Below are 55,716 nucleotides of genomic sequence, written 5' to 3'. Positions count from 1 at the left end.
CTCGTCGTCGGGCAGTTCGTGTCGCTGCCGCCTGACGCGGCCACGCTGGCGACCGTCACGATGCTGACGGGGATGGCGCGGGCCGGGCTCACGCTGACGGATCGCCTGAAGCACTCGCAACGCCAGGCCGTCACCGACGACCTGACCGGGCTCGGCAACCGGCGCCATCTGCTGAACGCGCTGGGGACGGCGATCGAGGACGCACACCACGAGGTGGCGCTGTTGCTGATCGACCTCGACGGCTTCAAGGAGCTCAACGACACGCTCGGCCACCACGCGGGGGACGAGGTGCTGCGTCAGATCGGGCCGCGCCTGGAGGAGGCGCTGCAGCCGGGGAACACGCTGGCGCGGCTCGGCGGCGACGAGTTCGCGGTGATCCTCGACCCGGGCGACGAAGCGTCGGCGAGCGCCGCCGGGCTGCGGCTGCGCTCTTCGCTGGAGCGCTCGTTCGCGGTCGGCGGGATCCGCGTGCACATCGACGCCTCGATCGGCATCGCGCTCTTCCCCGAGCACGCGCGCGACCCGATCGGCCTGCTTCAGCGCGCCGACGTCGCGATGTACGAGGCCAAGCGCACGCGCACCGGCCACGAGGTCTACCTGCCCGCGCGCGACACGCACTCACGGCGCCGGCTCGAACTGCTCGGCGAGCTGCGCGACGGGCTGGCCGGCGGCGAGCTGATCCTGCACTACCAGCCGAAGGCCGAGCTGGCGACGGGCGAGGTGCGCGGCGTCGAGGCGCTCGTGCGCTGGGTGCATCCGCGACGCGGGCTGTTGATGCCGAGCGAGTTCCTCCCATTGGCCGACCACAGCGGGCTCGGACGGTCGCTGACGGCGTTCGTGCTCGACCGCGCGCTGGTGGAGATCGGCGAGCGCCGCCGCGACGGCTTCGACCTGAGCGTCGCCGTCAACCTCTCGCCGGCCGACCTGCTCGACCTCGGCCTGCCCTCCGAAGTCGCGCGCACACTCCAGCGGCGGGACTTCCCGGCCTCGTGCCTGCGCCTCGAAGTCAGCGAGGACGCCGTGATGGCCGACCCGGAGCGCTCGCTGGAGGTGCTGCGCGAGCTGCGCGCGATCGGCGTCGCCACCGCGCTGGACGACTTCGGCTCCGGCCACGTCTCGCTCGGCCATCTCAAGCACCTGGGCGTCGACGAGATCAAGATCGACCGCTCGTTCGTGATGCGCCTTGCCGACGACGCGCGTGACGCCGCGATCGTCCACACCACGGTGGACCTCGGCCGGCGGCTGGGGATGAAGGTGGTCGCGGAGGGCGTCGAGACGTCGGAGGCGTGGGACACGCTCGCCGGGCTGCACTGCGACGAGGCGCAGGGCTTCTTCCTCGGGCGCCCGATGACCGCCACCGCGCTCGCGGGGTGGATGCGCGAGCGCGCCGCGGCTATGTGAACAGGGGCGTGAGGTCCAGCGCGGCCATCTCGTCGTCGCTGGGCCGCGCGACGTAGCGGGAGGCCGCGTCCAGCAGCTTCGGCAGGACGTCGACGTCGCCGGTCGTGAGCAGGAACACCTGCGGGTTGCCGAGCACCCAGTGGACGGCAGCGTCGATGTCGGCCTGATCGGTCAGCGGCTCGTACCACGTCGCCGCGGTGTGCGTGCGGCCTTCCCACGGCGCGCGGGCAAGGCACTTGATCGTCTGCAGCGCGACGTCCTGCTCGGCGCACAGCACCGCCAGCTGGTCGAACGTGGACGCGTAGCGCGGGTCCTGCATCTGCACGTGGTTGTACGGGCACAGGACGCTGTCGAAGTCGAAGCGGGCGAGGCTGCGCTGGTGCATCTTCGGCACCGACAGCCCGTGGCCGGTGACGCCGATGTGGCTGACCAGGCCCTCCTCGCGCGCCTCCAGGCACGCCTCCAAGGCGCCGCCGGGGCTGAGCGCGATGTCCCACTCGATCACGTCCACGAGGTTGTGGAGCTGGATCGAGTCCACGTGATCGACGCCGAGCCGGTCGAGCGAGCGCCGGATCTCCTCGCGCGCCTTGGCGTACGTGCGCTGCCCGGTCTTGGTCGCGACGAAGAAGCGGTGCTCCTTGAGCCACGTCGCGATCCGCAGCTCCGCGTCGCCGTAGGAGGCGGCAACGTCGATGTGGTTGATGCCGTGCTCGAGGAGCAGCTCCAGCGTGCGATCGGCTTCCGCCTTGGAGACGTCGCCGAGCGCCGCGGCACCGAAGATCACGCGGCTGGACTCGTGTCCGGTCGCGCCGAAGGGGGCGCGCTCGATCATGGACTGGAGCTTACGTTGCGCGCGAAGCGCGCGTCGTGCACCGGCTTGTAGCGGTCGTAGAGCGCGAGCAGCAGCGAGATCAGGAATGCGAAGAACAGCGCCGTGCCGAGCGGGAAGTTCTCGGCGGCGGTGAAGAACCGGCTCAGCACGTAGATCAGCGCGAGGTTCGTCACGAGCAGCGCACCGAGTTCGAGCGTGCGCAGGCGCAGGCTGATCGCGGTGTTGGCGCCGACGATCAGCGCGACACCGACGCCCACCTCGAGCGCCGACGTCTCCACATCCGGCAGGATCTCCGCGAACAGGATCGAGATCAGCCCGAGCAGCGCCGTCTTCTCGGCGGCCTCGCTCCAGCCGCCGGGGTGCGACGGCCGGTCCGGCAGCGGCGCGGCCGCGAGGCGCCAGCCGTGCTCGGGGGCGGGCAGGCGGGGGCGGGCGACGAGCTGCAGCAGCGCGGCGAGCACGAGCAGGCCGAGGGCGCACACGACGCCGAACCACGGATAGTCGGCCACGGTGTCCGTGAAGTCGCGCTGGGCGATGTGAATCCAGTACTCCTGCGGGAGCTTCACGCACACCCACAGCACGATGGCCGTCCACAGCCAGAAGCGCGGTGACCAGCTCGCCGGCTCCCAGCGCAGCGCGACCAGCGCGTAGGCGATGAAGAAGTACTCGAACGTGTTCGGGAACACGAGCAGCATCGCGCGCGAGTCGAGCAGCTCGAACGCGAGCACGCCGACCAGCCGGTAGTAGAACAGGAACTGGCCGATCCGGAAGGCGGCGTGACTGGTCCAGTTGCGCAGCATCGCGGCGTAGGCGATCGCGAGGTAGTAGACGTCGAGCGCCTTGTCGACGCTCTGGTACGGCCCATCCGGGCCCAGGTCGACGTCGGTGAACACGGCCAGCAGCGAGTTGTCGACCGCGTCGAGCACGAGCGCGACCACGATCACCAGCTCGCAGCGCGGGATCAGCAGCGGCACCAGCAACCGCGCGAGCACGATCCCGACGATCAGCGCCCACTCGGCGGTGCTGGGATCGGGGACCATCCCGGCGATCGTCCCACTCTCGAGCTTCTGACCGTCGGTTGGACGAAAGTTGGTTGCATCCGGACCGAAGCGTCCGTAATTTCTCATCCTTCTCACACATAAGCGAGGAGGAGAGTCGGTTGTTGAGGAGGATCGCGGGCGCGGCCGCGCTCGCGCTCGCCGGAGCGCTCGCGGCCAGCGCGAACGCGCAAGCGCCGCAGGAGCCGGGCGTCACGCTGCGCACCTACCAGCTCGGGACGACGCCGAACGAGCTGTGCACGATCAAGGCGGGGACGACGCCGAACGTCGACAAGGTCATGCCGGCGATCAACTGGTCGACGACCGACCAGTTCGGCGCCAGCAACAACTTCCAGTCGCACGTGTACGCCAACCTGCGGATCGAGACCGCCGGTGAGCACACGTTCCGGCTCACCAGCGACGACGGCTCGCGCCTGAAGATCAACGGCAGCGTCGTCATCGACCACGATCTCACGCACGGCGCCGACCCGCCCAAGGAGGGCGCGGTCACGCTCACGGCGGGAACGCACAAGCTCGACATCGACTACTTCGACCGGGGCAACGACAACATCCTCAAGCTCGAATGGCGGCGGCCCGGCCAGTCCGCGTTCGAGGTCGTCCCCACCGCGGTGCTGAGCACCGACAGCGACGTCGTGCGCGTCGTCGCGCCGGGCAACAAGTACTGCGAGGGCGCGGCCGACACGCCCGGCGACGGCCTGCGGCTGGAGTCGGTGAACCCGAACTACACGCTCACCAACCTGCGGCCGGAGGGCTTCGAGCCGCGCGTGGCCGCCATGGACTTCCGGCCCGACGGCAAGCTGGCGCTGCTCACCTCCGGCACGCCTCGCCCGGGCGCCGACCCGACCGTCCAGCCCGGTGAGGTCTTCATCGTCTCCGGCGTCACCGGCGAGACGGGTCCGGACAAGGTCACATACACGAAGGTCGCCACCGGCCTTGACGTGCCGATGGGCATCGCGGCCATCGGCGACAAGCTCTACGTGACCGAGAAGCACCGCCTCACCGAGCTCTCCGCCGACACCAACGGGGACGGGCTGATGGAGCACAAGTCGCTCGTCACGCTGCCCAACGGCGGCAACTTCCACGAGTTCAACTTCGGGCTGCTCTACGACGAGGACTTCTTCTACGTCAACCGCTCGGTCGCCATCAACCAGGGCGGCGCGACCACGAGCCCGCAGCCCGGCGCCAACCCGGGCACGCACCTGAAGATCGATCGCAAGACGTACGAGGTGACGCTCGTCGCGGGCGGCCTGCGCACGCCGAACGGCACGGTCCGCGGCCCCGAGGACCAGCTGTTCGTGATGGACAACCAGGGTGGCTGGCTGCCGGCCTCCAAGCTCGTCCACATCAAGCCGGACCGCTTCTTCAACCACTTCACGACGCCCGCCGGCCCGTTCGACCACAAGCCCGTCACCAAGCCGGTGCTGTGGCTGCCGCAGAACGAGATCGCGAACTCGCCGAGCACGCCGATCATGCTGTCCGACGGTCCGTTCAAGGGCCAGCTGGTCTTCGGCGACGTCACCTACGGCGGCCTGCAGCGCGCGTTTCTGGAGAAGGTCGACGGTGAGTACCAGGGCGCCGTGTTCCGCCACTCCGCGGGCCTCGAGGCGGGCGTGAACCGCGTCATCACCGGCCCCGACGGCGCGCTCTACATCGGGGGCATCGGGTCCACCGGCAACTGGGCCGAGCCGGGCAAGCTCAAGCACGGCCTGCAGAAGCTCACGCCGAACGGCACCAACGTGTTCGACATGGAGAAGCTGGAGGTCGTCGAGGGCGGCTTCAGGATCAGCTATACGCAGCCGCTCTCCGACGCCACGGTCGCCAAGCTCAAGACCGCGTACACCGTCATGCACTGGCGCTACGGGCCGACCGCCGCGTACGGCGGGCCCAAGCTCGACGAAGAGAAGCTGATCGTCACGGACGCGGTCGCGTCCGAGGACCGCAAGACGGTCACGCTGAAGATCGCGGGCCTGCGCCCGGACCACGTCGTGCACATCCGCTCCCCGCGCCCGTTCGCGGCGGCCAACGGCCAGGAGCTGTGGAACACCGAGGCGTGGTACACGCTCAACTCGCTGCCGGGCTACGAGACGCTCGCCGAGCGCGGCTTCTACGAGGCCGAGGAGTCCGCGCTGCTCGGCGCGATGCAGATCGACACCGAGCACTCGGGCTACTCGGGCTCGGGCTTCGCGGACAACTTCGCCTCCGACGGCGCCGGCGTCCGCTTCGAGGTCGAAGTCGACGAGGCCGGCACGCACCCCGTGCACGTGCGCTACGCCAACGGGCCTTCGCCCGGCGTCCCGGTCAACAAGAAGGCGTCGCTGTACGTCAACAACGTCAAGGTCGAGACGCTCACGTTCCCGGGCGGCCCGGACTGGAAGACGTGGCTGAACCTCACGCGCAATCTCCCGCTCGTCAAGGGCGTCAACCTGATCACGATCAAGCGCGACGCCGGCGACGACGGCCGCGTGAACCTCGACGCGCTCAAGGTCGGCGGCGGCGTCGACCACTGCGCGCCCGCCACGCTCGAGCCGGGCTACGTCGCGCTGTTCGACGGCACGCTCGCGTCGCTGGACAAGTGGCGCATGGCCGGCCCGGGCTCGTTCGGGCGCCAGGAGGACTGCTCGATGCGCGGCGTCGGCGGCTCCGGCCTGAACTGGTTCACCGCGCAGGAGTTCGGCAGCTACACGCTCAAGCTCGACTGGAAGCTCGTCAAGGACGACAACTCCGGCATCTTCGTCGGCTTCCCGAACCCCGGCAACGACCGCACCATCGCGATCAACCAGGGCTACGAGATCCAGATCGACGAGTCCGACGTGCCCGACCGGCTGACCGGCTCGATCTACACCTTCAAGGGTGCGGACCGCGCGGCCGTGGCGGGTGCGCTGAAGCCGTGGGGCCAGTGGAACGCGTACGAGATCCGCGTCCAGGGCCAGAACATCAAGGTCCTGCTCAACGGCGTGCTCGTCAATGACTTCACGAGCACGGAGCCGATCCGCGACCTCACGCAGGGCTTCATCGGCGTCCAGAACCACGGCGCCGGCGAGCTCATCTGGTACCGCAACGTCCGGCTCAAGAGCGGGCCGGTGGACAGCACGCCGCCCACGGTCGCGGCGACCGTCGACGGTCCCTCCGCGGGCCCGGTCACGGTGACGCTGACCGGCGAGGACGAGTCACCGGGCGCCGTCGCGCTCGAGTACCGCCTCGACGGCGGCGGGTGGACGCCGTACACCGCGCCGGTGACGGTCTCCGCCGTCGGTGCGCACACCGTCGAGTACCGCGCCACGGACGCCACGGGCAACGTCTCGGCCGTGGGCTCGAAGTCGTTCACGATCACGCAGGTGGTCAAGACCGACACCGAGCACGACATCGTGGGCTCCGTGGCGCCGGCGCTCGCCGTCACGCTCGGCGCGCCGTCCCCGCTGGGCGAGTTCCTGCCCGGCGTGCAGCGCGAGTACACCGCTTCGCTGCTCGCGAAGGTGACCAGCACGGCCGAAGCCGCGACGCTCACCGTCGCCGACACGAACACGGCGAACACCGGCAAGCTCGTCAACGGCACGCACGTGCTCGCGCAGCCGCTGCACGTGCGCAGCGGGACGGCGGCGTTCGCGCCGCTGACGGCGCCGGTCACGCTGCGTGCGCTGGACGCGCCAGTCAGCGGAGAGGACGTGCCGGTGGAGTTCCAGCAGGCGATCGGCGAGCGCGACCCGCTCCGGACCGGCCGCTACAGCAAGACGCTGACGTTCACGCTGTCGACCACGACACCGTGACGCGTGTGGCCGGGCGCTCCGCGGAGCGCCCGGCCACGGCGGGTTCCTACGGACGCGTCAGGCCGGCGCGCGCGGCGCCCAGCCGTCGCGCCGGGCGCCGCGCGGGCGAAGCGCTGACGCGGCGCGCCGGCGTGGTCTGATCGCGCAGCCACTGGTTGATCACGGCTTCGTCGGCGCGCACGCGCGCGGACGGCGTGCTGATGCGTCGTGGTGCATTCGGGGAGAGAGGGGTCACAGGCCGGTCCTTCTGAGACTGGAGGGGGAACTCCGTTTATCTGGAGGCTTGCCTCCACTCTACTGGAGGCTATCCTCCACTTCAAGCGAAATGTCCACTCCGACACGTCCGATCCTCGACATCGCCGCCCGCCGCCCGCATCGCGCGGACGCGCGCCGGAACTTCGACGCGGTGCTGGCCGCCGCACGTGAGGCGTTCGCCGCGCACGGGACGGACGCTTCGCTGGAGGACATCGCCCGCCGGGCGAACGTCGGCATCGGCACGCTCTACCGCAACTTCCCGACCCGCCAGGACCTGCTCGAGGCGGTGTACGCCGGGGAGGTGCAGGAGCTCTGCCTGGGGGCGCAGGCGGTCGCCGAGCTCGAGCCGTGGGAGGCGTTCACCACGTGGGTGGACAGCTTCGCGCGCTACGTGCCGACCAAGCTTGCGCTGCTGCAGGCGCTCAACAAGGACTCGGAGATCTTCCGGGCCTGCAAGAGCGCGATGCTGGCCTCCGCGTTGCCGATCTTCGAGCGCGCCCAGCAGGCCGGGGCGCTGCGCCCGGATGTCGAGCTCGACGACGTGCTGCGCATGATCTCCGGCATGATCGGCTCCACCTACGCCGACGACGCGCAGCGCCAGCGGGTGCTGGGCATCGCGCTGGACGGGCTCCGGGCCCGTTAGCGCTCGATCGCGGTCTGTAGACGCGCGGTGAGCTGGTCCGGCGTCTCGCCCGGCCGCGGCTGCAACGGGCGCGAGAAGGTGACCGTGGTCTTGCCGCGCCGGTTGAGCCCGCGGCCCTTGGGCATGACGAGCGCCGAGCCCTCGATGTGGATCGGGATGATCGGCACGCCGGCGGTGAGCGCGAGCTCGGCGACGCCCGCGCGGTAGCCCTCCGGGCCGGCGCCGCGGGTGCCCTGCGGGAACAGCATGACGTTGCGGCCGTCGCGCAGGTGCGCGGCCGCCGCCGCCAGGCCACGGCGCTGCCCGCCGCCGCGGTCGAACGGGAACGTGTTGATCCAGAAGCCGGCCGCGAGCGCGAAGCCGCGCTTGCGGTAGAAGCGATCGCTCGCGGCGCCCACGACGGTGCGGCTGCGCCAGGCGTGCGGGAGTGCGAGCAGGACGAGCGGCGTGTCGATGTCGGACTCGTGATTGGGCGCGAGGATCGCGGGCTGCGGCGCGTGGACGAGGTCCTCGGCGCCGACGATCGTCGGCATCGCGACGACACGTGTGGCCGGGAACAGCAGCGTCTGCTGCGCGATCTCGCGCAGCATCGCGGGGCGCGGCTCGCGCAGCCACGCCTGGTCCTCGACGCCGCGCTCGGACCACGGGTCCCGCCCCGCGGACAGCGTGCGCCACTTCGTGGGCGCGGACGGGCCCCGCGCGCTCTTGTTCGAGCCGGCGAGCTTCTCCAACCGGCGCCCGCCCTGCGCGAACCTCACGCCTCTACCTGGGCGTAGAACAGCGGCGGGCAGTGGAAGTGGGTCAGCGACGGATCGCGGCCCACGACCTGCTCGGCCATTTCGAGCGCGTCGCGCATCGTGTCGGCGCGGCGGAAGCCGAGCCGGCGGCAGGCCTCGGCGTTGCCGCCGACGAAGATCACGTCGCCCAGGTGCTGCAGGCCGTGCGCGCCCCAGTACCACATGTAGAACGGGTGCACGCCGTGGTAGGCGTAGCTCGTCCGGTACAGGTGGCGGTACCACTCGTCCTCGGCGTAGGACTTCTCGAAGCGCGCCTCGATCTCCACCGGGTCGGTGGTGGTCGCCAGCACCTCCTCGTAGAAGTCGACGTAGGAGGGATGGTGGACCGGGTGGAACTCGCGCGTGACCGGGTGCGTGAAGATCATCACGCCGCCCTCCCGCACGAGCGGGACGCCCTGGTAGAGGTTGAAGAAGTACCCGAGCCCCATGCACATGACGAGGATCGGATTCAGGATCGAGTCCACGTTGTACGGGCCGACGTACGGGAGGCCGGCGGTGACGATGTCGGCCTGGCCCTTGACGTAGACGGCCTGCTGGGCGGCGACGTGGTCGAGCGTGACCTCGTGCACGGGCCCGACCGCGCCGGCCTGCACCCCGGTGATGGAGTAGGGCGCCGTCGACTTGTGGAAGGCCGCGCGGCGCAGCTTCGGGTGCATCCGGTCCGTCGTGCGCTTGAGCGCGGCGAACGTCGTCTGCTCCCGCGCCGTCCAGCGGGCCTCGGGCTTGGCGAGGAAGCTCAGCGGCCCGTCGAACATGTCGTTGTTGAGCGTCGTCTCGATGTGGAAGATCGGGACGGCGGCCTCGACGATGTCGCCCTGCCGGTTGGCGCTGTTGTGCAGCTCGGACTTGTTCGGGTCCATGAAGGACTTCGAATGCCGCATCGTGTGGACGTTGTGATGGGCCTTGACGCTGTTGTAGGTCCCGAGGCCGACCGCGACGGACTTGTGGCCGCCGTCCATCGACACGATGTTGATGTTCACGTAGACCAGCAGGTCCGACTCGGCGGCCCGCTTGGACAGCTCGACGGCTTCACCGTGCCGGGTCTGGCCGAGATCGACGATCTCGGTCGGGTCCTCGGCGTCGTGGTTGTAGAGCCGGTCGGGATAGAACTCGTCGAACACCCGCGCGCCCACGGCCCGCTTGAGCTCGGCCGGCGTCATGCGCCGGTGCAGCGCCAGCGCCGCGATCAGGTGGATGTCCTCGACGCCGGCCCGGTACGCCCGCTCGAGCACATGCTCGATCACGCGCCCGCGGATGTCGGGCAGCTTCATCGGCGGGAGCGGCAGCGAGATGTCGTCGAACGCGATCGTCAGCTTCATCCCCGGCCGCAGCAGGGAGTCCAGCGGATCCATGCCGAGCGGCGAATCCAGCGCGGCGCAGATCGCGGCGTCGACGTCGATCAGGCCCTTCAGCGGCGGCGGCGGATAGACGATCCGGCTGCCCACCGGCAGCCGCTCGAGCCGGAACTGCTCGCCGGAGTGGAACAGCGTCGGCGGCGAGTGCTCGTGCACTTCCACGACGCACGCCTCGCGCTCGACGGCGGGCTGGCGGCGCTTGGTGCGCTCGATCATGCGGGTCGGAGCGATGCTCATGCGGCGATCTCGAAGACGGTCTTCACGCGCCCGGCGCGTGCGGATTTCGGGGCTTGTTCGAGCGCCTTCTCGAAGGCGCGCAGCGGCCAGCCACGGTCGATCAGGCGGCCGGGCTTCAGGGTACGAGCGAAGCGCAGGGCGGCCGGGAAGTCGTGCTCGTAGCCGTAGGCGCCGCGCAGCTCGAGCTCACGCAGCCAGGCCGCGGCGAGGTCGGTCTTGAGCTCACCCGGCATCCCGACGAGCACGACGCGCCCGCGCGGACGCGTGATCGTGATCGCCTGCTCGATGCTCGTCCCCGACCCCACGCAATCAAGTACACGGTCGAAGCCGCCGAGCAACAGCTCGCGGCTCTGATGACCGACCAATCTGCGCGAATGCGTGATGCGCGCGCCGTCGATGTAGAGCCGGTCGGGGGTGAGGACGTCGTCGGCGCCGAAGCGGCGCGCGGCGGTCTGTTGGCCCGCGTGCTTGGCGACGGCGATGATCGTCGCGCTCGGCGCGGCCTCGCGCACGGCGGCCAGCGTGAGCAGCCCGATCGTCCCCGCGCCGATGATCGCGACGTTCTCGCCGGGCTGGACGTCGGCCTGGCGCGCGGCGTGCAGCGCGCACGCGAGCGGCTCCACCAGCACGGCGTCCTCGTCGGAGAGGTCGTCCGGCACGGTGTGCAACTGCGAGGCGTGCGCGACCAGCCCTTCGCTCCAGCCGCCGCCCGTCTCGCGGCAGAAGCCGGTCTGCAGGCCGGCGGACAGGTTGCCGTCGATCACGTTGCGGCACAGCGCGGGCAGGCCCTGCGCGCACTCGGTGCACGGCGGCGTCACGCCGCGGACGGCGCAGCCCAGCGCGGGTTGCACCACGACCCGCTCGCCGCGCCGTGGCCCCGCACCGATCTCGCCCACGATCTCGTGGCCGGGGACGAACGGGGTGGACGTGAGCGTCGCCAGGTGCAGGCTCGCCTTGCCGGAGATGAGGGCGAGGTCGGAACCGCAGATGCCGGTCAGCCGCGGGCGGACGGGCAGCCAGTCCGGCCCCGGCATGCGCGGCGGGCGGACCTCCGTCAGCGCGAGCGCGCCGGCGCCGGGCAGCCCGGCCTTCTGGGCGACGTACTTGGCGAGGCTCGGCGTGTAGGTCAGCGCCTTCATACGGCGGCGCGCTCCGTGCCCCACGTCTCGATCGGCCAGCGGCGGCGGCGGGCCTCGCGCGAGAGCCGGAAGTCCGGGTTGATCGCGTGCGGGTGGCCGACGAGCTCGAGCAGCGGGAGGTCCGCGAGGCTGTCGCCGTAGGCGTGGCAGTCCTTGAGGTCCACGTCGTGGTCGGCGGCCAGGCGGGCGGCGAGCGAGGCGCGGCCGTCGGCGGTGAGCGGCGGCTCGGCCAGCTCGCCCGTGAAGCGCCCAACGCGCTCGATGAGCTTGGCCGCGTGGACCTCGTCCGCGAGGTGCTGGAGCGGCTCGACGAGGAAGTCGAGCGCGCTGGTGATCAGGATCACGCGGTCGCCGCGGCGCTTGTGCTCGCGGATGCGGCGCACGGCCTCGTTCTGGATCCGCGGCTGGATGAAGTCCGGCAGCGCCTCCTCGGCCTGGCGCTTGAGCTCGCGCGCCGGGAGGTCCTTGTAGAGCTTGTAGAAGTTGCGGTTGAACGCGGTGCGGCTGCGGCGGTCCTCGATGATCCAGCTCGGGACCTTCGTCGCGGCGCCGGCGGTCCACACGAGCTTGTCCAGCTCGGGCATGTCGCGAGTTCTGAGCCACGCGTAGAAGTGCGCGACGGTCGAGTCGAGCACGACGCCCTCGACGTCGAACAGCGCGAGCGCGGGCGGGCCCTCGGGCGCGGGACGGCGGCCGGCCGAGCGCGTCTTCTTCGGGCCAGGCGCGGGCGGCACCGCGATCTTGCGCAGCGCCGGCAGGTGGACCTCGCCGATGTAGTGGTCCCAGTCGATCTCGTCGACGTCGAACCCGAAGCGCTCGCGGTCGTCCGGGTGCAGGTTGTCGAGCAGCGCGCGGGCGTTGCGGTCGTCGAAGACGCAGTCCAGCTCGCCGTACGGGCGGTAGATCTCGTTCAGGCGCTTGAGCCGGTCCAGCTTGCGCTGGTTCTTGTGGAGCCGGAGCTCGACGTCGTTGCTGCGCGGGATCGGCAGCTTGTCGACGAGCTCACGGCCCTTGGCGAGCACGCTGTTGGCGCGCTCGATCTTCGTCAGGATGTTGCCGGCCGAGGTGAAGCGCCACTCGGGCACGCTGACCGGCAGGCCGTCCTCGTCCGGCAGCGGGCGCTCGCGGAAGTACCGCGTGGTCATCTCCGCCAGATCGTGGATCGTGAACGGGTTGCGCATCCCGGTGCTGACGTTGAACACGCGCACTTCGTCCGGCGGGTGCGCGGCGGCCACCAGGCACGCGTTGGCCACGAAGTCGACGGGGATGATGTCGATCCGGATGCTGCGGTTGGCGCCGAAGCGGCCGGGGATGATGCCCGCGCCGTAGCCGAGCATGATCGGGTCGGCGACCTTCAGCGACTCCATCCAGCCCGCGTAGGGCGTGTGCAGCGCGGACTCGACGATCGCCGGGCGCACGATCGTGAGGTGCTTCGGGTTCTTCGTGATGATCGTGCGCTCGCCGAGGGCCTTCGAGAGCCCGTAGGTGTCGCTCCAGCCGAGCGCACGGGCGCGTTCGCGGCCGCGCTCGGTGAGCTGCTCGCGCACCCACTCGTAGCGCAGGATCTCCGCGCGGGTGCCGACGGCCGGGCCGCCCGCGGGGCCGATCGCGCGCGTGGCCTCCGCGACGAAGCGGTGCTGGTGCTGCGGCAGGCGCGACTCGGCCTCGATGTCCTTGCGCCAGGCCTGGGCGGCGTCCAGCTCGGCGTTCAGGTCCAGCCACGGCTCGGTCGGCGCGGTGCCGGACGGCTTCTCGAGCACGAGCCCGGTGCGCATGCCGGCGGCGTAGGCCGTGGACACGTGGATGAAGTACGGGTCGCTGCCGGCGGCGCGGACGGCTTCCAGCAGGCGGGACGGGCCCTTGGCGTTGAGCTCGAGCGCCTCGTCGAGCGGCTGCTCGAAGGACACGGACGCGGCGCAGTGGATGACAACGTCGATGCCGGCGGGGAGCTCGAGGCCCTCGCGGCCGAGGTCGCCGCTGACGGTCTGCACGCGGCTGCCGTCGAGGCCCTCGCACGGCCCGCTGGTCAGGATCTCGTTCTCCAGCCGCTGCTGGGCGTCACCGCGCAGGAGCAGGATCACCCGCGTGTCCGGCAGCTCGCGCAGGAGCTGGCCGAGCACGGCCTTGCCGAGGAACCCGGAGGCTCCGGTGAGCAGAACGGTCTGGCCGGCCAGCCGCTGCTGGATGAGGACGTCGTCAGGCAGAGCGAGCACCGTACCAGTCGTCTCTACTAACGTGTCAGTAGATGCCCTCCCGGGCCCGAATCCTGGAAGCCGCGCGCAGCGAGTTCGCGCTGCACGGCCAGTCCGCCCGCCTGCAGGACATCGCCGAGCGGGCCGGGTTGACGCACCCCACGCTGCTCTACCACTTCAAGTCCAAGGAGCGGCTCTACGCCGCGGTCATCGAACAGGCCATGGAGGACTGGGCGCTGATGACGTCCGAGGTGGTGGCGGTGGCGCCGGTCGGGTTCGACCGGGTCGCCGCGCTCGTGCGCGCGGGCATGGAGTTCTTCGCCACGCACGCCGACTTCGTCGTGATCTGGCGCCGCGAGGCGATCGAGGGCGGCGGGCGGCTGGAGGACGCGATGGCCGAGCACATGCGCCCGTTCCTGGAGCGCGCGATCGCGTTCCTGGAGCGCGAGATGGCCGCCGGACGGCTGCGCGAGCACGACCCGGGCGAGCTGATGCAGATCGTCTACGGCGCCGTCTCCACCTACTTCTCGGACGCCGGCTTCCGCGCGCGGCTGTTCGGCGGCGACCCGACGTCGCCGGCGGAGCGCGAGCGCTTCGGGGCCGCGCTCACCGCGATGTTGCGGGACGCGCTGGCTCCACGTTGAGCCGGCCGCTGCGGAACGGCTTGAGGTCGATCGTGGCGTGCTGGTAGCCGGCGCGCTTGATCGCGTCGGTGATGCCCCGCTCGGCGGCGAGGGCGCGATCCAGGTCCTCGATCGCGACTTCGAGGCGGCCGAGGATGCCGTGGTGGCGCACGCGGATTACGGGGAAGCCGAGTGCCTTGACGGCCTGCTCGGCGCGGTCGATCTGCGCGAGCGTCTCGGGGTCGACGCCCGTGCCGTACGGGATGCGTGAGGCCAGGCACGGGCTCGCGGGCTTCTCCGCGCTCGGCAGCTGGAGGAGGCGTGCGAGCGCGCGGACCTCGTCCTTGGTGACATCGACGAGCGGATGCCGCACGTCGTGCTCGGCGGCGGCCTTCAGGCCGGGGCGCCAGTCGCCCTGGTCGTCCTGGTTCGCGCCGCTGAGAAGCGCGACGCCCGGGTAGCGCGCGGCGAGCGTGTCGTAGAGCTCGGTCTTGCAGAAGTAGCAGCGGTCGCGGCCGTTGGCGCGGTAGCCGGGCCGCGCGAGCTCGTTGGTGGGCACGATCTCGTGGGCGATGCCGATGTGCCGTGCGACGCGCTGCGCCCCTTCGAGCTCGCCGGTCGCGACGGAAGGCGAGACCGCGGTGACGGCGCGAGCGCGGTCGCCGAGCGCGCGGTGGGCGATCGCCGCGACGACGCTCGAATCGACGCCGCCGGAGAAGGCGACGACCGCGTGGCCGAGCGCGGCGACGCGCGCCTCGAGCGCCGCCAGCCGCGCGGCGATCTCGCCGCTCATGCGGCGACCTCATGCGCCGCCGCCAGCGCGCGCGCCCACACCGTCTTGACGGCGTCCCCGGTGATCCTCGCCGCCCGTTCGCAGTCGGCGTGCTCGGGGGCGAGGTTGACGATCTTGCCGTCGAGCCGGCCGATCTTCACGCGCACGGGCTCGCCCGCGACCTCGACGGTGAGGTGATCGCGTTCGAGCTCGACGCGGTCCAGGTGCGCGACACGGACGCCCAGCGTGCTCGTCTCGCGCAGCACCGCGTCGATCACGGCGCGCTGGTCGTCAGGGCGCGCGAGCGCGGACAGCACGAAGCCGGGGCGGCCGTGCTTCATGGTCACGGGGGTGGTCCAGACGTCGAGCGCGCCGGCGGCGAAGCACGCGGCGGCGGCGTCCGGGGCCAGCTCGGGCAGCAGGTCGTCGAGGTTGGCCTCGATCAGGCTGACCGTGCCCGTCGTGGCCTCGGTCCCGAGGATCACGCGGACGACGTTCGGGAACGGCTCGAGCTCGCGCGTCCCGGCGCCGTAGCCGGTGCCCTGGACCGTCATGCGCGGCAGCGGCCCGTAGGACTCGGCGAGCGCGGCGACGAGCGCGGCGCCCGTCGGCGTGACGAGCTCGAGCTCCAGCTCGACGCCGTGGACCGGCGCGCCCTTGAGCAGCTCCAGCGTGGCGGGCGCGGGCAGCGGGAGGTTGCCGTGGGCGGCCTTCACGAACCCGCGGCCCAGCGGCAGCGGCGAGCAGATCACGCGGTCGACGTTCAGTGACTCCAGCGCGAGCGCGACGCCGACGATCTCGCCGATCGCGTCGATCGCGCCGACCTCGTGGAAGTGCACGCGCTCGGGCTCGATGCCGTGGATGCGGCCTTCCGCGATCGCGAGCCGCTTGAACGCCTCCTGCGCGCGCGCCTCGACCCGCTCGGGCAGGCTCGCCGCCGAGATCAGGTCGCGGATCGTGCCCCAGTCACGGTGCGGCTGCTCGGCCGCGCCGGTCACGGTCGTCGTGACCGCCGTGATCCCGTGCCGCTCCGCCGTCCCCCGCTCGACCTGCAGCTCGAACGCGGAGAGGTCGACCTCCGCGCCCGCGTCGAGCAGCGCGCCGAGCAGCATGTCCCCGGCCGCGCCGCCGATGCAGTCCAGGTACGCGATCACTTCGCCGACTGCCTCGCGATCCGGGCCGCGATCGTGCCCGCGCCGAACCCGTCGTCGATGTTCACCACGGCCACGCCCGCAGCGCAGCTCGTGATCATCGCCAGCAGCGCGCTCACGCCGCCGAACGTCGCGCCGTACCCCGTGCTCGTCGGCACGGCGATCACCGGTGCGGCGACGATCCCGCCGACGACGGACGCGAGCGCCGCGTCCCACCCGGCCACGACCACGACGCAGTCCGCGCGCTTGAGATCCGGCAAGGCGGGCTCCAGCCGGTGCAGCCCGGCCACCCCCGCGTCCCGGTGCACGATCACGTTGGTCCCGAGCAGCTCCGCCCGCACCTGCGCCTCACGGACGACCGGCTCGTCGGACGTCCCGCCGGACACGATCGCCACGAGCCCTTTCGCCGCGGGCACGTGCCGCGCCACCCACGCGAGCCGCGCGCGATCGTCCTCGTGCGCTTCCGGCGCGACCTCCCGCAGCGCCGCCCGCGCGGCGGCGTCGGCGCGCGTCACCAGCACGCTGCCGGCGTCGGCCTCGATCAGCGCGGCGGCGATCGCCCGGATCTCCTCCGGCGTCTTGCCCTCGGCCACGATCGCCTCGGGCGCGCCTTGGCGCGCTTCGCGGTCCGTGTCCACACGCGCGAAGCCCAGGTCGCGGAAAGAGTCCATCTGGCTGCAGCAGGTTATCCGGGCCTACGCGGCGTCCCGGAAGCGGCCGAAGCGGATCTCGAGCAGCTCCGGGTCCGGCCGGTCCCGAGGTCGGCGAGGAATCTGGATGGGCGAACCGTGGAAGCCCTGAAGCCCGACTTTCAACATCGGTCCGTCGATCTCGTGCAGCAGGCGAGTCGCGATGTGGACCACACCGTCGGGCGCGATGCCGAGGAGGTTGCGGTCGTAGGCCAGGTGGTGAATCGCACACAGGGCAATGCCGTTCGCCACCGTCGCCGTGCCGCGCGACTCGGTGTCGCCGATGATGTGCGCGGCTTGCAGCAGCGGCACCTCGCGGAGCCGGCAGACAGCGCACTGCCGCGAGTACGCGCGGAGTACGTTCTCGCGGAACCGTTGCTGGTGGAGCCGGTAATGAGCCTGACGAGTGGCGTAGCGCCGCGCAGGCTCGTCAAAGTCGAAGTCGGGCTTGATTTCAGCTGTCGGCCACGCGACCTGAAATTCCACCCGCTCCTTGATCGGATCGTCGTGCGTCAGGTAGATCGGTGCGATCGGCGTGTACTGGCTCGGCACGATCCCGTTGAAGTAGATGAGCGGCACAGCGATCTCGAAGGCTGCGCGCATGGCACCGTTATCCCGCGCGGCGGCAATCCGTGCTCGTTCCGTGTCGCTCTTTGGACGGCGATAGTGATACGTGAACGTCTGCGTTTCTTCGTCGTACCCGTCGTCGTAAGGAGCGTCCTCGTCAGTGGGCGGCGTTGTCGTCAAGCTCAACGCGGCGCGTCCGGCGAACTCCTTCGGGCGGTGGATCCCGGCGTAGAACGATCCGTACGAGAGGCGGCCGATCGGTGTTGGAAACCCCTCTCGAAGCACGTCGACGTGGACGAGCCCGTCGTAGCGACGGGAGAGTTCAAGGACGTGATCTAGCGCGAACCTACGAAGTTCGACGTCAAGCGGATCCCCAACCACGCCGCGAAGCATCCACGTTGGGTCGCCAGATAGCAATCGCTGGGGTACGGCTGGCCCTACCGGCGTGGGCGGGTTCTGGCGCCCCAAAGAGGCGGGCTGGCCCGGTGGGGAGAGAAATCACTCCGAGGGACTATTCACGAAACCGTCCAGCGTCCCGAGGATCCCGTCATGAACCACATCCATGAGCTCGCCTACCGCGCCCACGACGGCATCTTCGTGACCATGTTCTGGGACGCGGAGACGAACCTGGTCACCGTGGCGGTCGCCGACGAGAAGACCGACGACGCGTTCGAGGTCCTCGTGCTCCCCGGTGAGCGCGCGCTCGACGTCTTTCATCATCCGTACGCGTACCGCGCGGTGCGCGAAGAGCGGTCGTCGACGCTGGTGCGGACGACATGACCGTCCCGGACGGCACCATCTGGACCGGCCGCTATCCGGTCGCGCCGGGGACGGCGCCGCGCGACGTCGTCGTGCGCGTGCGCCAGCAGGGGTGGACGACGGTCGAGTTCGACATCGAGCACTCCTACGGCGGGCCGACCGGCGTCGGGCACGGGTCGTTGCCGTCTGCGCTGTTCGCGCGGCGCTTCGCTCGGATCTTCTGAGCCGCGACCCTGGACAGGGGTGGGAACATGGTCGGTGGTGAACGCGACCGACCTCACCGTGGTCCTGCGTGACGAACCGGGCGGCCTGGCCCGGGTGAGCGAGGTCGCGGTGGCCGCGGGCGTGCACCTGCGCGGGCTGGCCGCGTTCACGGGTGACGAGCACGGGTTCGTCCACGCGCTCGTCGACAACGGCGACGTCGCGAAGGTCACCGACGCGCTCAGGCGCGCGAAGATCAAGGTTGCGGACACACGGGACGTGCTGGTCGTCCCGGTCGGCACGGGCGGGCTGGCGGACGTGATGATCGCGCTGGCCGAGGCCAACGTGAACGTGGACCTCGCCTACACGGCGAACGGCGACAAGGTCGTGATCGCGACCGACGACGTCTACAACGCGCGCGACGCCCTCTCGTAGCCGGCCAGCGCCTCGTCGCAGAGGTCGCTCATGCCCTCCTCGGCGGCGTACACCGCCAGGACCGCGCACAGGTTGAGCGCGAGCACCTGCGCTCGCAGCAGCTGCTCCTCGGTGATGCGCCCGTATGCGCGGAAGAAGTCCGAGCGGCCGTCCGGGCCGAGCAGGCACCACAGCAGGATCAGGTCGATCGACGGGTCGCCGACGCAGACGTCGCCCCAGTCGATCACGCCGGCCATCGCGCCGTCGCGCACGAGCACGTGGCGCAGGTGCAGGTCGCCGTGGCAGACGGCCGTTGCGGGCGGGCGCTCCAGGCGGCGCGCGTCCGAGAGCCAGCCCGGCGGCTTGCGGCCGAGCGCCTGGACCGATTCGATCGTGCGCGCCACGCGGATGCCCATGTCCGCCCGGCCCATCGGGTCGTCGGGCAGGGGCGAGCTCACCGTCGAGTCGTGCAGCGCGCGCAAGAACTCGCCCAGCGGACGGCCGACTGCGTTGCGCTCGTCTTCGCTGAGCCCGAGCGGCTCGCGCCCGACGATCAGCTCCGCGCCGAACCAGGGCCACGCGAACTCGTCGGTGGGCTCGCCGACGAACACCGGCGTCGGTACGGGCAGCGGCAGGCGCAGCTGCGGCAGCACGTCCAGCTCACGCACGACGCCGGGGATCGCCATCTCGCGCCGCGGGAAGCGGAACGCGTAGCGCCCGTCGACGAGCCAGACGGTGTTGTCCCAGCCCTCGCCGATCAACGTCAGCGACGAGGGCGTGAAGTGCTGGGCGCTGATCAACCGCCGGGCGAGCGCCTCGTCGACGGTCCGTTCGGGGCTCCATTCGGGCATCGCTTGGTAGCGTGCCGCATCGCATGGCGGTGTGCCGGATCTGCTCGGGCGAGCTCGAGCTGCGCATACGCGGCAACGGAGCCGCGCCCACAGCGGCCCTCTTCTCGCCGTCGGCGCACGCCGTCGGCGAGCACGGCGACCTGCTCGAATGCCGCGAGTGCGGGACGATCCAGCAGCCTGTCCTGCCGCAGGGCGACGCGCTGCACGACCTCTACCGCGACATGCGCGACGACGAGTACCTGGCGGAGGAGGACGGCCGCCGCGCGACCGCGAACCGGCTGCTGGACCTGATCGCCGCCCACCGCCCGACGGGGCGCCTGCTGGACGTCGGCTGCGGTCACGGTCTGCTGCTCGATGAGGCTCGCCGTCGGGGCTATGACACCGTCGGGCTGGAGCTCAGCCGCGAGACGGCCGCCCATGCGCGCTCGCTGGGGCTCGACGTGCGCGAGGTCCCGCTGGAGGCGTTCACCGAGGGCACCAACGGCGACGCGCCCGGCGCGTTCGACGTGGTCGTGCTCGCGGACGTGATCGAGCACCTGGACGACCCGGTCGCCGCGATCGACCAGTGCGCCGCGCTGCTGCGGCCCGGCGGCGTGCTGTGCGTCGTGACGCCCGACCCGGCCTCGCCCACGGCGCGCCTCGCCGGCGCGCGCTGGTGGGGCTTCTTGCCCGCTCACACGGTCCTGCTCCCGCGCCGCACGCTGCGGGAGCTGCTCAGCGCGGCGGGCCTGGTGATCTCCGACGACGTCCCCTTCGTGCGCACCTTCGCGGCCAAGCGCTGGGTCGGGGGGCTGGCCGAGCGGCTCCCGCAGGGCGACCGGTTGAGCGCGCTCGCGGACCGCCTGCCGCCGGTGAAGCTGTCGCTGTCGCTGGGCGACGAGCGCGTCATCCTCGCCCACCGCACGCCGGTGCGCCTCGCCGAGCAGCCGCTGCTCCAGCACTCCAACGGCCGTGCGCCGATCCACGTCGTGCTGCCGGCCTACAAGGCCACGCGCACGATCCCCGACGTCGTCGCCGAGATGCCGCCGCAGGCCGCCGATCACGCGCTGCTGATCGACGACGCGTCGCCGGACGAGACCACGGACGTCGCCCTGCTGCACGGCCTCGACGTGCTCCGCCACCCCGCCAACCGCGGCTACGGCGCCTCGCAGAAGACGGGGTACACGCACGCGCTGCGCGCCGGCGCGGCCGTGATCGTGATGGTGCACGCCGACAACCAGTACGACCCGGGGCTGGTGGCGGACATGGCCGAGCCGATCCTGGCCGGGGACGCCGACGTCGTGATCGGCTCGCGGCTGCTCGTCGACCGCGCGGTGGCGGGCGGGATGCCGCGCTGGAAGTGGGTCGGCAACCGGCTGCTGACCGGAATCGAGAACGCCGTCTTCGGCGTGCGCTTCAGCGAGTACCACACGGGCTATCGCGCGTTCAGCGCCGACTTCCTGCGCTCGATCCCGTTCCTGCGCAACTCGGACGACTTCGTCTTCGACCAGGAAATCTTCGCCCAGGTGCTGGCCCGCAAGGCCCGCGTGGTCGAGATCCCGATCCCGACGCGCTACTTCCACGAGGCGTCGAGCGTCGACTTCGTCACCAGCCTCCGCTACGCCTTCAAGACGCTGTGGGTGCTCGCCCGTTACCGGCTGGACCGCCGCTGGGCCCTGCTGCGCCGACCCGCCGCATGGCTTTCACCCCGAGACGGATAGCCGTCGCGATCCTCGTCGCCGCGTTGGCGATCCGCGTCGCGTGGGTGCTCGCGACGCCGGACTACCGGCTCGTGCACGACGCGCTCGACTACAACCGGCACGCGATCTCGCTCGCGAACGGCGACGGCTTCGCGCTCTCCTACGGCCGCGAGACCGCGTTCCGGCCGCCGACCTACCCGATCTTCCTCGCCGGCGTGTACTGGGTCTTCGGCCCGTCGCTGGAGTGGGCGCGGTTGGCCAACGCGCTCGTCGGCACCGGCATCGTGGCGCTGATCGGCGTGATCGCGCACCAGGTGTGGGGCAACCGCGTCGCGCTGATCGCGATGGCGCTGGCCGCCGTGTACATCCCGCAGATCCTCATCGGCCAGTCCGTGATGAGCGAGCCGCTGTTCACGCTGTGCATGCTCGGCGCCATCGCGGCGGCGTTGCGCGGCTGGGTGATCCCGGCGGGCGTGCTGATCGGGCTCGCGATCCTCGGCCGGTCCAACGCGCTCGTGCTGCTGGCGCCACTCGCGTGGGCCTTGTGGAAGGGGCCGAGACCGGCGCTGATCATGCTGCTCGCCGCCACGCTCACGATCGCGCCCTGGGCGGTCCGCAACTACGTCGTCTTCGACGCCTTCGTCCCGGTCGGGACCCAGTTCGGCTCCGCGCTCGCCGGCACGTACAACAGCGAGGCGATGAACGACCGCGAGAACCCGGCCTCGTGGCGGACCCTGAAGCGCGTCGACGACTACCGGCCGATCTTCAACCAGCTGCGGGTGACGCCCGAGCCCGTGCTGGAGAAGCGGCTGCGGGAGGCGTCGCTCGAGTACATCAAGGACCATCCCGGTGCCCCGTTGAAGGTCGCGTTCTGGACGACGCGCCGGATGCTCGACCTGGCCGGCTGGGACTGGGCGATCCACACCGCGGGCACGATCTCCGCGGGCAAGCGCGCCGGCGCGGCGGGGATCATCTGCTTCTGGGTCTTCGCGGTGTTGGCGGTGATCGGCGCGTTCACGCGACGCGCCCGGGACGCCCCGCTGTGGCTGTGGACCGTGCCCGTGCTGATGTACCTCGGCGTCGTCTTCCTCGTGGTGGAGACGCCGCGCTACCGGACCGCAATCGACCCGTTCGTGATCATGCTCGCCGCGCTCGCGATCTCAGCGGTGACGGCCAAGCGGGCCCAGGTCCCATAGGCCGTCGTCGTGCGGCTCCGCGAGCCAGCGGCGCGCGTCGGCCTGGCCGCGCGCGATCAGCGCGCGGGCGAACTCGGGGGCGAAGAAGAGGTAGCTGAGCAGCTCGCCGTGCAGCGGGTCGGCGTCCGCGTCGATCAGCCGGCCGAGGAACGCGAGCTGCGGGCTGCGGGCGGCGTGGAGGATGCCGCCGTAGTGGCGGCGGAACACGTCGCGCGCGATCTGGCCGATCGTGTCGCGCTCGGGCGGGGCGACGAAGATGTACGGGATCGCGCGGTCCGGCGCGAGCCGGTTGATCGTGGTGAGCGTCTGCAGGTCCTCGGTGAGCGGGTCGGCCAGCAGCGCGTCGAGGACGAGCGCGGCGCCCGCGGCGAGGTCGGGCCGCTGGGCGCCGCCGAGCGTGCCCGAGATCGCGTTCAGGCCGATGACGATGATGCGCTTGGCGCCGAACGCGAGCGCGGGCTTGATCGGCGCGTTCAGGCGCGTGGAGCCGTCGAAGTACCAGTCGCCGTCGGGCAGCTGGACGGCGGGGAACAGCGCGGGGATGGCCGACGACGCGCGCACGTGGGTCTCGGTGATCGCGGTCGCGACGTAGTCGATGCCGCGCTTGTCGTCGCTGGTGGCCTGCGGTGTGCCGCCCTGGTGGAAGACGACGCTGCGGCCGGTACGGGCGGACGTGGCGACGACGGCGAGCGTGCGGGCGATGCGCTCGAAAGGGATCAGGCGCTCGAGCGTCGGGCCGAGCGGGGTCGTGTCCAGCAGCGCGGGGACGTGCAGCGACAGCAGGCCGCTGAAGTTGATCGCGCCCCTGAGGATGCGCTCGAGGTCCTTGAGCGACGGCGTGGCGAGCACGTCGCCCCACCGCAGGCGCTCCCACAGCTGCAGGCCATCGGCGAGCGTCGGGTCGCTGTCGGCGGCGATGTAGGACCCGCTGATCGCGCCGACGCTCGCGCCGACGACGATGTCCGGGCGCTCGTGGTGGGGCAGCGCCGGCAGCAGGACCGAGAGGACGCCGGCCTCGTAGGCGCCGCGGGCGCCGCCGCCCGCCAGCACCAGGCCGACCGGCTCACGCGAGGGCACGGGCGACCGTCTTGAGGAAGTCACGGGCGGTGGCGAGGTGGCCACGCAGCTCGTCCTGCGTGAGCCCGACCTCGTAGGCGCGGTGGTGACAGGCGTTCGAGAGCGCGGTCCACGCGAAGTCGGCCTCGCGCGCCTCGGGTTTGTCGCCCAGGTAGGCGGGCAGGCAGACCCAGCGGTCGCGCGCGCTCGTCTCCAGCATGCCCGGCGCCTTGTCGTTCCAGAAGACGTCGAGCGTGCGTTCCAGCGACTGCCGGATCAGCGCGGCGGCGGCGTGCGGCCACGCGCCGCTGGTCGTCGGGTCGAACTCGTCGAGCTGACGCTGGGCCTCGTCGAGGACCTTGCTGACGGTGAGGCGCTCGCTCACGTAGCGGCCCTCCTCGAGCGCGAGCACGAGCCCTCCGGGCGAGTGCTTGCAGCGACGCGAGCCGCCAGGCGAGCGCCGCCTCTCACTTCGCGTTCGTGTTGAGCTCGCGGATGAACGCGCGCGTGTTGTCCGGCAGGCGGGAGAGCGTCTCGCGGTCGAGCGGGTTGCCGTGCGCGCCGCGGTTGAGCTCGGTGACGAGCGCGGCGTAGGGGGCGCCGTAGCGGCGCTTGACCTCGCCGCCGACCTCGCCGTGGCGGCCCGCGTCCCCGAACAGCACGAGCGCCAGGGTCTCGCGCAGGGAGCGCGCCTCGGCGATCTGGTCGTCCGCCTCGTTGAGGTCGGTGCCGTGCTGGGCGGCCCGCCGGCGCACGATGTTCGCGGCGGCGGCCTCGACGGCGGAGCGGCAGAACATGGGCACGACGCGGGCCTGCACCTCGGGCGGTAGGCGGTCGGGCTTGGCGTAGCCGCGGGCGCCGTCGATGTAGCGCTGAACCGGGCTGCGGCTCTCCTGCACGTCCACCGTCGACTGCGCGCGGCGGTCGACGTGCAGCATCGTGGCGTCCAGCCGCAGCCGCCGGATCGCCTCGGGGAGGCGGTCGTCGTGGGTGAAGACGACGATCTGGCGGGTGCGGGCCGCGCGGTGCAGGACCTTGGCCAGGCCGTCGACCTTCGCCGGGTCCATGGCCTGCACGGGGTCGTCGATCACGGCGAAGCGGAACGGGGACTCGTCGAGGGCGGCGCGCGGCAGGAACACGGAGACGCTGAGCGCGAGCAGCTCGCCCTGGGACATCACGCCGAGCGCGTTGGCCTCGGTGTCGTCGGCGCGCACGTCGAAGTCCGCGCGGCCGCCCTTGCCGACCTTCTTGAGCGTGATCTCGTGCAGGTCCACGGATGACCCCTGGCGCAGCTCGCGCCAGTTCGCGATCGCGGACTGGCTGATCGGGGCGAAGCGCTCGCGCCGCAGCTCGTCGCTCGCGCCCTTCAGCCATTTCTCGGCGTCCTTGACCGCCTTCAGCGTGGACGCCTTGGCCTCGACGTCCCGCGCCTGCTCGAGCCAACGGCGCAGGTCGCCCACCAGCTGGAGCCAGGCGGCGCCCTTGCGCTCGAGCTCCGTGGCGGCCTTCTGGGTCAGCTCGCGCAGCGTGTGCACCGTCGCCTTCGTCTCGGTCTCGTCGCCGCGCTCGAGCGTGAGGTCCTCGTCGATCAGGCCCAGGTGCTTGGCGGCCGCGGGCGCGGCGAGCGCGTTGCCGTCGAGCAGGGCGTCCACACGGCGGCGCGCGAGCAGCAGCTTCGAGTTGGCCTGCGTGAGCGTCGCGGCCTGCGCCTCCAGCTCGGCCGCCTCCTCCTGCGCGGCCTTCACCCACGCGTCGTCCAGCACGCCGGGCGTCTTGCACACCGGGCAGTCCTCACCGTCGCGCACGGCCAGCGCCTGGCGGAGGAGCGTGGCGACCGAGGTCGCGCGGGAGGCGTCGGTGGCGGACGCGTCCGTGTACTCGCGCTCGGCGCCCTTGAGGTCCTGGTAGGCGTCGCGAATCTCGGTCTCGGTCGGCAGCGCGAGCCCGGCGAGCCGCCGCAGCAGCGTCAGATCCTCGGTGTACTCCGGCGCCTCCTCGAGGAGCTGGTCGAGCTGCTCGAGGTCCGGCTTGCGGCCGCCGATCGCGGCCTTCACCAGCGCCGCCCGCTCGTCCTCGGGATCCAGCCGCGCGACGAGCTGGTCCTTCTCCGCGGCCGTCTGCTTGCGCTGGGCGTCGTAGGCGAGCCGCGTCTGCGCGAGCGAGGCCGCGAGCGCGTCCAGGTCCCCGAGCCCGAGCACCGGCGTGAGCGCGTCGTACAGCGACGAGAGCGTGTCGAACATCGTCGCCAGCTCGGCGTACGCCAGGAACGGCCGGAAGCTCGGCAGGTCCCGGTCCCAGCCGTGCTCGTTCAGCACGGCGGCCGGCGCCGCCCGCCCGCTCGCGTCCCCGTACGGCGCGCCGTGGGGCCACTCCTGCGTCAGCGGGACCGTGCTGCCGCCCTCCAGCTCGAGCTCGGCGGTGATCCGCGTCGGCCCGAGGTGATGCAGGCACTGCCACGTCTCGCTCCAGGCCTTCGGGCGCTTCTCCCAGCGCTTGAGCGCGCCGGTCATCAGCAGCTCCAGCCCTTCCGCGAACGACGACTTCCCGCTGCCGTTGCGACCGACCACGACGGTCAGCCCGGGCGCCGGCTCGAGCGTGAGCGTGGCCGGCTTGCCGATCCCGCGAAACCCCTCGACCGTCACCGTCTTCAGCCACACGGGCGGCGACGTGTTCGTCGTGGGCGGCGGCGCTGCGGCGTCCGCGGCGACCTCGATCACGTTGCGGGCCTCGGGTTCGAGGCCGGATTCGCTCAGCCGCTCCAGCAGCAGGGTGCGCAGGACGGGATCCATCGGACTGGCGATCGTAGAAGGCGGTGCGGTCGCCGAGCGCGGCGGCCGTGTGGACGACCGCCGCGTTCCGGGCGCGGACACGCGACCGGAGCCGCGCGCACGTCAAAGATAAAGGGTGGCCAGGCCCTTCGGGGCTCAGGCCGGGACGAGGGCGCCGGCGCGCAGGCGCAGGCCGCCGGCCACCGCGCGGGCCAGCTCGTCGGCGTCGTAGCGCGCAAGCTGTCCGGCGATCCACGGGATGCCGAAGCCGGGGACCGTCATGGCCTCGGCCGTGGTGATCCAGACGTAGCCGAGCTCGCCGACGCGGAAGCTCTGCACCATCGGCTCGCCGTCGTAGCGCTCGAAGTGATCGGTGTTCGGCTGCTCACGAATGAGGTCCACGTGCGCAGCGTCTCCGACGCGGCGGGGACCCGTCAACTGCGGATGCGCCAGAACCCCCCGGACGACCTAATGCGCGCTATTCCGAATGTCGGAGCAGGTAGTCGATGTAGATCGGGCGCCGGGCGTCCATCGCGCCCTCGTCGCCGCGCAACACGTCGAGCACTTGGCGGCTCCAGTGCGCGACCTCCTCCTGGCCCTGCCGCGCGTCGCCGTCGGCGGCCTCGGCCGCGGGCGTCTCCGACAACAGGCGCCAGAAGAACTTCACGTCGAGGTGCCGCTCCGCGCGCTTGACGGCGCGGTCGTGCAGCTCGTGGGAGGGCAGCGCGTCGAGCTCTTCGAACGTGGTCACGGCTCGGAGGTTATCCGCGGGCCGGGCGCGCCGAACAGGTAGCCCTGCGCGTACGGGCAGCCGATCGCCGCGAGCTGCGCCGCCTGCTCCTCGCTTTCCACGCCCTCGGCGATCGCCGCGATCCCGAGCGCGCTCGAGAGCGAGACGATCGCAGCCACGATCGCCTGATCGCCTGCGGAGGAGCCGAGCGCGGCCACGAACGAGCGGTCGATCTTGATCGCCCGCACGGGCAGATCGCGCAGGGACGAGTAGCCCGTGCCGAAGTCGTCGAGCGCGAACCCGACGCCGAGCTCGCGCAAGGCGACCACGTTCGCCCGCGCCGTCTTGGGCGCGCCCTGCAGCACGCGCTCCTTGAGCTCCAGCCGCAGCCGGGCCGGCGGCAGCCCGCTCGACTGCAGGCAGTCCGCGACCACGGCGGGAAGGTCGGGCTGCGCGAGCTGGCGCGGCGACAGGTTCACCCAGATCGCCGGGCCGTCCTCCTCGCGCCCGAACGCCGAGGCGCTCTCGTGGCAGGCCTGCATCAGCGTCCACGCGCCGATCTCGACGATCAGCGCGGACTCCTCCGCGACCGGGATGAAGTCCGCCGGCGCGTTCATCACGCCGCCCGGCGAATCCCAGCGCAGCAGCGCCTCGTGCCCGACGACGCCGCGGTCGGTCAGCGACACGATCGGCTGGAACGCGAGCCGCAGCTGGCCGAGCGACAGCGCGCGCTCGAGCGCCGCCGCCGTCCGCAGGCGCTCGCGCGCGTGTCGGCGCAGCCGCGTGTCGAACACCTCCACGCGGCCGCGGCCCTCGGCCTTCGCGCGGTACGCGGCCGCGTCGGCGTCGGCCAGCAGCCCGTCCGGGTCGCGGCGCGCGGGGTCGCCGAGCGCGATCCCGATCGACGCCGACAGCCGGTGCTCGATCCCGTCGATCTCCAGCGGCTCGTGGATCGCCTCCGTCAGGCGGTGCCCGAGCGCGATCGCCGTGTGCTCGTCGATGTCCTCGCACACGATCACGAACTCGTCCCCGCCCAGCCGCGCGACCGTGTCGGCCGGACGCACGGTCGCGACCAGCCGGCGCGCCAGCCCGATCAGCAGCGAGTCACCCGCGGCGTGCCCGTAGAGGTCGTTGACGGCCTTGAAATCGTCCAGGTCGATGAACAGCACGCACGCCGCGCCCGGGTCGCGACCCGCGCGCGCGAGCGCGTGAATCAGCCGCTCGCGGCACAGCGCGCGGTTGGCCAGGCCGGTCAGCGGGTCGTGCAGCGCCTCGTGGCGCATCCGCTCCTCGCCGCGCAGCCGGCCGAGCGCGGTCGCCAGCACGTTGGCGATCGCCCGTAGGAAGCTCTCCTCGTCGTCGCCGAGCGTGCCCTCGACGCAGATCTCGCCGAACACCTCGTCGCCGAAGGCGATCTCGAAGCGCGTCAGCTCCGCGCCGTCACCGCCCCAGTCGGCCAGGACCTCGCCCGCGCGCCGCACGACCACGTAGTCGATCGCGAGCGTCTCGCGCATCCGCGCCACGGCCTCGACGGCCAGGTCGCCGACGTCCGCGCCCGACAGCGCCCGCGCGCCCAGCGCGGCCACCGCCGCGGCCTGCTGGGACTGGCGTTGGAGCTTGGACATCGCCTCGCGGTGCGCGGTCATGTCGCGCCCGATCGCGAGCAGCAGCGGGCCCGCCTCGGTGTCGACGATCCCCCAGCTCATCTCGCCGACGAACTCGGTGCCGTCGCGCCGCAGGCCGTCCGCGCGGATCGTGAACCGCAGCGGGTGCTCGGTCGCGAAATACAGCTGCATGTTGCGCGTGTAGCGCTCGCGGACCTTCTCCGGCCAGAGCGTCTGGACCGGCCGGCCGAGCAGCTCGCCGTGTTCGTAGCCGAACAACGTCTCGGCGTGCGCGTTCACGAACACGATCCGCCCGTCGCGCCCCGTGGCGACGGTCGCGTCCGGCAGCCCTTCCAGGACCGCCCGCAACGCCCGCTCCTCGTGCAGCAATGCTTCCAGCTTGCCTGGTCCCCCTGCGTAGTTGTGCGCTTCCATGCTCCGGCTCGGAGAGACCCTATACCCGCTCGCGCCGCGATTCAGAGGCGCTACAGAAGACCTTTCTCGCGCAGTTGCTCGATGGCGGGTTCCCGCTTGACCAGCGCCTCGAGCCCCATGCCCGCCAGGACCGCCGGCGCCTTCGTGAACTGGATGTCTCGATAGTCGACGATCTCGATGCGGTTTCCCCAGGGATCGCGGAAGTCCAGCCGCGGCCCGGGCTCGATGTCCACGTCCGCGGCCTCGAGCGCGGCGCGCACCCGGTCCTTGTCGTCGACCACCAGCCCGAAGTGGCGGCCATCGTCGGGGCCCTGCTCACGCCCTTCCGCGAGGGCCACGAACTGGTCGCCGATGTCGATGAACGCCATGCCCGGCGCCACGCCGCGCAGATGCAGCTCGAAGAAGCGGCCGTAGAACTCGAGGGCCGCGTCGATGCTGTCGACCTCGAGCGCTACGTGGTTGATCCCGACGAGCTTGGTGAGCATCGCGGGATCTCATCATGCGTGCGGGTGCGGTTGCGCTTGTCGGCGTACATCGCGGCGTCGGCGGCGTGCATGAGCGCGTCGCGCTCGGCGGCGTCCTCGGGGCAGACGGCGAGGCCCGCCGAGGCCGTGACCGGCGTGAGCGAGAGCGCGAGCGCGAGCCGCTCCACGACACGCTGGGCGATCGCCCGGTCGGCGCCGGGCAGCGCGACCATGAACTCGTCGCCGCCCATACGCCCGCAGATGTCGCCGCCGCGCACGACCGAGCGGATGGCGTCGGCGACGGAGCGCAGCGCGGCGTCGCCGGCGGCGTGACCCTGCAGGTCGTTGACCATCTTGAACCGATCGACGTCCAGCGCGATCAACGCCATTGGGCCGGGCAGCGCGGCGTCGAGCTGCTCCTTGAACGCGGTGTGGTTGAGCAGGCCCGTCAGCGCGTCGGTCTTCGCGCTGCGCGTGAGCTCCCGCCGCTCGCGGTCGTGCTCGCGCGCTTGCAGGACGCCGACGAACGGCGCGAAGCCGAGGCAGGCCAGCCCCATCAGCACGCGCGCGGGATCGGGGTCCGGCGTGAACGCGACGCCCACCACCGCATAGCTGGAGAGTGCGGCCGCGTACACGATCGCCATCGAGCGCACGGGATAGGACAGGCTCGCGAACAGCAGCGGGAACAGGTAGATGAGCGTCGTCGGGCTCGTGATCCCGCCGTCGGCGGCGACAATCGCCGCGATCAGCGCGATGATGCTCACGCTCCAGCTCACGAAGAACGGCTCGCGCCAGCGGCCGGCGACGATCCGGTCCATCGGCAGCCGAGCGAGCGCGAGCGTCGAGAGCGCGGCCACGGCGAAGGCCGTCGCCATCAGGGGGCGGTTGGGCTCGTTCCACGTCAGCGCGGCGTAGACCCACCCGAGCAGGCTCAGGCCGTAGGTGGGGGCAAACGAGGCCCGAACGCTCCGGGCGCGATGACGGAGGTCCGTCTCCACGCCCGCGTCATCGGCAGATCGGTCAAGAGTCCTTAGTCCGGTCGATTGGAGCACTGGTCGTCCGTCCAGTTCGGCGCGGGCTGACCGCAGCAGCGGGATGGCGGCTAGCCGTACTCGTCCCGGTGGCGGGCGGTAGGCGCGAAAGCCAGCAGGCTCCACGGATTTCGCGCTGTCAGGGGCCGAACATCTGGACCGTGACCGACAACAAGAACTTCGCCGCCCGGATGGGCCGCTGGAGTGCCCAGCACCGCAAGAAGGCCATCTTCGGGTGGCTCGCCTTCGTCGTGCTCTCGCTGGTGATCGGCGGAGCGATCGGCACGAAGGCGCCGGAGAACGACACCACCTACGTCGGCGACTCGGGCAAGGCCCACGAGCTCGTCGACCGGCACTACCCGACCGAGAACGTCGAGAGCGTGATCGTCAAGGGCGGTGATCCGCGCGCCGTGCGGGCGGCCGTGGACGACACGGTCGCCGCCGTGTCCGCGCAGAAGGGCGTCTACGACGTCAATTCCGACCAGGTCGCCAAGGACGGGTCGGTCCTGGTCGACTTCAAGCTGCGCGGGGACGAGGAAGCGGCCGAGAAGGCCGTCGTGCCGGTGCTGGCGGCCGTCGACCGCGTCCAAGCGCGGAACAGCAGCGTCTTCGTGGGCGAGTTCGGCTCGGCCTCGGCCAACAAGGCGCTCTCGAAGGCGTTCGAGGACGACTTCAAGAAGGCCGAGACGCTGTCGCTGCCGATCACGCTGATCATCCTCGTGTTCGCGTTCGGGGCGCTGGTCGCCGCGGGCGTGCCGCTGCTGCTCGGGCTGTCGGCCGTGGCCGCCGCACTGGGCCTGGTCGCGCTGCCGTCGCAGCTGTTCCCGCTCGGCGACGAGGCGGCCTCGATCATCCTGCTGGTCGGCCTGGCCGTGGGTGTTGACTACACGCTCTTCTACTTGCGGCGTGAGCGGGAGGAGCGGGCGCGCGGGGTCGGCCACCGCGAGGCGATCCACATCGCCGCCGCGACCTCCGGCCGCGCGGTGCTGATCTCCGGCATCACGGTGATCGTCGCCATGGCCGGCATGTTCCTGGCCGGCGACCAGACGTTCACCGGGCTCGCCGTCGGTGCGATCACGGTCGTGCTCGTGGCCATGATCGGCTCGGTCACCGTGGTTCCGGCGGTGTTGAGCGTGCTCGGCGACCGGGTGGAGAAGGGACGCATCCCGTTCCTCGGCCGCCTGCGCCGGTCCGACGGCGAGAGCCGCGTCTGGAACACCGTCCTCGACGCGGTGCTGCGCCGGCCGCTGATCTCGGCGGTCGCCGCGATCGCCGTCCTGCTCGCGCTGGCGTTCCCCGCGCTGGGCATGCGCGCCGTGCTCTCGGGCACGGACGACCTGCCGCGCAACCTGCCCGTGATGCAGGTCTATGACGAGATCAACGCGTCCTTCCCGGGCGGGCAGATCCCGGCCGTGGTGACGATCAAGGCCGAGGACGTGACGGCGCCGGGGGTGACCGCCGCGGTCAAGGACCTGGAGGCGCGGGCCGTGGAGTCCGGGCGCTTCAATGGGCCGGTCGACGTGAACGTCTCACGCGACAAGCACGTCGCGCAGATCTCGATCCCGATCCAGGGCAACGGCACCGACGACGTGTCGATGGAGGCGCTCGCGGACCTGCGGCAGACGCTGGTCGCGCAGACCGTCGGCCGCGCGGACGGCGTGTCGGCGGCGTACGTGGCCGGCATGACCGCCGAGACCAAGGACTACGTCGACTTCCTCAAGGGCCGCGCGCCGCTGGTCGTCGGGTTCGTGCTCCTGTTCGCCTTCCTGCTGCTGCTCGTCACGTTCCGGTCGATCGTGATCCCGATCAAGGCGATCGTGCTCAACCTGCTGTCGGTGGGTGCCGCCTACGGCGTGCTGACGTGGGTCTTCCAGGACGGGCACCTCGAAGGCCTGCTCGGCTTCGAGTCCAACGGTGGCGTGACCGCATGGCTGCCGATCTTCCTGTTCGTGATCCTGTTCGGCCTGTCGATGGACTACCACGTGTTCATCCTCAGCCGGGTCAAGGAGGCGGTGGACCGCGGCATGAAGACCGAGGACGCGGTCGCGCACTCGATCAAGGCGACCGCCTCGACGGTGACGAGCGCCGCGGTGGTGATGGTCGCCGTGTTCGCGATCTTCGCCACGCTGAGCTTCATCGACTTCAAGCAGATGGGCGTCGGCCTGGCGGTCGCGATCCTCATCGACGCGACGCTGGTGCGGGCTGTCCTGCTGCCGGCGACGATGAAGCTGCTCGGGAAGTGGAACTGGTACCTGCCGAAGCAGTTGCACTGGCTGCCCGAGTTCCGCCACGAAGCAGAGCCTTCACCGTCCCGGGCCTAGCGCCCAGGGCGATCCCGACGGCCACGAGTGCCGTCCCCGTGAGGTCCGCGGTGGATGGCGCTCGGCCGTTGAGGGCCGTGTCGGCGGCGACGGCCGCGATCGGCATGAAGCCGACGAGCAGGCCGGCGTGGCCGCTGCCCAGTTCCTGCACGCACGCGAACCAGAGCACGAACGCGAGCGCGGTCGTGACCAGGCCGAGGTAGAGGATCGCGGCCGCGTGGGTGACGGTGGGCGTGGGGATCTCGCCGCGGCTCAGCAGCGCGAGCTGGAGGGTGGCGAGCAGCGCGGTCCAGGCGGCGACGCGCATCGGACCCAGGCGCGGGAGCAGCGGCGCGGCGAGCAGCGTGAAGCCGACCTCGCCGATCAGCGCGGCGACGGCGAACAGCGCGCCGAGGGCGGTGACGGTGGAGTCGGCGCCATTGACGATCGCCGCACCCGCGACGACGACCAGCGCGGCGGGGAGCACCTGCCGGTGGCCCGTGGCGAGCGCGAGAATCACCGGGGAGGCGCCGATGATCACGCCCGCGTTGGTCGCGCCGATGTGGTCGACCGCGGCGAGCACGGCGAGGTTGAAGCCGACCATGCCGACGGCGGCGGTCGCGTTCAGCAACAGGAACTCGCGCGCGGTCGGCCGGCCGAGCTTGCCCTTGAGCAGCACCGTGAGCACGAGCGCGCCCAGCGCGTAGCGGATGAACTGCCCCGCGGTGTACGAGTAGTCCGTGAGCGCGTCGCTGACCGGAAACGACGCGCCGACGACGCTGGCCGCGATCGCACCTTTGACCCATCCGTTCATGGCTCGTGACGGTACGGCAGCCCTGGCCCGGGTGTAAGGTCCAGATCGGTGTCCGAAAACCAGGCCAGAGAAGTGCTTGTCGCGCTGAAGCGCGGCGCCGGCCCGATGCAGCGCCAGGTCGAGGACCAGCTGCGCGCCGCGATCCGCTCCGGCCGCCTGGTCGCGGGCGAACGCCTCCCGTCCTCGCGTGTGCTGGCGACCGACCTGGCCGTCTCCCGCGGCGTCGTGAGCGACGCCTACGCGCAGCTGGCCGCGGAGGGCTGGCTCGTCGTCGCGCCCCGCTCCGGCCCCCGCGTCGCAAACCTAAAGAGGGACAGTCCCTCTTTAGAAAACTTTGGCTCTGCAGGCGGGCGCGTGGGTGCTTCACCCGGGTCGGCGAACATAAAGAGGGACAGTCCCTCTTTAGGAAATGGGGCGCCCGTGCGGTACGACCTGCGGCCCGGGCGGCCCGACCTGTCGCGCTTCCCGCGGGCGGACTGGGTGCGGTCCGTGAGCGCGGCGGTGCGGGGCGCCGGGGACGCGGAGCTCGACTATCCCCCGATCGCGGGGGCGCGGCGGGTGCGCGAGGTGCTCGCGGCGTACCGGGGACGGGTGCGCGGGACGCTCGCGACGGCCGAGGACGTGCTGATCGTGCTGGGCGCGGCGCAAGCGCTGGTGACGATCGCGGTCGCGCTGGACGGGGCGCGGATCGCGGTCGAGAACCCCGGGCACATCCACATCCGGGAGCTGCTGCGCACGCAAGGGCTCGAGCCGGTGCCGGTGCGCGTGGACGGGGAGGGGATCGTGGTCGACGAGCTGCCCGGCGACGTGCGCGCGGTGCTCGTCACACCCGCGCACCAGTTCCCGACGGGCGTGGTGATGTCGGCGGCGCGGCGCGCGGAGCTGCTGGCCTGGGCCGAGCGCCACGACGCGGTGATCGTCGAGGACGACTACGACTCCGAGTACCGCTACGACCGCGCGCCCGTCGGCGCGCTGCAGGGCCTGCGGCCGGACCTGGTGCTGCACATCGGGTCGGTGTCGAAGACGCTCGCGCCCGCGCTTCGGCTCGGCTGGCTGATCGCGCCGCCCGCCTGGCACGCGCGCCTCCTGCACGCGCGCGAGAGCCTGGACCACGGCCTGCCCGCGCTCGAGCAGCACGCGTTCGCGGACTTCATCGAGCGCGGCGCCTACGACCGCCACATCCGCCGGTCGCTGCGGACCTACCGGCGCCGCCGGGACGCGCTGCTGGAGGCGCTCGCCATCACGCTCCCGGACGCCACCGTGAGCGGCGTCGCGGCCGGGCTGCACATCGTCGTGCACGTCCCGGACGCCGGCGAGGAAGCGCTCGTCGCCGCCTGCCGCGAGCGCGGCGTCGTGCTCGACGGCGCCGTCCAGCACGGCGCGCGCGCCACCGGCGCGACGCTGCTGATCTCGTTCGCCGCCGTGCCCGACGCGGCCGCCGACCACGTGGCGCAGCTGATCGCTACGGCGCGGGCACGCTCAGCGTCGAGTCCCCGAGCATGACCGTCGCGCGCGGCGCCGCGCGGCTCCAGCGCACCTGCACGGTCACGCCCGTCACATGCAACGCGGCGTCGACCGCGCCCGTGGCCGGGCTCCACACGCCCCGGCCGTTGACCGGCGCGTCGGCGACGAAGCGCACGTTGATGAGCCGGAACGTCACCGCGCCCCCCTGCTCGCCCGCGGTGAAGTGCCCGCCGCGCAGGCCCGGCCCGCGGTTGCCGTGCGAGTACAGCCGCCGCGCGATCACGTCCCCGAACGCCTCGACGGCCACCGTCACCGCGCGCCGGGCCGCCTCACCCGGGTCGGGGCCGGAGACGACCGTCGCCGGCGTAGCCGCCGCGAGCGTGAGCGGGTAGCCGCCCGCCACGCGCACGGGCGGGATCAGCGCCGCGCAGCGCTCGTCCAGTGCGCCGCGCAGGAACGAGCGGATCACGCGCCGCGCGCAGTCCGTGCCTTCCAGCAGGTGCGTGGCGCCCTGCGAGGTCACGTGGACCGTGTTGCGCAGCGTGACGATGCGGACGTTCTCGGCCAGCGCCGGCCCGAACGCGGGCGCGTCGCTCAGCGGCGTCAGCGAGTCCAGGTCGCCGCCGACGATCAGCACGGGTACCGACGCGGGCAGCCGGCGCTCCGGGACCGTGGGCGGCGGGCGCCGCGGCGCCGGCCATCGCGCGCACACGTCATACGGCTGGGTGAAGCCGCTGACCGACATCCACTCGGCGGGCGTGAAGGGCGTGAACACGTCCGGCGCCGGCCCGCTCACCTGCGGGTAGTCGGTGCACGCGACGGCCAGGTAGAGCCCGCGCGAGAAGTACGACGCCTCGGGCGGCGAGTGGCTCCAGGTCCCGGCCTGGCCGACCAGGCGCAGGAGCGGCACGTCGTCGCCCGCCAGCGCCGCGCGAAGGGCGGCATCGAGCTCGCGGTAGATCAGCGGGTCGTTGGCGGCGTCCTGGACCAGATCGGAGAGCGCGCGCGGGTCCACGGTCACGTCCAGCGGCGCGCCGTCGGAGTCGTCCGTGCCGCCGCGGATCGGCGCCGCCCGCACCCGCGCGAGCAGCGCACCCAGCCGCCCGACCGCGCCCGGCGACACCGTCTCCAGCGCCGAGCGCATCGTGGCCGCCGAGGACGCGTACCACGGGTCCGTCCCGCGCCGCGGGTACGCGGAGTCGAGCGTGACCGAGCGCAGCAGCCCGGCATGCCGCGCCGCGAAGTCCTGCACGAAGTAGGTGCCGTAGGAGTCGCCGTACAGGTCGACCTTCCGGTACCCGAGCGTCCTGATCACCGCCGCGAGGTCGTCCACCGCGTACGCGGTCGCGAACAGCGACGGATCGCCGTGCCGGCGCCGGATCTCCCGCGCGCACCGCGCGGCCCGCCGGGCGAACGCCGGCCCGCTCGTGCGCCCCGCGAACGACTGCACGGAGCGGCAGTCGATCAGCGCCGAAGCGCCCGTCCCGCGGTTGTCGACCAGCAGCAGGTCCCGCGTGCGCAGCAGCGGCCCGAAGATCGCGCGGAACTCGACGCGCGTCCCGGTCGAGGGATAGCCCGGCCCGCCCTCGACCGCGACGATCGGCGGCTCGCTGGCGCGCCCCGAGGCGCGGTAGAGCCGGAACGCGATGTCGATCGTGCGCCCCCGCGGCCGCTCGGGATCGAGCGGCCGCCGCAGCTCGCCGCACTGCGCGCCGCCGCACGGGCGCAGCTTGACCGCTCCCTGCGCCGGTGCGGCGAGGATCAGCACGGCCACCGCGGCGACGAGCCCCCGCCACATACGAGTGGAGCCTACGCCCCTGCGGGTACTGAGTCATCGTCCATCGGTGGAGGAGGCTCGGATGCGGACCATGACACGGCGATCGATCCTCGCGGCGGGGGTGGCGGGCGGCACCGGCCTGGCGCTGAAGGGGCGTGGCGCGCAGGCGCAGGCGGCCGGCACGCCCGCGGCGGTGCTCGGCGGCGCGCTCGCGGGCGGTGCCTGGGAGGTGATCGACCTCTCGGTCACGACGGGCGAGGAGCACCCGGTCGCGTTCCCGGACCAGCCGCAGTTCAAGGTCGTGCCACTCACCTGGTTCAAGCGCCGCACCGCGGTCAAGCCTGGGATCGCGGCCGTGAACGCGTACGAGATCACCGAGCACACCGGGACGCAGGTCGACTTCCCGCCGCACTTCATCCCGCCGCCCGGCACGAACGTCCCCGGCTCGCCGGGCCGCGCGATCGGCGAGCGCAGCGGCGACGAGTACCCGCTGACGTCGCTGATGGGTCCCGCGGTGGTGCTCGACGTGCGCGCGATCCTCGCCGCCCATACCGCCAAGGGCCGCAGCGCGAAGATCACGCCCGCCTGGATCGAGCGCTGGGAGGCGCGCTTCGGCACGATCGCGCGCGGCGAGGTGCCGGTGCTCTTCAGCGGCTACACCGACCGCTACTACAGGCGCTTCCCGGGTGGCGACCGCTTCAAGGACCGGCTCTTGTGGAAGCCGCTGATCGACAAGTCCGAGCCCGGGTGGGTGGTGCTCGCGCCGGACGCCGTCGAACTGCTGTGGAGCCGCGGCGTCCAGCACGTCGCCACCGACGCGCCCAGCTTCGGCGCCGCGGAGGACCCGCAGGACAGCCACGTCGCCGGGCTCAAGCACGGCATGACGTGGACCGAGCAGGCGATCCGGCTCGGCCGGCTGCCCCGCCGCGGCGCGTTCTACGTGTGCGCGCCGTACAAGGTGGCCGACCAGCAGGCCGGGGTCGTGCGGGCGTTCGCGTTCAGCCCGCGCGGCGCGGCGGCCACCGAGACGGAGCCGCCGCTGGCGCTCTAGTTGAAGGCCATGTTCGGCTCACCCTTCGCGTTCAGGCCGGTGCCGCGGGAGCAGGACCCGCCGCGGGGCGCGCCACCGTTGTAGGCCTGCCGGAAGCAGTTGCGCAGCGCGAGCTGGCCCCAGTAGTTCGGGTGCCCGTCCTCCTGCAGCTGGTAGGGGCCGAAGATCGTCGAGAGCGTGCGGATCTGGTGCACCCACTCGGTCTTGTCCACCGCGCCCGGCGACTGCCACGTGGAGACACCCTTTTCTTCGAGCAGGCCCACCGTGTTCTCGCACAACCGCCGGCCGTAGAGCGCGCCGACCGCTTCCAGCACCTGCACGTTGGACATCCCGTGCACCGCGGTGCGGATCGTGTTGTTCAGCGTCTCCACAACGGTGGTGCGCGCCCAGTTGACGTCGGCGTTCCAGGCGCCGCAGCCGCCGATCGTCTGACGCGTGAAGCCCGTCTCGGGATAGCGCATCCCGCCTGAGAGCGGCAGCGGCGCGGAGTAGGTCTGGGCGAGCACCTCGTAGTCGGCCTCGTCATAGCCCGCGTTCGCCATCGCCTGCTTGATGTTGGTGAACGCCGCCCGCACGTTGGCGGTGATCGTGTTGATGTTCGCGGCCGAGAACATCGCCTTCAGGTTGCTGTCGTCGTGGCAGTAGTTCTTCCACCACGAAGGCGAGGTGAGCCAGTTGGTCACGCACGTCTCGAGGATCTCCGCGAACCCGTAGTCGTTGGCGCCGATCAGCACCACGACCGCCTTGATGCGCTTGTTGTCCTGCGCGAGCTCCTGCAGCATCAGCGCCTGGCCCTTGTTCGCGCCGGACTGCGCGAAGTCCAGGCCGGGCTTCCACTTGCCGTCGCTGGTGCGCGAGTAGGTGCGCGCGCCCGAGCAGGCGAGGTTGACGCTCTTGACCCCGTCGCCGATGTGCACCTCAGCCGACTCGGAGCGGTGGCAACCGGGGATGGGCTCGGAGGCGCCGCCTTCGAAGTAGGCGTCCGCCCCGAGGGCGTCCGTCTTGGACGGCGCCTGGTTGGTGTTGCCGGCCCAGCGCCCCGCCTCACCGGAGATGGCCGAGTCACCGACCGACACGACCGTCGGCGGCGCGAGCTGGACGACCCGCGGCGGAACCTGGATCTGCGCCTGGGCGACCGCGGGGACCGCGACCAGCCCGGCGACGGCGAGGGACAACAGGCGAAGGGTGCGCATGAGCGGAGCAGAACACCCGCGCGTTGGTGAAAGCTTGGAGCTCCCGATGCGCCAGTTCTCGGCCGAGCACCTCGTCGTCCTCGCGCTCACCGCGGCCGCGATCGTCGTCGCCGTCAAGGTGCCGCGGCCGAAGGTGCTCGCGGTCCTCATCGGCGGCGCGTTCGCGATCGAGTTCGCCGTGCGCGCGACCGACGGCAGCTGGGACTGGGGCTTCGACCTCCCGCTGCACCTCTCGGACGTCGTGTCGATCCTCGCCCCGATCGCGCTCTGGACCCGCCGCCCGCTGCTCGTCGAGGTCCTCTACTTCTGGGCGCTGACCGCGTCGCTGCAGGCCGTGATCACGCCCGACCTGCGCACGACCGTTCCCAGCGTGTTCTTCTTCACGTACTTCGTCACGCACAGCGGCGCGGTCGTCGCCGCGTTCCTGCTCGTGTTCGGCCTCGGGCAGCGGCCGAGGCCCGGCGCCGTCGCGCGCGTGTTCGCCGTCACGCTCGGGATGGCCGCGGCCGCCGGGCTCGGCAACGTGATCACGGGCGGCAACTACATGTACCTGCGCGCGAAGCCGGCCCAGGCCAGCCTGCTCGACCAGATGGGCCCGTGGCCGGTCTACATCGCCGTCGCCGCCGCCCTCGCGCTGGTCCTCTTCCTCGCGCTGGACCGGCTGGCAAGATCGACGGGTGCTGACGCCTGAGATCGACCCCGCCGACGCCGGCTTCGACGCCGCCCGCCTCGCCCGCATCGACCGCCACTTCACCCGTTACGTGGACGAGGGCAAGCTGCCCGGCTTCCTCGCGGTGATCGCGCGCGACGGGCAGGTCGTGCACACCGCCAAGGGCGGGATGGCTGACATCGAGGCGGGCCGCTCCGTCGCCGAAGACACGCTGTGGCGGATCTACTCGATGACCAAGCCGATCACGTCGGTCGCGGCGATGCTGCTGTGGGAGGAGGGCGCGTTCGAGCTCAAGGACCCGGTCGCGAAGTTCATCCCGGCGTTCGCGGACGCGCGCGTGTGGGCCGGCGGCAACCAGAACAGCCCCGTGACACGGCCCGCGGTCGAGCCGGTGCGCCTGTGGCACCTGCTCACCCACACCGCCGGGCTCACGTACGGCTTCCACTACGCGCATCCGCTCGACGGCGTCTACCGCAAGGCCGGGTACGAGTTCGGCAGCCCGGGCGACCTGGCGCAGGCCGTCGACGACTGGGCGCGGCTGCCGCTGCTGTTCGAGCCCGGCACCGAGTTCAACTACTCCGTCTCCACCGACGTCCTCGGCCGCGTCGTGGAGGTCATCTCCGGCCAGCCGCTCGACGCGTTCTTCAAGGAGCGGATCTTCGAGCCGCTGGGCATGACCGACACCGCGTTCAGCGCCACGGACCCCGACCGGCTCGCCGCGCTGTACGAGCCCGGCCTCGCCCGCAACGACCGCATGGGCCGGGCCGCGCTCCACACACCCGCGATGCTCTCCGGCGGCGGCGGGCTGATCGGCAGGGCGGCCGACTATCACCGCTTCACGAGCATGCTGGTGCGGGAAGGCGCGCCCCTGCTCGCACCGCGTACGCTCCGCTACATGGCCCGCAACCACCTGCCGGGCGGCGCTGAGCTCAAGGACGTGGCCCGTCCGACCATCTCCGAGACGCAGAACGACGGCATGGGCTTCGGCCTCGGGTTCTCGGTCGTCCTCGACCCCGCCGGGACGAAGATCGCCACGCACCCGGGCGAGCTCGCCTGGGGCGGCCTGGCCTCGACCGCGTTCTACGTCGTGCCGCAGGAGCGCCTGAGCGTGCAGTTCTTCACGCAGATGATCCCGTCCAGCGCGTACCCGCTGCGCTCGCAGCTGCGCCAGCTCGTCTACCAGGCGATGACGGACTGATGCGCGCGCGGCTCGTCGGCGTCCCCGGCTCGCACCCGGTGGTTAGCGCGGAGCTGATGCTCCGCCACAAGGGCGTCGAGTTCACCCGGCTCGACCTGCCCAACATGACGCACAAGGCGATCCTGCCGCTGCTGCGCTACCGCGGCTCGACCGTGCCGGTGCTGACGATCGACGGGCGGCGCGCGAGTGGGACGATGCGGATCGCGCGCGTGCTCGAGCGGCTCGTGCCCGAGCCGCCGATGCTCATCGACGATCACGGCGACGAGGCGTGGGCGGACTCGGTGCTCCAGGACGGTGTGCGCCAGCTCGCCCGCTACGCCGTGGGCCGCGACGACGCGGCGATGGCGGAGTTCCTGCACCGGCCGCTGCTCGGCATCCCGCCGCACCTGGTGAGGCGCGCGGTGCCGGTGCTGCAGCCGCTGGTGCGCGCGCAGATGCGGGTGAAGCCCGCGACGGTGCAGGCGTGCCTGGAGGCGCTGCCGGGCCAGCTCGACCGCGTCGACGCGCTGCTGGAGGCGGGCACGATCGGCGGCGCACGGCCGAACGTCGTCGACTTCCAGGTCGCGCCCTCGGTGCGGCTGATGCTCGCCTTCGACCAGCTGCGCGGCCACATCGACGCCCGCCCCGCGGGCGCCCACGCCCGCCGCCTGGTTCCCGATTATCCGGGCCGGTTCCGGGCAGTATTCCCGGACGCATGGCTGCCGTTCTGAGACAAGACGTCACGCTGGGCAGCGAGGTCGCGGCCTGGCTGTGGCATCCCGAGGGCGCGACCGGCGCCGTCGTGCTCGGCCACGGCCTGTCCGCCGTGCGCGACCAGCGCATCGACGCCTACGCCGAGCGCTTCGCGCAGGCCGGCCTGGCCGCGCTGTTGTTCGACTACCGGCACTTCGGCGCGAGCAGCGGGCAGCCGCGCCAGCTGCTGGACATCAAGCGCCAGCTCGAGGACTGGCGGACCGCCGTCGCGTACGCCCGCGGGCTGGACGGGATCGAGCGCGTCGGCCTGTTCGGGTCGAGCTTCGGCGGCGGGCATGCGACCGAGATCGCCGCGAGCGACCCGAACATCGGCGCCGTCGTCCTGCAGTGCGCGATGGTCGACGGCCTGCAGGCGGCGATGAAGCTCCCGCCCAAGTCGACCGCCAAGCTGGCCAAGGTCGCGCTGCAGGACGAGCTCGGCTCCCGGCTCGGCCGCAAGCCCAAGTACGTCCCGGCGGTCGGCCGCCCGGGCGAGCTGGCGATGATGACCACCGAGGACGCCGTGCCCGGGTTCGACTCGCTCACCCCCGAGGGCTCGACCTGGGTCAACGCCGTCGCCGCCCGGCTCGGCCTGTGGATCGGCACCTACCGGCCGGCCAAGCACGCTGCGTCGATCACCTGCCCGATCCTCGTCGCGCTCTGCGAGCAGGACACGCTCGTCTCCAACGAGGCGCTGGAGAAGGTCGCCGAAGCGGCTCCGCAGGGCGAGCTCGTCCGCTACCCGATCGGCCACTTCGAGATCTACAACGGCGAGTGGTTCGAGCGCGCCGTGACGCGCCAGGCCGAGTTCCTGGCGCGCCACCTGACGGGCGCTACTCCGTCACCGTGACGTAGACGCGCTTGCGCGGGTTGGCGTCCGTGCCCGCCGTCGCCGTGCCGTCGCTGTTGCGCGGGCTCACGACGAGCGCGTTCGGGGTCTTGGAGTTCGCCGGCGCACACTCGACGGCGACGGTCTGGCAGCGCGCGACGCTCACCTCGCCGCCGAACACCGGGTCGGCCTCCGGGTCCGTGGTGTCCACGTTGAGCTTGTTCTGGATGGCGATCGTGGCGCTCAGGCCCTTGCCGTTGAGCGAGGCGCCGGGGTCGATGTAGACGTTCTGGTTGGTCTGGTAGGCGTCCAGGACCGTGAAGCCGCCGGACTGCTCCTCGATCTGGCCGGCCTCGTTGATCAGCAGCCAGCGCGTCCTGAGCGCGGCGGGCTCGACGCCGTCTACGCGGTCGGCGTTCAGGCCCGTGGCGACGCCGGTGGCGTTGGTCGTGAACGGCTTCTTGCCGTCGCCGCCGCTGCCGACCGTGATCGTGCCGGCGCTCGCCGCCCCGGTCGCGTTGAACTCGAACGCGAACCCGGTGGCGAGGTTGTTCACGCGCAGGCACGGCTTGGCGCCGGCGCCGGCGGTCGAGCGGCAGCCGTAGATCGCGCCGCCGCCCGTGGTGGACTTGTTCGACTGCCGGGTCGTGTAACCCGTGCCGTTGTTGGAGACGATCTCCGTCTCCTTGGTGGCGGTGCCGTTGCGCACGCCTTCGCGGAGGGCGCCGCCGGTGGCCGCCACCCCGAGCGGCGCGATCCCGAGGACGAGGATCGTGGAGGCGAGGACGACGTGCCGCGCACGCGTGGAATGTGAACCCATGGTGAGATGACGCGGGCGGCTCCTCCGCGGATGCCCCAGTTGGCGGCTACGCGATATCCATCCGCGTGACCAGCCCGTCCTGCAGCTCATACCGGTGCACGACCTCGCGGTCGTCGAGGACGTTGCCGTCGAAGTCGCGGACCACCTGGTGCACGGTCACGGCGGTGCCGTCGAACGCGACCGGCTCGACGCTCGGGTCGATCGCCGCCCACTGGCGCGTCCAGTAGGCGCGGACAGCCTCCTTACCGTGGAGGCGGCCGCCCTCCCAGCCGTTCGGCCAGTCCACGTCGTCGTGCATGGCGGCGAGGACGGTGTCGATCTCGCGCGCGTTGAACGCGTCATAGAGCCGCTGCAGTGTTTCCATGGACCACAGAATACGCAACCGAGAGGTTGCTCAACGCCACGTGGTCGAGTCCGAATCCGACACCCGGTCCAATGTGAGGCGCCACTGCGGCCGCCACGCTCCCGAACCATGAAACTCGCTCGAGCCGCGGCACGGCTGCTCGCGGTCACGTGTGCGCTCGGCCTCGCCGCCGCTGCCCCCGCGTCCGCCGCTGAATTGGATCTTGAGTCGCTGGACGGCCCGACGGCCGTCAAGCTGATGGAGGAGGGCAAGCTCACTTCGGTGGAGCTCACCCGGGCATACATCGCCCGCATCGCCGCGCTCAACAAGCGTGGCCCCGGTTTGAACGCGGTCTCCCAGCTCAACGCGCAGGCGATCAAGGACGCCGCGCTGCTGGACAAGGAACGCAAGGAGGGCAAGCTGCGCGGTCCGGCGCACGGCCTGCCGATCCTGCTCAAGGACCTGATCGACGTGAAGGGCATGTACACGTCGGCGGGCAACTTCTCGCTGCGCAACTCCTTCCCGGCGATCGACTCGGGCGTCGCCAAGCATCTGCGCGAGCGGGGCGTGGTGATCCTGGGCAAGGTCGGCCTGTCCGAGTACGCGAACTACTTCGGCAGCCAGCCGTCGGGCTTCGCGAACCTCACGGGCCAGGTGCTCAACGCGGTCGACGCCGACCAGAACCCGTCGGGCTCCTCGTCCGGGTCGGGCTCCGCGGGCGCCGCGGCGCTGTCGACGCTGATGATCGGCACCGAGACCTCCGGCTCGATCATCTCGCCGTCGCAGGCCAACGGGCTCGTCGGCCTGCGGCCCACGGTCGGCCTGGTGCCCGGCTACGGCATCGCGCCGATCTCGGCCTCCCAGGACACGGCCGGCCCGATGGACCGCACCGTCGCCAACGCGGCGATGACGCTGCAGTCGATCGCGGGCTACGACGCCCACAACGCCGACTACTACAAGGGCATCTGGGGCCCGGGCATCAAGGACGAGGACATCATCGCGCCCGTCCCGTCCACGGTCCCGAACTACCTGTCGGCGCTGGACCCGAACTTCGTCCGCGGCAAGCGGATCGGCTACAACGGCACGCTCACCGAGGGCACGCCGCTCAAGCTCGCCTACGACGCGCTGGTCGCGGCCGGCGCGATCATGGTCGAGCGCCCGAACATCAACCCGGGCACGCTGCCCGGCGGCGTGCTGGCCTACGAGGCCAAGCGCGACATCGGCGCCTACTACCGCCATCTCGGCCCGGACGCGCCGATCAAGTCCGTCGAGCAGGAGATGGCCGACAACGAGGCCAACGCCCACGAGGCGCTGAAGTTCGGCAACGGCACGCACGCGAGCGCGTTCGCGATCGACATCACGCCGGACTCGGCCGCGTCGGTCGCCTACCGCAACGACCTGCTGCGCGGCAAGCAGCTCAGCCAGTCCGGCATCAACCGGATGATGGCCAACGACACGCCGGACGACACGAGCGACGACTTCATCGCGATCCTCGGCAGCGTCTCCAACGGCGCGCGCGCCGGCTACCCGCAGCTGACGATCCCGATGGGCTACAGCGAGACGGCGCGCCGCGCGAACTCGATCTCGATCCACGCCAACGCGTACAAGGAGCGGGACCTGCTGGGCGTCGCGTACGTGATCGAGCAGGCGACCAAGCTGCGCAAGCCCGTCTCGCAGGTGAACCCGTCGATGTACCGCTGCGCGGACACGACGCCCAAGCCGGCGTTCGCCGAGCGCGGCGCCTGCAACCCGGACTACCAGGACGCGCTCGAGCTCGCCGGTGGCACCGAGACGATCCTCCCGTTCTCGCTGGAGACCGAGTCCGCCGCGGCGCTGCGTGAGCGGCTCGCCTCGGGCACGCTGACGAGCGAGACGCTGACGAAGGCGTACCTGACGCGCATCGCGCTGGTCAACGCCGAAGGGCCGTCGCTCCAGGCGGTGCGCTCGCTCAACGCCGGCGCGGTGGCCGAGGCCAAGGCGCTGGACGCCGAGCGCGCGGCGGGCTCCGTGCGCGGTCCGCTGCACGGGCTCCCGGTGCTGCTCGACGACACCATCGACGCGCAGGGCCTGCCCACCACGGGCGGCTCGATCGCGCTCCAGAACCACAAGCCGGAGGCCGACGCCGCGCTGGTGGCCAAGCTCAAGTCGGCGGGCGCGATCGTGCTCGGCAAGACCAACGTCACCGAGCTCGGCGGCCAGTTCGACGCCAATATGCCGGAGGGCTACTCGTCGCTCGGCGGCCAGGTGCTGCTGCCGTCGGACACCGACAAGACGGTCGCCGGCTCCTCCGGCGGGTCCGCCGCGGCCACGGCCGCCGGCCTCGCGGCGCTGACGATCGGCACCGAGACCTCGACCGACACGGCGCAGCTGATCGCGCCGGCGGGCGTGGCGGGCGTCGTCGGCCTCAAGCCGAGCGTCGGCGCCGTGGACATGGCGGGCGTGATGCCGATCGCCCGCACCCAGGACGCCGCGGGCCCGCTCACCCGCACCGTCGCCGACGCGGCGACCGCGTTCGAGGTGCTCTCGGGCAAGGCGGTGGCGCTGTCGCCGTCGGCCGCGGGCACGCGCGTGGCCGTGGTCAACTCGACGACGGCTCCGTACCCGGCGGCGATCACCGCGTTGCAGGGTGTGGGCGCGACCACGACGGTCAAGCCCGTCGCGACCCCGACCGCGGTCCCGAGCATCACCTCGCGCACGGTCGAGACCGAGCTCAACTCCTACCTCGGCGGCAAGAGCACGCTGCGCGCGATCACCGAGTACAACGCGGCCAACCCGGTCGAGGGCCTCAAGTACCAGCAGCGTGAGCTGACGGCGGCGCTGTCGCCGGACCGCTCGGCGCTGGAGGCGGACACCGCGGCCGGCATCGCGGCCGCCACGGCGGTCCTCGACGCGGCCCTGACGGACGCGGACGTGGTGATGGTCCCGTCCGGCCACGCGCTGGTGGCCTCCGCCGACCGCGCGGGCTACCCGGTGCTCACCGTCCCGGCCGGCTTCGGCACGGGCAGCGCGGGCCGCAACCCGATCGGCGTCACGTTCGTCGCGGCCAAGAACGCCGAGGCGAAGCTGCTCAACGCGGGCTACGCGTTCGAGCAGGCCACGAAGGTGCGGCAGGCGCCGTCCTTCACGAACCCGAGCATGTTCCGCTGCGTCCCGGGCTCGGCGTTCTACTCGCCGCACCACTGCCACCCGGGCGACCTCGAGTCCCCCACGGCGGCCGGTCCGAACGAGACCGCGGTGGCGGGCGACGTGGGCGGCACCGTCCCGGCGACGCTCTCGCTCGCGCTGGGCACGCCGGCGCCGTTGGACCCGTTCGTCCCGGGCGTGGAGAAGGAGTACACGACGACCGCCAAGGCCACGGTGATCTCCACCGCGGGTGACGCGACGCTGAGCGTCTCCGACCCCGGCCACATGACCAACGGGGCGTTCTCGCTCCCGCAGCCGCTGCGGGTCGAGCTCTCCAAGGCGACCTGGGCCGGCCCCGTCTCCAACGACCTGGTCGACGTGACGTTCAAGCAGACGATCGGGCGGACCGACGCGCTGCGCACCGGCACCTACTCCAAGACGCTGGTGTTCACGCTGTCGACGACGACGCCGTAGCGGGTTTGGCAGGGGGGTGAGAGGGCGGCTGGCGGGTGACGTTGAGGGGCGTCACCCGCCGCGACCGCGTTCGATCACGCCGTGCTCGTAGGCGTAGATGACGGCCTGCACGCGGTCGCGCAGGCCGAGCTTGCCGAGCAGGTTGGAGACGTGGCGCTTGGCCGTCGGCTCCGCCACCACCAACGCGGCGGCGATCTCCTGGTTGGAGAGCCCGCCGGCGATCAGCTGCAGCACCTCGCGCTCGCGGTCGGTGAGGGCGTCGAGCGCGGTGCTCGGGGTCGTCTGGGGGAGCCGGTGCGCGACGCGGTCGAGCAGCTGGCGCGTGACCTTGGGGCCGAGCACGGCGTCGCCGTTCGCGACCGCCTTCACCGCCGCCACCAGCTCCTGGCGCGGGACGTCCTTGGTCAGGAAGCCGGACGCGCCCGCCCGCAGCGCTTCGACGATGTACTCGTCGAGGCCGAACGTGGTGAGGACGAGGACCTTGTGGCGCAGACGACGGGTCGCCTCGATGCCGTCCAGGGCCGGCATGCGGATGTCCATCAGGATCACGTCGGGGTCGTGGCGGGTGGCAAGCTCGACGGCCTGCGCGCCGTCGTCGGCCTCCGCCACGACCGCGATCTGGCCCGTGGCCTCGAGCACGGTCTTGAAGCCGGTGCGCATCAGCGGCTGGTCGTCGGCGATCAGGACGCGGATCATGCGTAGGGGATGTCCGCCCGGACCGTGTGGCCGTCGCCGCCGGAGTCGACGATCATCGACCCGCCGAAGGCGCTGACCCGCTCGCTGATGCCGATCAGCCCGTGGCCGTTGTTCATGCCGAGCGACCGGCCGCCCTCGTCGGCGATCGTCAGCCGGAGCCGGTCGGCCCCGTAGCGGATGGTCACGGTCGCGGGCGCGCCGTGGGCGTGGCGGATGACGTTCGTCACGGCCTCCTGCACGATCCGGTAGGCCGACGCGTCCAGACCCTGCGGGAGCGTCCTCGGCTCGCCCTCCACGGTCAGCGTGATGGGCACGCCCGCGGCGCGCGCGCCGTCGATCACCTCGTCGAGCTGGGCAAGGCCCTTGCGCTCCGGGTCCTCGTTGCGGAGGACCCGGCTGAGCTCGGCCATCGTCCGGCGCCCCTGGGCGGCGATCGCGTCCGCGCGCTCGTCGCCGGTCACCGCGGCGAGCGCCTCCGCCTGCACGACCATCAGCGTCACGTCGTGGCCGACGGCGTCGTGCAGCTCGCGCGCGATCCGCAGGCGCTCCTCGGCGGCGGCGTTCTTCGTGAGCAGCTCCCGCCGCACCGTGACGAAGCGCGCGCTACCGATGACGGCGGCGCCGAGCACGGCGATCGACGCCGGCTCGGCCCAGTGGTCGAAGTCGGCGAACCGGGCGGCGACCAGCACGGCGGCCGCCGCGGTGGCCGGCTTGAGGCCCTTGTCGGCCGCGATCCAGTACAGCGGAACGAGCGCGAGCAGCGCGATGAACGGCAGCGCCAGGCTCACCGCGACGATCGCGGCGAACAGCCAGATGGCCTTCCAGCGCAGCACGAGCCACATCAGGTCAGATCTCCTGCGTCCGTGTCCTCCACAGGCCGGCGCCGAGCGCGACGGCGGCCCAGGCGACGATGATCCCGATCGCGCCCGCGAGAGGCAACGTCGCGACGAGGCCGTCGGCGTTGTCGAGGCGGGAGATCGCCACGGCGGGGATGGCGAAGCGGCCGTCGCCGAGCACGTCGAGCTGCGCCAGCAGCGGCGCGACGCCGAGCTGGAACGCGAGCACGAAGCCCATCACCTGGCCCGAGCGGCCGGTGAGCGCGGCGAGGCCGACGCAGACCGCGGCGGTGAGGGCGCCGCTGACGAGCACGGTGACCAGGCCGCGCAGGACGTCGGCCAGCGGCGGGGTGGAGAGGACCGCGGCGGCGGCGAGCGCGACCGTGAGGATGGAGAGCGTGAGCGCCCACGCCGCGGGCACGCGCGCGAAGAACAGCGCGGCGCGGCTGCGGCCCGTAGCGACCAGGTCGCGGAAGACGCCGGACTCGATGTCGGCCCCGCCGGCGGTCGCGCCGATGATCGCTCCCGCCACGGCAGCGAGCAGCGTGAGGATGCCGACCGCGCTGTCGAACGTCGCGTCCTCGCCGCCGACGGCGTAATACACGGCGACTGCGCCGAGCACGAGGCCGGCGGTCACGGCGACCATGCCGCGGCGGCGGCGCAGCTTGAGGATGTCGGCCTCGATCAGGCGCAGCATCACGCGTGCTCCAGCCGGGTCGTCATGGACAGGAACTGGTCCTCGAGGCTGCGCCGGACCGGGTTCACGCGCTCGACCGCGATGCCCTCAGCGAGCAGGCGGGTGAGCAGCGCGGTGACGATGTCGGCGTCGCGCGGCGCGTCGGGCGCGAGCGTGGCGCGGATGCCGCCGTCGTGCTCGACGGCGCGCCGGACCAGCGGCGTGGCGGCGAGCACGTGCGCGGCCTTGACGGCGGGGGCGGCGACGATGTCGATCGTGCGTTCGTCGCCGCGTTCGGTGAGCTGCGCGATCGTGCCCTGGGCGACGACGCGGCCGTTGTCGACGATCGCGGCGCTGTCGCACGTCTTCTCGACCTCGTCGAGCAGGTGCGAGGACAGCAGCACGGTGCGGCCCTCCTCCACCAGCGAGCGGACGAGCCGGCGGAACTCGAGGATGCCCGCGGGGTCGAGGCCGTTGACGGGCTCGTCGAGGATCAGCAGCTCGGGGTCGCACAGCAGGCAGCGGGCGATGCCCAGCCGCTGGCACATGCCGAGGGAGTAGCCCTTGACGGCGTCGTCGGCGCGGGCGGCGAGTCCGACGCGTTCCAGCGCGGCGGGGATGCGGGCGGCGGCGTGGGCGTCGCGGGCGGCGGCGTGCACGAGCAGGTTCTCCCGGCCGGTCAGGTGCGGGTGAAAGCGCGGCTCCTCGACGATCGCGCCGACGCGGGCGAGCGCCAGGCGCGGCTCGGTGCCGAGCAGGCGCATCGTGCCCGAGGTCGGTTGCGCGAGCCCGAGCAGCAACCGGACGAGCGTCGTCTTGCCGGCGCCGTTGCGACCGAGGAAGCCGAACGCGGTCCCGCGCGGCACCTCCAGGTCGATCGACTCCAGGGCGGTCCGGGCGCCGAAGCGCTTGCCGAGGCCGTGGGTCTCGATGGCGAGCGAGGTCATGCCCCGATCTTCGGTCGGCGGCGGGCGCGTGTCGTCGACCGCACGGTCCATTTGCGCGCCCCATCTACTCCGATCGGATCACCCCTATTCTGAGGCCATGCCGCTTACGGTGGAAATCTGGTCCGACGTCGTGTGCCCGTGGTGCTACCTCGGCAAGCGGCGCTTCGAGGCGGCCCTCGAGCGCTTCGAGCACCGCGACGAGGTGACGGTGCTGTGGCGCTCCTTCGAGCTGGACCCGGAGGCCGCGCGCGACGTTCCCGGCACGGCCGTCGAGCGGCTGGCCGGCAAGTTCTCGATGACCCTCGAGCGCGCGCAGCAGCTCCACCACGAGATGGAGGAACGGGCCGCCGCGGACGGCCTCGAGTACCACATGGATCAGACCAAGGGCGGCAACTCGTTCGACGCCCACCGGATGATCCACCTGGCCGCGACCTACGGGCACCAGACGGACGCCCAGGAGCGGTTCTTCCGCGCGTACTTCACCGAGGGTGAGTCGCTCGGCGTGTGGGACACGCTGGTGCGCCTGATGCAGGAGATCGGCGTGGACGGCGAGGAGGCGCGCGAGGCACTGCGGCTGGACCGCTTCGCCGAGGACGTGCGCGAGGACGAGGCGCTGGCGCAGCAGCTCGGCATCCAGGGCGTGCCGTTCTTCGTCTTCGAGCGCCGTTACGGGCTCTCGGGCGCGCAGCCGGTCGAAACCATGCTGACCGCGCTCGAACGGGCGTGGGAAGAGGCGGTTAACCTCCAAGCGTGATCCTCGCGACCGCCGCACTTCTCGCCTCCTGGGCGCAGGTCGCCCCGAGCGAGCAGGCGGCGCTGGCGCGCACGCCGGACACGCGGGTGCACATCGCGTGGGCCGACAACGGGCAGCTCTTCTACACCGACCCGGCCGAGCACGCGACCGTTCCCGTCGCGGCGCTGCCGGGCGACGTCCGGCCGGCGCTGCTGGCGGGGCCAGACGGGCTGCGCGTGTTCGCCGCGGGGGTGAGCGGGTTCTCCGTCGACGGCTTGTCGTGGCAGCTGGCGTCAAACCCGACGACGGGTGAGGTGAGCGCCGCCGGGGCGGTGCTCGCGTGGGAGCAGGACGGGCGTGTGCGCGTCGGCGCGTACGACTTCGGGCCGGGCTCGACGCCCGCGGTGGCGCCGGGCGCGGTGGCGTGGTCGGTGACGGGCGGCGTGCGTGTGCAGGCGATCGCGCCGGACGGCGCGCCGGTGGGCGAGGCCGCGACGGTGCCGGAGGCGTCCGGGCGCCCTTCCGTGGTCATGAGCGCAGGCGAGACGATCGTGGCGGCCGGGGACGTGGTGTGGCGCGTGGGTTCGCCGTCGACCCTGGAGCTGCCGGACGCGTCCGTGTCGACGCTGGGCGTGGACGCGCGGGGGCGGGTGTGGGCGGCATGGAGCGACGGCGCGCGCGTGTGGGCGGCGCGGTCCAACGCTGCGGTGTCGGAGTTCGGCGCGCCGGTGGCCCTGGGCGCGCTGCCGGTCTCCTCGCTGGCCGTGAATGCGACGAACACCGCGGCGCACGTCCTCGCGGGCGCGAACGGCGTCTCCTACCTGCGCCGCACGCTGCCCGGACTGACGTTGGACGAGCGGCACCGGCGCGAGATCTTCACCTTCTCGGTGACCGACGCCGGGGACCCGGTGCGCGGCGCGGTGGTGAAGGTGGGCGGGCGGTCCGGCAAGACGGACCGCAACGGGCGCGTGACGCTGCGCGTCTCGAACCGCAAGCTGCGCCCGACGGCGACCAAGCAGGGCTACGAGAAGGCGAGGCTGACGCTCAAGTGAGCTATTCCGTGCTGGGTGCGGGCGAGGCGTTCTGGCGGCCGTCGAATCAGATGAAGGTCTTGAACACCGACCTCGCCAAGCAGCTGGGGGTGTCGGAGTTCGGCGCGCGGCTGTGGCGGCTGCGGCCGGGGCAGGCGTCCACGAAGCACCGGCACCGGCTGACGGCCGAGCTCTACGTGGTGCTGGAGGGCGAGGGGCGCATGCGGATCGACGAGGACTCGCTCGTCCTGCCGCGCTTGTCGGCCGTGTTCGTCTCGCCCGATAGCGTTCGCCAGATCTTCAACGACGGCGAGGAGGATGCGCTGTGGCTGGTCTTCGGGGCGCCGAACGAGGCGGCGAACACGCTGGAGATGGACGAGGAGACGATCGCGTTCCTGTATCCGGACGGGCCGAAGGCGCTGCCGCCGGAACTGAGCTCGTGATCGCCGAGCGGCTGCACTTCACGGGCGTCGAGGAGGCCGACCGGTTCCTCGTGGAGGACCCGTTCGCGTTGCTCGTGGGGTTCGCGCTCGATCAGCGCGTGCCGGTGCCCAAGGCGTTCATGGGGCCGTGGGTGCTGCGCGAGCGGCTCGGGTCGCTGGAGCCTTCCGTGGTGGCGGCGGCCGACCTGGAGCCGGTGTTCCGGCAGGTGCCGGCGATCCATCGCTTCCCCGCGATGATGGCGCGGCAGGTGCACGCGTTGGCCGTGCACGTCGTGGAGGTCTACGAGGGGGACGCCGCGCGGGTGTGGACGACGGCGTCGACGTCGGATGAGCTGCGGGCGAACATCGACGGGCTGCCCGGGTTCGGTGCCATGAAGGTCAAGGCGTTGGGGTCGGTGTTGTTCAAGCGGTTCGGGGTCGCGCTGGCGGAGCCGCTGGTGCCGTGGCACCCGACGTTGGGCGACGTGGACTCGGCCGAGGCGCTGGCCGGTTACCAGGCGGCCAAGAAGGCCAACAAGGCCGTGTGGGAGTCCTGACGGGCGAGCTTGGCGAACGCGTTCTCGCCCGGCTTCTTGCAGTCGCCGTTGGGGTGTGAGCCGAACGCGCAGAAGTGCCGGACGCGTTCGCAGTTGCGCACGCGGTAGGCCTTGCTCTGCCAGCGGGTCTGCGCGAAGTCCTTGTTGCCGGGCCCGCAGTCGATCAGCCCGTGGCCGTAGTAGGCGATGATCCGGTCGTTCCCGGCGCCGCCGTACATGTTGTTCTTGCCGTGGCTGGGATAGATGAAGTCGTTGTCGTCCCCGCCGCGCATGACGTCGGTCTGGTTGCTCGGGTTGTCCTTCTCCCAGTCGCCCCACAGGACGTCGCGGCCGGCGAGGCCCCAGAGCGTGTCGTCCCCGTGGTGGCCGAGCAGCTCGTCGTTGTCCTCGGTACCGCGGCGCTGGTGGTCGCCGCTGTCGAGCACCTTCCACAGGATGCCGGTGATCTTCGGCCAGCCCTTGTGGGACACGTTGCCCGTGCCCGGCCCGCCCGGCGTCTGGCGCCCGTTGCCCTCGCCGCACTGCTCGCCCTGCTTGCGCGGGCCGCAGCGGTCCTCCTCGTCCTGCGCGAGCGCGGCGGCGGGGGCGGCGAGGAGGAGGGCGATGGTGGCGACGGCGGTGACGAGCCTCATTGGACGACATTACCCGCTCGCGCGCCACGCGAGGATCCGGATTGGTGTGAAGACGATCAGCGGTCCGGGCGGCGGCTGGGTGCGATACACGGGATACCGGTCTTGCAGTGCGTGCAGTGCCGCCTCGCGGACGGGCGTGATCGTCGCGGTCGCGAGGATCTGGACCCAGGCGAGGCGGGTCCAGTCGTCGTCGTAGCGGTCGACGGTGAGGGTGGCGCGGGGGTCGCGTTGCAGGCGCGCGAGGCGCGCGGGCGCGCGGGTGCGTTTGGGCTTGGCGTCGTCGATGGCGCTGACGAGCGTGTTCTCGAGCCGCGCGAACGTGATCGGCTGCACGCGCGGATGCCCGCTCTCGTCGAGCAGCCCCAGGTGCGCGACGGGCTGCTCGTCGAGCAGCGCGCTCGCCCACGCCGGCAGGTCGGAGAGTTGGTGCACCGTTGGCACAAAGTTGCCACAGACGCGTCTTGTTCCGCGCGTGCTCGGTGCGCGACCCTCCCGGACATGCACAAGCCTCGCGCCGATCGGTCACTTGACCACCGCATAGGTGGTCAAGTGACCGATGACCCCGTTCAGGCGCTTGCGAAGTTCGCCGCGGGACAATGGGGCGTCGTCTCGCGCGGCGAACTCGAGGCGCTCGGGTTGAGCGCCAGACAGGTCGACCGCATGGTGGCGCGGGGGCACCTGCACCCCCTTCACCGGGGGGTCTACGCCGTGGGCCATCGCAACGTCACCACGGAAGGCCGCTTCCTCGCGGCCGTGAAGGCGTGCGGCGACCAATCCGTGCTCAGCCACTACGCGGCCGCGTGCCACCACGGGTGGCTGCGCTACGACGGCCGACCGATCGACGTCACGAGCCTCGGCCGGCGACGGCGACCGGGCATCAAGACGCACGTGACGGAGCACCTGGAGCGCGAGATCGTCCGCCAGATCCCGGTCACGCCGCGCCTGCGCACCATCACCGACCTCGCCCGCACCGCAGACGAGCGCACGGTCAAACGCGCGCTGCGCACCGCCCGCTTCTCGGAGGCCGAGCTCGCGCAACTGCCGTCACGCATCACCGGGCTCCGTGCGGTGCCGACCGCCAGCGGCAGCGAGGACTTCGTGTTCGACCTCGTCGTCGCCGCCGGGTTCGCCGAGCCGCTCGTCAACGCGCCGTACCCGAACTCCAGCTACGTCCCCGACCTGTGGTGGCCCGAGCAGCGCCTGATCGTCGAGGTCGACAGCCGCGAGTGGCACTCGGATCCGCTCGCGCAGCGCGACGATCTGGACCGCCAGGCGTGGCTGGAAGCGAAGGGCGAGCGCGTGCTGCGCACCACCCGGCCGCAGGTGCGCCGGGACCCGCACAACTTCTTCGCGCGGCTGAGAGCGGCGGGCGCGCCCTACACGAGATCGGCGCAGACCCAGTTATGACGTCCCGCGCCGCCCGCCCACAGCCGTGCCGCGAGCCGGTCCTGCTCGGCCTTGGACGCCTGGTAGGCGTGCGGGGTCGAGCCGCCGAGGCCGCGCCAGGTGTCCGGCATGAACTGGTAGTAGCCCGAAGCGCCCGCGTGGTTGGGCGGGAGGTTCTCGCCGCCGGACTCGCACTGGACGATCGCCCACGGGATGGCCCACGGTCCGCCGGGGCCGGACGAGGTCCGCGCGGCGCGGGCGCGGGCGGCGAGCAGGCGCGAGAGCTCGCGCTCGGCCCGGCGGCGGCCGGAGCGGGTGCGGTCGAGCGCGGCGAGCCGGGCGGCGCGGG

General features: G+C 72.0%; 53 protein-coding genes and 1 pseudogene (1 of these 54 only partly in view). 22 read left to right on the top strand and 32 right to left on the bottom strand.

Annotated elements, in window-relative coordinates; translation table 11 throughout:
* Positions 1–1,401: the 3' portion of a putative bifunctional diguanylate cyclase/phosphodiesterase gene (locus tag OJ962_RS02520; protein ID WP_270006161.1), read on the top strand. Its footprint begins 543 nt before the window's first position; the window shows 1,401 of its 1,944 coding nt (coding positions 544–1,944); its start codon lies off the left edge, out of view; its stop codon occupies positions 1,399–1,401.
* Here the strand turns inward: OJ962_RS02520 and OJ962_RS02515 are convergent.
* Together OJ962_RS02515 and OJ962_RS02510 are read right to left on the bottom strand one after the other, a co-directional pair.
* Entirely contained in the window at positions 1,394–2,233 is an 840-nt protein-coding gene (locus tag OJ962_RS02515) for an aldo/keto reductase (protein ID WP_202955492.1), read from the bottom strand. The genes OJ962_RS02520 and OJ962_RS02515 overlap by 8 nt on opposite strands.
* Entirely contained in the window at positions 2,230–3,273 is a 1,044-nt protein-coding gene (locus OJ962_RS02510; protein WP_202955493.1) for a hypothetical protein, read from the bottom strand. The genes OJ962_RS02515 and OJ962_RS02510 overlap by 4 nt, the downstream gene beginning before the upstream one ends.
* A gap of 122 nt (positions 3,274–3,395) precedes the next feature.
* Between OJ962_RS02510 and OJ962_RS02505 the strand changes: the two genes are divergently transcribed.
* Positions 3,396–7,055: a family 16 glycoside hydrolase gene (locus OJ962_RS02505; RefSeq protein WP_202955494.1), complete on the top strand. Its 3,660-nt coding sequence runs from the start codon at positions 3,396–3,398 to the stop codon at positions 7,053–7,055.
* Between the two features lie 46 nt (positions 7,056–7,101).
* Here the strand turns inward: OJ962_RS02505 and OJ962_RS02500 are convergent, their stop codons facing one another.
* Positions 7,102–7,290 (bottom strand): hypothetical protein, encoded by a 189-nt coding sequence (locus OJ962_RS02500; RefSeq protein ID WP_202955495.1) that lies wholly within the window; start codon positions 7,288–7,290, stop codon positions 7,102–7,104.
* Positions 7,291–7,380: 90 nt separating this feature from the next.
* Between OJ962_RS02500 and OJ962_RS02495 the strand changes: the two genes are divergently transcribed.
* Complete coding sequence (locus OJ962_RS02495) at positions 7,381–7,953, top strand: TetR/AcrR family transcriptional regulator (protein ID WP_202955496.1); 573 nt, start codon at positions 7,381–7,383, stop codon at positions 7,951–7,953.
* Here the strand turns inward: OJ962_RS02495 and OJ962_RS02490 are convergent.
* Genes OJ962_RS02490 through OJ962_RS02475 form a run of 4 tightly spaced genes read right to left on the bottom strand, consistent with a single transcriptional unit; the run spans position 7,950 to position 13,694 of the window.
* Positions 7,950–8,711 carry a lysophospholipid acyltransferase family protein gene (locus OJ962_RS02490; protein ID WP_202955497.1) on the bottom strand — a complete coding sequence of 254 codons (762 nt, stop codon included), beginning with the start codon at positions 8,709–8,711 and terminating at the stop codon, positions 7,950–7,952. The genes OJ962_RS02495 and OJ962_RS02490 overlap by 4 nt on opposite strands.
* On the bottom strand, positions 8,708–10,321 hold the full coding sequence (locus OJ962_RS02485) for a lactate racemase domain-containing protein (protein ID WP_407697483.1): 1,614 nt from the start codon (positions 10,319–10,321) through the stop codon (positions 8,708–8,710). The genes OJ962_RS02490 and OJ962_RS02485 overlap by 4 nt, the downstream gene beginning before the upstream one ends.
* A gap of 17 nt (positions 10,322–10,338) precedes the next feature.
* Positions 10,339–11,481, bottom strand: a complete 1,143-nt coding sequence (locus OJ962_RS02480) for a zinc-dependent alcohol dehydrogenase (RefSeq protein WP_202955499.1) — start codon at positions 11,479–11,481, stop codon at positions 10,339–10,341.
* Positions 11,478–13,694, bottom strand: coding sequence for an HAD-IB family hydrolase (locus OJ962_RS02475; RefSeq protein ID WP_202955500.1), 2,217 nt, complete (start codon positions 13,692–13,694; stop codon positions 11,478–11,480). The genes OJ962_RS02480 and OJ962_RS02475 overlap by 4 nt, the downstream gene beginning before the upstream one ends.
* A gap of 32 nt (positions 13,695–13,726) precedes the next feature.
* Here OJ962_RS02475 and OJ962_RS02470 point away from each other — a divergent pair, with 32 nt between their 5' ends.
* Positions 13,727–14,317, top strand: coding sequence for a TetR/AcrR family transcriptional regulator (locus tag OJ962_RS02470; protein ID WP_202955501.1), 591 nt, complete (start codon positions 13,727–13,729; stop codon positions 14,315–14,317).
* On the opposite strand, the gene larE is transcribed toward OJ962_RS02470, so the two are convergent.
* From larE to OJ962_RS02450, 4 genes are read right to left on the bottom strand one after another with little or no spacing between them, the layout of a single operon-like run.
* On the bottom strand, positions 14,280–15,089 hold the full coding sequence (gene larE, locus OJ962_RS02465; RefSeq protein ID WP_202955502.1) for an ATP-dependent sacrificial sulfur transferase LarE: 810 nt from the start codon (positions 15,087–15,089) through the stop codon (positions 14,280–14,282). The genes OJ962_RS02470 and larE overlap by 38 nt on opposite strands.
* Positions 15,086–16,222, bottom strand: a complete 1,137-nt coding sequence (gene larC / locus OJ962_RS02460; protein WP_202955503.1) for a nickel pincer cofactor biosynthesis protein LarC — start codon at positions 16,220–16,222, stop codon at positions 15,086–15,088. The genes larE and larC overlap by 4 nt, the downstream gene beginning before the upstream one ends.
* Complete coding sequence (gene larB, locus OJ962_RS02455) at positions 16,219–16,890, bottom strand: nickel pincer cofactor biosynthesis protein LarB (RefSeq protein ID WP_202955504.1); 672 nt, start codon at positions 16,888–16,890, stop codon at positions 16,219–16,221. The genes larC and larB overlap by 4 nt, the downstream gene beginning before the upstream one ends.
* Before the next feature lie 24 nt (positions 16,891–16,914).
* On the bottom strand, positions 16,915–17,868 hold the full coding sequence (locus OJ962_RS02450; protein ID WP_202955505.1) for an HNH endonuclease: 954 nt from the start codon (positions 17,866–17,868) through the stop codon (positions 16,915–16,917).
* Positions 17,869–18,024: 156 nt separating this feature from the next.
* Between OJ962_RS02450 and OJ962_RS02445 the strand changes: the two genes are divergently transcribed.
* Genes OJ962_RS02445 through OJ962_RS02435 form a run of 3 tightly spaced genes read left to right on the top strand, consistent with a single transcriptional unit; the run spans position 18,025 to position 18,870 of the window.
* Entirely contained in the window at positions 18,025–18,255 is a 231-nt protein-coding gene (locus OJ962_RS02445) for a hypothetical protein (RefSeq protein WP_202955506.1), read from the top strand.
* Positions 18,252–18,458 carry a hypothetical protein gene (locus tag OJ962_RS02440; protein WP_202955507.1) on the top strand — a complete coding sequence of 69 codons (207 nt, stop codon included), beginning with the start codon at positions 18,252–18,254 and terminating at the stop codon, positions 18,456–18,458. The genes OJ962_RS02445 and OJ962_RS02440 overlap by 4 nt, the downstream gene beginning before the upstream one ends.
* Before the next feature lie 37 nt (positions 18,459–18,495).
* Positions 18,496–18,870, top strand: a complete 375-nt coding sequence (locus OJ962_RS02435; protein WP_270006160.1) for a hypothetical protein — start codon at positions 18,496–18,498, stop codon at positions 18,868–18,870.
* Here OJ962_RS02435 and OJ962_RS02430 read toward each other — a convergent pair.
* On the bottom strand, positions 18,843–19,700 hold the full coding sequence (locus OJ962_RS02430; protein ID WP_202955509.1) for a phosphotransferase: 858 nt from the start codon (positions 19,698–19,700) through the stop codon (positions 18,843–18,845). The two genes, OJ962_RS02435 and OJ962_RS02430, sit on opposite strands and share 28 nt — an antisense overlap.
* A 23-nt stretch (positions 19,701–19,723) precedes the next feature.
* On the opposite strand from OJ962_RS02430, the gene OJ962_RS02425 reads away from it, so the two are divergent.
* Complete coding sequence (locus OJ962_RS02425; protein WP_270006159.1) at positions 19,724–21,400, top strand: methyltransferase domain-containing protein; 1,677 nt, start codon at positions 19,724–19,726, stop codon at positions 21,398–21,400.
* A 23-nt stretch (positions 21,401–21,423) separates the two neighbouring features.
* Positions 21,424–22,575: an ArnT family glycosyltransferase gene (locus tag OJ962_RS02420; protein ID WP_270006158.1), complete on the top strand. Its 1,152-nt coding sequence runs from the start codon at positions 21,424–21,426 to the stop codon at positions 22,573–22,575.
* On the opposite strand, the gene OJ962_RS02415 is transcribed toward OJ962_RS02420, so the two are convergent.
* From OJ962_RS02415 to OJ962_RS02380, 8 genes are all read right to left on the bottom strand, one after another.
* Entirely contained in the window at positions 22,540–23,652 is a 1,113-nt protein-coding gene (locus tag OJ962_RS02415) for a patatin-like phospholipase family protein (protein ID WP_202955512.1), read from the bottom strand. The two genes, OJ962_RS02420 and OJ962_RS02415, sit on opposite strands and share 36 nt — an antisense overlap.
* Positions 23,639–24,043, bottom strand: a complete 405-nt coding sequence (locus tag OJ962_RS02410) for a hypothetical protein (protein WP_202955513.1) — start codon at positions 24,041–24,043, stop codon at positions 23,639–23,641. Before OJ962_RS02410 ends, OJ962_RS02415 begins: the two co-directional genes overlap by 14 nt.
* A 55-nt stretch (positions 24,044–24,098) precedes the next feature.
* A complete protein-coding gene (locus tag OJ962_RS02405; RefSeq protein ID WP_202955514.1) occupies positions 24,099–26,420 on the bottom strand; it encodes an ATP-binding protein in 2,322 nt (773 codons plus the stop codon).
* A gap of 135 nt (positions 26,421–26,555) precedes the next feature.
* Positions 26,556–26,801, bottom strand: coding sequence for a hypothetical protein (locus OJ962_RS02400; RefSeq protein WP_202955515.1), 246 nt, complete (start codon positions 26,799–26,801; stop codon positions 26,556–26,558).
* A 76-nt stretch (positions 26,802–26,877) separates the two neighbouring features.
* Complete coding sequence (locus OJ962_RS02395) at positions 26,878–27,150, bottom strand: hypothetical protein (protein WP_202955516.1); 273 nt, start codon at positions 27,148–27,150, stop codon at positions 26,878–26,880.
* Entirely contained in the window at positions 27,147–29,168 is a 2,022-nt protein-coding gene (locus OJ962_RS02390) for a putative bifunctional diguanylate cyclase/phosphodiesterase (protein WP_202955517.1), read from the bottom strand. The genes OJ962_RS02395 and OJ962_RS02390 overlap by 4 nt, the downstream gene beginning before the upstream one ends.
* Before the next feature lie 50 nt (positions 29,169–29,218).
* Positions 29,219–29,653 (bottom strand): VOC family protein, encoded by a 435-nt coding sequence (locus OJ962_RS02385; protein WP_202955518.1) that lies wholly within the window; start codon positions 29,651–29,653, stop codon positions 29,219–29,221.
* Positions 29,620–30,630, bottom strand: a complete 1,011-nt coding sequence (locus tag OJ962_RS02380; RefSeq protein WP_202955519.1) for a GGDEF domain-containing protein — start codon at positions 30,628–30,630, stop codon at positions 29,620–29,622. Before OJ962_RS02380 ends, OJ962_RS02385 begins: the two co-directional genes overlap by 34 nt.
* 194 nt (positions 30,631–30,824) lie before the next feature.
* On the opposite strand from OJ962_RS02380, the gene OJ962_RS02375 reads away from it, so the two are divergent.
* Positions 30,825–32,984: an MMPL family transporter gene (locus OJ962_RS02375; RefSeq protein WP_202955520.1), complete on the top strand. Its 2,160-nt coding sequence runs from the start codon at positions 30,825–30,827 to the stop codon at positions 32,982–32,984.
* A 16-nt stretch (positions 32,985–33,000) separates the two neighbouring features.
* On the opposite strand, the pseudogene OJ962_RS02370 reads toward OJ962_RS02375, so the two are convergent.
* Positions 33,001–33,567 (bottom strand): annotated as a pseudogene (locus OJ962_RS02370) (EamA family transporter); the annotation flags it as partial.
* Positions 33,568–33,849: 282 nt separating this feature from the next.
* Between OJ962_RS02370 and pdxR the strand changes: the two are divergent.
* Positions 33,850–35,280, top strand: a complete 1,431-nt coding sequence (gene pdxR, locus OJ962_RS02365; protein ID WP_202955521.1) for a MocR-like pyridoxine biosynthesis transcription factor PdxR — start codon at positions 33,850–33,852, stop codon at positions 35,278–35,280.
* On the opposite strand, the gene OJ962_RS02360 is transcribed toward pdxR, so the two are convergent.
* A complete protein-coding gene (locus OJ962_RS02360) occupies positions 35,240–37,039 on the bottom strand; it encodes an alpha/beta hydrolase (protein WP_202955522.1) in 1,800 nt (599 codons plus the stop codon). The two genes, pdxR and OJ962_RS02360, sit on opposite strands and share 41 nt — an antisense overlap.
* A 70-nt stretch (positions 37,040–37,109) precedes the next feature.
* Between OJ962_RS02360 and OJ962_RS02355 the strand changes: the two genes are divergently transcribed.
* Complete coding sequence (locus OJ962_RS02355; protein ID WP_270006157.1) at positions 37,110–38,069, top strand: cyclase family protein; 960 nt, start codon at positions 37,110–37,112, stop codon at positions 38,067–38,069.
* Here the strand turns inward: OJ962_RS02355 and OJ962_RS02350 are convergent.
* Positions 38,066–39,262 (bottom strand): SGNH/GDSL hydrolase family protein, encoded by a 1,197-nt coding sequence (locus OJ962_RS02350; RefSeq protein ID WP_202955524.1) that lies wholly within the window; start codon positions 39,260–39,262, stop codon positions 38,066–38,068. The genes OJ962_RS02355 and OJ962_RS02350 overlap by 4 nt on opposite strands.
* Positions 39,263–39,308: 46 nt before the next feature.
* Between OJ962_RS02350 and OJ962_RS02345 the strand changes: the two genes are divergently transcribed.
* Genes OJ962_RS02345 through OJ962_RS02330 form a run of 4 tightly spaced genes read left to right on the top strand, consistent with a single transcriptional unit; the run spans position 39,309 to position 42,712 of the window.
* The gene (locus tag OJ962_RS02345; RefSeq protein WP_270006156.1) at positions 39,309–39,953 is read left to right on the top strand and encodes a YwaF family protein; all 645 of its coding nucleotides are present in this window, start codon (positions 39,309–39,311) and stop codon (positions 39,951–39,953) included.
* Positions 39,940–41,130 carry a serine hydrolase domain-containing protein gene (locus OJ962_RS02340; RefSeq protein ID WP_202955526.1) on the top strand — a complete coding sequence of 397 codons (1,191 nt, stop codon included), beginning with the start codon at positions 39,940–39,942 and terminating at the stop codon, positions 41,128–41,130. The genes OJ962_RS02345 and OJ962_RS02340 overlap by 14 nt, the downstream gene beginning before the upstream one ends.
* Entirely contained in the window at positions 41,130–41,840 is a 711-nt protein-coding gene (locus tag OJ962_RS02335; RefSeq protein ID WP_202955527.1) for a glutathione S-transferase N-terminal domain-containing protein, read from the top strand. The genes OJ962_RS02340 and OJ962_RS02335 overlap by 1 nt, the downstream gene beginning before the upstream one ends.
* Complete coding sequence (locus OJ962_RS02330; RefSeq protein WP_202955528.1) at positions 41,825–42,712, top strand: alpha/beta hydrolase; 888 nt, start codon at positions 41,825–41,827, stop codon at positions 42,710–42,712. The genes OJ962_RS02335 and OJ962_RS02330 overlap by 16 nt, the downstream gene beginning before the upstream one ends.
* On the opposite strand, the gene OJ962_RS02325 is transcribed toward OJ962_RS02330, so the two are convergent.
* Both OJ962_RS02325 and OJ962_RS02320 read right to left on the bottom strand, forming a co-directional pair.
* A complete protein-coding gene (locus OJ962_RS02325; protein WP_202955529.1) occupies positions 42,696–43,511 on the bottom strand; it encodes a hypothetical protein in 816 nt (271 codons plus the stop codon). The two genes, OJ962_RS02330 and OJ962_RS02325, sit on opposite strands and share 17 nt — an antisense overlap.
* Before the next feature lie 46 nt (positions 43,512–43,557).
* Positions 43,558–43,875, bottom strand: coding sequence for a nuclear transport factor 2 family protein (locus OJ962_RS02320; protein WP_202955530.1), 318 nt, complete (start codon positions 43,873–43,875; stop codon positions 43,558–43,560).
* Positions 43,876–43,983: 108 nt separating this feature from the next.
* Here OJ962_RS02320 and OJ962_RS02315 point away from each other — a divergent pair, with 108 nt between their 5' ends.
* Positions 43,984–47,451, top strand: a complete 3,468-nt coding sequence (locus tag OJ962_RS02315; RefSeq protein ID WP_202955531.1) for an amidase family protein — start codon at positions 43,984–43,986, stop codon at positions 47,449–47,451.
* 51 nt (positions 47,452–47,502) lie between these two features.
* On the opposite strand, the gene OJ962_RS02310 is transcribed toward OJ962_RS02315, so the two are convergent.
* The 4 genes from OJ962_RS02310 to OJ962_RS02295 are packed head-to-tail and all read right to left on the bottom strand — an operon-like array spanning position 47,503 to position 50,606.
* On the bottom strand, positions 47,503–48,147 hold the full coding sequence (locus OJ962_RS02310; RefSeq protein WP_202955532.1) for a response regulator: 645 nt from the start codon (positions 48,145–48,147) through the stop codon (positions 47,503–47,505).
* Complete coding sequence (locus OJ962_RS02305) at positions 48,144–48,989, bottom strand: sensor histidine kinase (protein WP_202955533.1); 846 nt, start codon at positions 48,987–48,989, stop codon at positions 48,144–48,146. Before OJ962_RS02305 ends, OJ962_RS02310 begins: the two co-directional genes overlap by 4 nt.
* A gap of 4 nt (positions 48,990–48,993) precedes the next feature.
* On the bottom strand, positions 48,994–49,680 hold the full coding sequence (locus tag OJ962_RS02300) for a hypothetical protein (RefSeq protein WP_202955534.1): 687 nt from the start codon (positions 49,678–49,680) through the stop codon (positions 48,994–48,996).
* Positions 49,680–50,606 (bottom strand): ABC transporter ATP-binding protein, encoded by a 927-nt coding sequence (locus tag OJ962_RS02295; protein WP_270006155.1) that lies wholly within the window; start codon positions 50,604–50,606, stop codon positions 49,680–49,682. The genes OJ962_RS02300 and OJ962_RS02295 overlap by 1 nt, the downstream gene beginning before the upstream one ends.
* A 97-nt stretch (positions 50,607–50,703) precedes the next feature.
* Here OJ962_RS02295 and OJ962_RS02290 point away from each other — a divergent pair, with 97 nt between their 5' ends.
* From OJ962_RS02290 to OJ962_RS02275, 4 genes are read left to right on the top strand one after another with little or no spacing between them, the layout of a single operon-like run.
* Positions 50,704–51,360, top strand: coding sequence for a DsbA family oxidoreductase (locus OJ962_RS02290; RefSeq protein ID WP_202955536.1), 657 nt, complete (start codon positions 50,704–50,706; stop codon positions 51,358–51,360).
* Positions 51,357–52,391, top strand: coding sequence for a hypothetical protein (locus tag OJ962_RS02285; RefSeq protein ID WP_202955537.1), 1,035 nt, complete (start codon positions 51,357–51,359; stop codon positions 52,389–52,391). Before OJ962_RS02290 ends, OJ962_RS02285 begins: the two co-directional genes overlap by 4 nt.
* Positions 52,388–52,813 (top strand): cupin domain-containing protein, encoded by a 426-nt coding sequence (locus OJ962_RS02280; protein WP_202955538.1) that lies wholly within the window; start codon positions 52,388–52,390, stop codon positions 52,811–52,813. The genes OJ962_RS02285 and OJ962_RS02280 overlap by 4 nt, the downstream gene beginning before the upstream one ends.
* Positions 52,810–53,349: an HhH-GDP family DNA glycosylase gene (locus tag OJ962_RS02275; RefSeq protein ID WP_270006154.1), complete on the top strand. Its 540-nt coding sequence runs from the start codon at positions 52,810–52,812 to the stop codon at positions 53,347–53,349. Before OJ962_RS02280 ends, OJ962_RS02275 begins: the two co-directional genes overlap by 4 nt.
* On the opposite strand, the gene OJ962_RS02270 is transcribed toward OJ962_RS02275, so the two are convergent.
* Both OJ962_RS02270 and OJ962_RS02265 read right to left on the bottom strand, forming a co-directional pair.
* A complete protein-coding gene (locus OJ962_RS02270) occupies positions 53,304–53,981 on the bottom strand; it encodes a calcium-binding protein (protein WP_202955539.1) in 678 nt (225 codons plus the stop codon). The two genes, OJ962_RS02275 and OJ962_RS02270, sit on opposite strands and share 46 nt — an antisense overlap.
* A 9-nt stretch (positions 53,982–53,990) precedes the next feature.
* Entirely contained in the window at positions 53,991–54,413 is a 423-nt protein-coding gene (locus OJ962_RS02265) for a pyridoxamine 5'-phosphate oxidase family protein (RefSeq protein ID WP_202955540.1), read from the bottom strand.
* Between the two features lie 117 nt (positions 54,414–54,530).
* On the opposite strand from OJ962_RS02265, the gene OJ962_RS02260 reads away from it, so the two are divergent.
* Complete coding sequence (locus OJ962_RS02260; RefSeq protein ID WP_202955541.1) at positions 54,531–55,388, top strand: type IV toxin-antitoxin system AbiEi family antitoxin domain-containing protein; 858 nt, start codon at positions 54,531–54,533, stop codon at positions 55,386–55,388.
* On the opposite strand, the gene OJ962_RS02255 is transcribed toward OJ962_RS02260, so the two are convergent.
* Positions 55,358–55,716, bottom strand: a 359-nt coding sequence (locus OJ962_RS02255) for a transglycosylase family protein (protein WP_270006153.1), incomplete at its 5' end; no start/stop codon positions are given. The genes OJ962_RS02260 and OJ962_RS02255 overlap by 31 nt on opposite strands.

Source organism: Solirubrobacter deserti (assembly GCF_027587175.1).
In the GTDB taxonomy this organism is placed as follows: Bacteria; Actinomycetota; Thermoleophilia; order Solirubrobacterales; family Solirubrobacteraceae; genus Solirubrobacter; species Solirubrobacter deserti.
Note: the sequence above shows the minus strand (reverse complement) of the source record. Positions and strands in the feature narration are given on the sequence as shown.

Coding starts and splice junctions, on each gene's coding strand:
- OJ962_RS02305 (WP_202955533.1), bottom strand. CDS start 48,989: ATGTGGCTCGTGCTGCGCTGGAAGGCCATCTGGCTGTTCGCCGCGATC.
- OJ962_RS02320 (WP_202955530.1), bottom strand. CDS start 43,875: ATGGAAACACTGCAGCGGCTCTATGACGCGTTCAACGCGCGCGAGATC.
- OJ962_RS02510 (WP_202955493.1), bottom strand. CDS start 3,273: ATGGTCCCCGATCCCAGCACCGCCGAGTGGGCGCTGATCGTCGGGATC.
- OJ962_RS02430 (WP_202955509.1), bottom strand. CDS start 19,700: ATGCCCGAATGGAGCCCCGAACGGACCGTCGACGAGGCGCTCGCCCGG.
- OJ962_RS02405 (WP_202955514.1), bottom strand. CDS start 26,420: ATGGATCCCGTCCTGCGCACCCTGCTGCTGGAGCGGCTGAGCGAATCC.
- OJ962_RS02440 (WP_202955507.1), top strand. CDS start 18,252: ATGACCGTCCCGGACGGCACCATCTGGACCGGCCGCTATCCGGTCGCG.
- OJ962_RS02345 (WP_270006156.1), top strand. CDS start 39,309: ATGCGCCAGTTCTCGGCCGAGCACCTCGTCGTCCTCGCGCTCACCGCG.
- OJ962_RS02310 (WP_202955532.1), bottom strand. CDS start 48,147: ATGATCCGCGTCCTGATCGCCGACGACCAGCCGCTGATGCGCACCGGC.
- OJ962_RS02390 (WP_202955517.1), bottom strand. CDS start 29,168: ATGGAAGCGCACAACTACGCAGGGGGACCAGGCAAGCTGGAAGCATTG.
- OJ962_RS02270 (WP_202955539.1), bottom strand. CDS start 53,981: ATGAGGCTCGTCACCGCCGTCGCCACCATCGCCCTCCTCCTCGCCGCC.
- OJ962_RS02315 (WP_202955531.1), top strand. CDS start 43,984: ATGAAACTCGCTCGAGCCGCGGCACGGCTGCTCGCGGTCACGTGTGCG.
- OJ962_RS02295 (WP_270006155.1), bottom strand. CDS start 50,606: ATGACCTCGCTCGCCATCGAGACCCACGGCCTCGGCAAGCGCTTCGGC.
- OJ962_RS02470 (WP_202955501.1), top strand. CDS start 13,727: ATGCCCTCCCGGGCCCGAATCCTGGAAGCCGCGCGCAGCGAGTTCGCG.
- OJ962_RS02445 (WP_202955506.1), top strand. CDS start 18,025: ATGAACCACATCCATGAGCTCGCCTACCGCGCCCACGACGGCATCTTC.
- OJ962_RS02355 (WP_270006157.1), top strand. CDS start 37,110: ATGACACGGCGATCGATCCTCGCGGCGGGGGTGGCGGGCGGCACCGGC.
- OJ962_RS02290 (WP_202955536.1), top strand. CDS start 50,704: ATGCCGCTTACGGTGGAAATCTGGTCCGACGTCGTGTGCCCGTGGTGC.
- larE (WP_202955502.1), bottom strand. CDS start 15,089: ATGAGCGGCGAGATCGCCGCGCGGCTGGCGGCGCTCGAGGCGCGCGTC.
- larB (WP_202955504.1), bottom strand. CDS start 16,890: ATGGACTCTTTCCGCGACCTGGGCTTCGCGCGTGTGGACACGGACCGC.
- OJ962_RS02425 (WP_270006159.1), top strand. CDS start 19,724: ATGGCGGTGTGCCGGATCTGCTCGGGCGAGCTCGAGCTGCGCATACGC.
- OJ962_RS02385 (WP_202955518.1), bottom strand. CDS start 29,653: ATGCTCACCAAGCTCGTCGGGATCAACCACGTAGCGCTCGAGGTCGAC.
- OJ962_RS02330 (WP_202955528.1), top strand. CDS start 41,825: ATGGCTGCCGTTCTGAGACAAGACGTCACGCTGGGCAGCGAGGTCGCG.
- OJ962_RS02300 (WP_202955534.1), bottom strand. CDS start 49,680: ATGCTGCGCCTGATCGAGGCCGACATCCTCAAGCTGCGCCGCCGCCGC.
- OJ962_RS02485 (WP_407697483.1), bottom strand. CDS start 10,321: ATGATCGAGCGCACCAAGCGCCGCCAGCCCGCCGTCGAGCGCGAGGCG.
- OJ962_RS02480 (WP_202955499.1), bottom strand. CDS start 11,481: ATGAAGGCGCTGACCTACACGCCGAGCCTCGCCAAGTACGTCGCCCAG.
- OJ962_RS02325 (WP_202955529.1), bottom strand. CDS start 43,511: ATGGGTTCACATTCCACGCGTGCGCGGCACGTCGTCCTCGCCTCCACG.
- OJ962_RS02515 (WP_202955492.1), bottom strand. CDS start 2,233: ATGATCGAGCGCGCCCCCTTCGGCGCGACCGGACACGAGTCCAGCCGC.
- OJ962_RS02350 (WP_202955524.1), bottom strand. CDS start 39,262: ATGCGCACCCTTCGCCTGTTGTCCCTCGCCGTCGCCGGGCTGGTCGCG.
- OJ962_RS02335 (WP_202955527.1), top strand. CDS start 41,130: ATGCGCGCGCGGCTCGTCGGCGTCCCCGGCTCGCACCCGGTGGTTAGC.
- OJ962_RS02495 (WP_202955496.1), top strand. CDS start 7,381: ATGTCCACTCCGACACGTCCGATCCTCGACATCGCCGCCCGCCGCCCG.
- OJ962_RS02450 (WP_202955505.1), bottom strand. CDS start 17,868: ATGCTTCGCGGCGTGGTTGGGGATCCGCTTGACGTCGAACTTCGTAGG.
- OJ962_RS02360 (WP_202955522.1), bottom strand. CDS start 37,039: ATGTGGCGGGGGCTCGTCGCCGCGGTGGCCGTGCTGATCCTCGCCGCA.